Annotated in this window: 53 protein-coding genes (2 of these 53 only partly in view); 22 read left to right on the forward strand and 31 right to left on the reverse strand. The window is 67.2% G+C overall.

Features of this window, described 5'->3' with window-relative positions; translation table 11 throughout:
- The 9 genes from MRBLWH13_RS15725 to MRBLWH13_RS15765 all read right to left on the reverse strand — a co-directional run.
- On the reverse strand, positions 1-687 hold the 5' portion of the coding sequence (locus tag MRBLWH13_RS15725; RefSeq protein ID WP_341955865.1) for an iron chelate uptake ABC transporter family permease subunit. It extends 342 nt beyond the left edge of the window; only the first 687 of its 1,029 coding nucleotides appear in the window; it begins with the start codon at positions 685-687; the stop codon falls past the left edge of the window.
- Positions 684-1,715 carry an iron chelate uptake ABC transporter family permease subunit gene (locus MRBLWH13_RS15730; RefSeq protein WP_341955866.1) on the reverse strand — a complete coding sequence of 344 codons (1,032 nt, stop codon included), beginning with the start codon at positions 1,713-1,715 and terminating at the stop codon, positions 684-686. Before MRBLWH13_RS15730 ends, MRBLWH13_RS15725 begins: the two co-directional genes overlap by 4 nt.
- Positions 1,712-2,752 (reverse strand): iron-siderophore ABC transporter substrate-binding protein, encoded by a 1,041-nt coding sequence (locus MRBLWH13_RS15735; RefSeq protein WP_341955867.1) that lies wholly within the window; start codon positions 2,750-2,752, stop codon positions 1,712-1,714. Before MRBLWH13_RS15735 ends, MRBLWH13_RS15730 begins: the two co-directional genes overlap by 4 nt.
- Before the next feature lie 143 nt (positions 2,753-2,895).
- A complete protein-coding gene (locus MRBLWH13_RS15740) occupies positions 2,896-3,174 on the reverse strand; it encodes a hypothetical protein (RefSeq protein WP_341955868.1) in 279 nt (92 codons plus the stop codon).
- Between the two features lie 211 nt (positions 3,175-3,385).
- Positions 3,386-4,225: an ATP-binding cassette domain-containing protein gene (locus tag MRBLWH13_RS15745; protein ID WP_341955869.1), complete on the reverse strand. Its 840-nt coding sequence runs from the start codon at positions 4,223-4,225 to the stop codon at positions 3,386-3,388.
- Positions 4,218-5,093 carry an ABC transporter ATP-binding protein gene (locus MRBLWH13_RS15750; protein ID WP_341955870.1) on the reverse strand — a complete coding sequence of 292 codons (876 nt, stop codon included), beginning with the start codon at positions 5,091-5,093 and terminating at the stop codon, positions 4,218-4,220. Before MRBLWH13_RS15750 ends, MRBLWH13_RS15745 begins: the two co-directional genes overlap by 8 nt.
- Complete coding sequence (locus tag MRBLWH13_RS15755; protein WP_311245631.1) at positions 5,090-6,001, reverse strand: ABC transporter permease; 912 nt, start codon at positions 5,999-6,001, stop codon at positions 5,090-5,092. Before MRBLWH13_RS15755 ends, MRBLWH13_RS15750 begins: the two co-directional genes overlap by 4 nt.
- Positions 5,998-7,059, reverse strand: coding sequence for an ABC transporter permease (locus tag MRBLWH13_RS15760; protein ID WP_053098208.1), 1,062 nt, complete (start codon positions 7,057-7,059; stop codon positions 5,998-6,000). Before MRBLWH13_RS15760 ends, MRBLWH13_RS15755 begins: the two co-directional genes overlap by 4 nt.
- 13 nt (positions 7,060-7,072) lie before the next feature.
- Positions 7,073-8,659 carry an ABC transporter substrate-binding protein gene (locus MRBLWH13_RS15765; protein ID WP_341955871.1) on the reverse strand — a complete coding sequence of 529 codons (1,587 nt, stop codon included), beginning with the start codon at positions 8,657-8,659 and terminating at the stop codon, positions 7,073-7,075.
- A gap of 149 nt (positions 8,660-8,808) precedes the next feature.
- Between MRBLWH13_RS15765 and MRBLWH13_RS15770 the strand changes: the two genes are divergently transcribed.
- Entirely contained in the window at positions 8,809-9,396 is a 588-nt protein-coding gene (locus MRBLWH13_RS15770; protein WP_228385602.1) for an Lrp/AsnC family transcriptional regulator, read from the forward strand.
- A 21-nt stretch (positions 9,397-9,417) separates the two neighbouring features.
- Here the strand turns inward: MRBLWH13_RS15770 and MRBLWH13_RS15775 are convergent, their stop codons facing one another.
- Entirely contained in the window at positions 9,418-9,777 is a 360-nt protein-coding gene (locus MRBLWH13_RS15775; RefSeq protein ID WP_341955872.1) for a hypothetical protein, read from the reverse strand.
- A 218-nt stretch (positions 9,778-9,995) separates the two neighbouring features.
- On the opposite strand from MRBLWH13_RS15775, the gene MRBLWH13_RS15780 reads away from it, so the two are divergent.
- The 8 genes from MRBLWH13_RS15780 (at position 9,996) to MRBLWH13_RS15815 (ending at position 18,099) form a co-directional block, all read left to right on the forward strand.
- A complete protein-coding gene (locus tag MRBLWH13_RS15780) occupies positions 9,996-10,958 on the forward strand; it encodes a hypothetical protein (protein WP_341955873.1) in 963 nt (320 codons plus the stop codon).
- On the forward strand, positions 10,955-12,088 hold the full coding sequence (locus MRBLWH13_RS15785; protein ID WP_341955874.1) for a hypothetical protein: 1,134 nt from the start codon (positions 10,955-10,957) through the stop codon (positions 12,086-12,088). The genes MRBLWH13_RS15780 and MRBLWH13_RS15785 overlap by 4 nt, the downstream gene beginning before the upstream one ends.
- A 374-nt stretch (positions 12,089-12,462) precedes the next feature.
- The gene (locus tag MRBLWH13_RS15790) at positions 12,463-13,158 is read left to right on the forward strand and encodes a DUF1684 domain-containing protein (protein WP_341955875.1); all 696 of its coding nucleotides are present in this window, start codon (positions 12,463-12,465) and stop codon (positions 13,156-13,158) included.
- A gap of 28 nt (positions 13,159-13,186) precedes the next feature.
- Positions 13,187-14,680, forward strand: coding sequence for an ABC transporter substrate-binding protein (locus MRBLWH13_RS15795; RefSeq protein WP_341955876.1), 1,494 nt, complete (start codon positions 13,187-13,189; stop codon positions 14,678-14,680).
- Positions 14,681-14,733: 53 nt separating this feature from the next.
- Complete coding sequence (locus MRBLWH13_RS15800; RefSeq protein ID WP_341955877.1) at positions 14,734-15,696, forward strand: ABC transporter permease; 963 nt, start codon at positions 14,734-14,736, stop codon at positions 15,694-15,696.
- On the forward strand, positions 15,693-16,553 hold the full coding sequence (locus MRBLWH13_RS15805) for an ABC transporter permease (RefSeq protein ID WP_341955878.1): 861 nt from the start codon (positions 15,693-15,695) through the stop codon (positions 16,551-16,553). The genes MRBLWH13_RS15800 and MRBLWH13_RS15805 overlap by 4 nt, the downstream gene beginning before the upstream one ends.
- On the forward strand, positions 16,550-17,347 hold the full coding sequence (locus tag MRBLWH13_RS15810; RefSeq protein WP_341955879.1) for an ABC transporter ATP-binding protein: 798 nt from the start codon (positions 16,550-16,552) through the stop codon (positions 17,345-17,347). Before MRBLWH13_RS15805 ends, MRBLWH13_RS15810 begins: the two co-directional genes overlap by 4 nt.
- The gene (locus MRBLWH13_RS15815; RefSeq protein ID WP_341955880.1) at positions 17,344-18,099 is read left to right on the forward strand and encodes an ATP-binding cassette domain-containing protein; all 756 of its coding nucleotides are present in this window, start codon (positions 17,344-17,346) and stop codon (positions 18,097-18,099) included. The genes MRBLWH13_RS15810 and MRBLWH13_RS15815 overlap by 4 nt, the downstream gene beginning before the upstream one ends.
- Positions 18,100-18,212: 113 nt before the next feature.
- Here MRBLWH13_RS15815 and MRBLWH13_RS15820 read toward each other — a convergent pair whose 3' ends face one another.
- Positions 18,213-18,677: an HIT family protein gene (locus MRBLWH13_RS15820; protein WP_341955881.1), complete on the reverse strand. Its 465-nt coding sequence runs from the start codon at positions 18,675-18,677 to the stop codon at positions 18,213-18,215.
- A 199-nt stretch (positions 18,678-18,876) separates the two neighbouring features.
- Here MRBLWH13_RS15820 and trpS point away from each other — a divergent pair, with 199 nt between their 5' ends.
- Complete coding sequence (gene trpS / locus MRBLWH13_RS15825; RefSeq protein ID WP_341955882.1) at positions 18,877-19,911, forward strand: tryptophan--tRNA ligase; 1,035 nt, start codon at positions 18,877-18,879, stop codon at positions 19,909-19,911.
- A gap of 26 nt (positions 19,912-19,937) precedes the next feature.
- On the opposite strand, the gene MRBLWH13_RS15830 is transcribed toward trpS, so the two are convergent.
- From MRBLWH13_RS15830 to MRBLWH13_RS15840, 3 genes are all read right to left on the reverse strand, one after another.
- On the reverse strand, positions 19,938-20,339 hold the full coding sequence (locus MRBLWH13_RS15830) for a DUF779 domain-containing protein (protein WP_341955883.1): 402 nt from the start codon (positions 20,337-20,339) through the stop codon (positions 19,938-19,940).
- Positions 20,340-20,421: 82 nt separating this feature from the next.
- Positions 20,422-21,987, reverse strand: coding sequence for an aldehyde dehydrogenase family protein (locus tag MRBLWH13_RS15835; protein WP_341955884.1), 1,566 nt, complete (start codon positions 21,985-21,987; stop codon positions 20,422-20,424).
- A 110-nt stretch (positions 21,988-22,097) separates the two neighbouring features.
- Positions 22,098-23,432 (reverse strand): GAF domain-containing protein, encoded by a 1,335-nt coding sequence (locus MRBLWH13_RS15840; RefSeq protein WP_341955885.1) that lies wholly within the window; start codon positions 23,430-23,432, stop codon positions 22,098-22,100.
- Positions 23,433-23,592: 160 nt separating this feature from the next.
- Here MRBLWH13_RS15840 and MRBLWH13_RS15845 point away from each other — a divergent pair, with 160 nt between their 5' ends.
- Both MRBLWH13_RS15845 and MRBLWH13_RS15850 read left to right on the forward strand, forming a co-directional pair.
- Complete coding sequence (locus tag MRBLWH13_RS15845; RefSeq protein WP_341955886.1) at positions 23,593-23,949, forward strand: PadR family transcriptional regulator; 357 nt, start codon at positions 23,593-23,595, stop codon at positions 23,947-23,949.
- Entirely contained in the window at positions 23,946-25,025 is a 1,080-nt protein-coding gene (locus MRBLWH13_RS15850; RefSeq protein WP_341955887.1) for a hypothetical protein, read from the forward strand. The genes MRBLWH13_RS15845 and MRBLWH13_RS15850 overlap by 4 nt, the downstream gene beginning before the upstream one ends.
- Positions 25,026-25,136: 111 nt before the next feature.
- Here the strand turns inward: MRBLWH13_RS15850 and MRBLWH13_RS15855 are convergent, their stop codons facing one another.
- Both MRBLWH13_RS15855 and MRBLWH13_RS15860 read right to left on the reverse strand, forming a co-directional pair.
- Positions 25,137-26,564 carry a CCA tRNA nucleotidyltransferase gene (locus MRBLWH13_RS15855; RefSeq protein ID WP_341955888.1) on the reverse strand — a complete coding sequence of 476 codons (1,428 nt, stop codon included), beginning with the start codon at positions 26,562-26,564 and terminating at the stop codon, positions 25,137-25,139.
- Between the two features lie 19 nt (positions 26,565-26,583).
- On the reverse strand, positions 26,584-26,877 hold the full coding sequence (locus MRBLWH13_RS15860; protein WP_341955889.1) for a hypothetical protein: 294 nt from the start codon (positions 26,875-26,877) through the stop codon (positions 26,584-26,586).
- A gap of 125 nt (positions 26,878-27,002) precedes the next feature.
- Between MRBLWH13_RS15860 and MRBLWH13_RS15865 the strand changes: the two genes are divergently transcribed.
- The gene (locus tag MRBLWH13_RS15865; RefSeq protein ID WP_341955890.1) at positions 27,003-29,543 is read left to right on the forward strand and encodes a metallophosphoesterase family protein; all 2,541 of its coding nucleotides are present in this window, start codon (positions 27,003-27,005) and stop codon (positions 29,541-29,543) included.
- Positions 29,544-29,655: 112 nt separating this feature from the next.
- Complete coding sequence (locus tag MRBLWH13_RS15870) at positions 29,656-31,410, forward strand: alkaline phosphatase family protein (protein WP_341955891.1); 1,755 nt, start codon at positions 29,656-29,658, stop codon at positions 31,408-31,410.
- Between the two features lie 19 nt (positions 31,411-31,429).
- Here MRBLWH13_RS15870 and MRBLWH13_RS15875 read toward each other — a convergent pair whose 3' ends face one another.
- The 3 genes from MRBLWH13_RS15875 to MRBLWH13_RS15885 all read right to left on the reverse strand — a co-directional run bounded on the left by MRBLWH13_RS15875 (position 31,430) and on the right by MRBLWH13_RS15885 (position 36,129).
- Positions 31,430-33,382, reverse strand: coding sequence for a carboxypeptidase-like regulatory domain-containing protein (locus MRBLWH13_RS15875; RefSeq protein ID WP_341955892.1), 1,953 nt, complete (start codon positions 33,380-33,382; stop codon positions 31,430-31,432).
- A 121-nt stretch (positions 33,383-33,503) separates the two neighbouring features.
- The gene (locus MRBLWH13_RS15880) at positions 33,504-34,559 is read right to left on the reverse strand and encodes an LLM class flavin-dependent oxidoreductase (protein ID WP_341955893.1); all 1,056 of its coding nucleotides are present in this window, start codon (positions 34,557-34,559) and stop codon (positions 33,504-33,506) included.
- A gap of 40 nt (positions 34,560-34,599) precedes the next feature.
- Positions 34,600-36,129 carry a methyltransferase gene (locus tag MRBLWH13_RS15885; protein ID WP_341955894.1) on the reverse strand — a complete coding sequence of 510 codons (1,530 nt, stop codon included), beginning with the start codon at positions 36,127-36,129 and terminating at the stop codon, positions 34,600-34,602.
- Between the two features lie 108 nt (positions 36,130-36,237).
- Here MRBLWH13_RS15885 and MRBLWH13_RS15890 point away from each other — a divergent pair, with 108 nt between their 5' ends.
- From MRBLWH13_RS15890 to trxA, 4 genes are all read left to right on the forward strand, one after another.
- Positions 36,238-38,382 carry a DUF6049 family protein gene (locus tag MRBLWH13_RS15890; protein WP_341955895.1) on the forward strand — a complete coding sequence of 715 codons (2,145 nt, stop codon included), beginning with the start codon at positions 36,238-36,240 and terminating at the stop codon, positions 38,380-38,382.
- The gene (gene murJ, locus MRBLWH13_RS15895) at positions 38,375-39,988 is read left to right on the forward strand and encodes a murein biosynthesis integral membrane protein MurJ (RefSeq protein ID WP_341955896.1); all 1,614 of its coding nucleotides are present in this window, start codon (positions 38,375-38,377) and stop codon (positions 39,986-39,988) included. The genes MRBLWH13_RS15890 and murJ overlap by 8 nt, the downstream gene beginning before the upstream one ends.
- An 88-nt stretch (positions 39,989-40,076) precedes the next feature.
- Positions 40,077-41,051, forward strand: coding sequence for a thioredoxin-disulfide reductase (gene trxB / locus MRBLWH13_RS15900; RefSeq protein WP_341955897.1), 975 nt, complete (start codon positions 40,077-40,079; stop codon positions 41,049-41,051).
- A gap of 67 nt (positions 41,052-41,118) precedes the next feature.
- Positions 41,119-41,442 (forward strand): thioredoxin, encoded by a 324-nt coding sequence (gene trxA / locus MRBLWH13_RS15905; RefSeq protein ID WP_042541543.1) that lies wholly within the window; start codon positions 41,119-41,121, stop codon positions 41,440-41,442.
- Positions 41,443-41,516: 74 nt separating this feature from the next.
- Here trxA and MRBLWH13_RS15910 read toward each other — a convergent pair whose 3' ends face one another.
- The 12 genes from MRBLWH13_RS15910 to rpmH form a co-directional block, all read right to left on the reverse strand.
- Positions 41,517-42,044 (reverse strand): GrpB family protein, encoded by a 528-nt coding sequence (locus MRBLWH13_RS15910; protein WP_341955898.1) that lies wholly within the window; start codon positions 42,042-42,044, stop codon positions 41,517-41,519.
- Positions 42,045-42,057: 13 nt separating this feature from the next.
- Complete coding sequence (locus tag MRBLWH13_RS15915) at positions 42,058-42,393, reverse strand: tryptophan synthase subunit alpha (protein ID WP_341955899.1); 336 nt, start codon at positions 42,391-42,393, stop codon at positions 42,058-42,060.
- Between the two features lie 9 nt (positions 42,394-42,402).
- Positions 42,403-43,851 (reverse strand): sugar porter family MFS transporter, encoded by a 1,449-nt coding sequence (locus tag MRBLWH13_RS15920; RefSeq protein ID WP_341955900.1) that lies wholly within the window; start codon positions 43,849-43,851, stop codon positions 42,403-42,405.
- 62 nt (positions 43,852-43,913) lie between these two features.
- Positions 43,914-44,879 carry a ParB/RepB/Spo0J family partition protein gene (locus MRBLWH13_RS15925; RefSeq protein ID WP_341955901.1) on the reverse strand — a complete coding sequence of 322 codons (966 nt, stop codon included), beginning with the start codon at positions 44,877-44,879 and terminating at the stop codon, positions 43,914-43,916.
- Positions 44,879-45,805 (reverse strand): ParA family protein, encoded by a 927-nt coding sequence (locus tag MRBLWH13_RS15930; protein ID WP_341955902.1) that lies wholly within the window; start codon positions 45,803-45,805, stop codon positions 44,879-44,881. The genes MRBLWH13_RS15925 and MRBLWH13_RS15930 overlap by 1 nt, the downstream gene beginning before the upstream one ends.
- 133 nt (positions 45,806-45,938) lie before the next feature.
- Positions 45,939-46,250, reverse strand: coding sequence for an ATP-binding protein (locus MRBLWH13_RS15935; RefSeq protein ID WP_341955903.1), 312 nt, complete (start codon positions 46,248-46,250; stop codon positions 45,939-45,941).
- Between the two features lie 2,172 nt (positions 46,251-48,422).
- A complete protein-coding gene (gene rsmG / locus MRBLWH13_RS15940; RefSeq protein WP_341955904.1) occupies positions 48,423-49,046 on the reverse strand; it encodes a 16S rRNA (guanine(527)-N(7))-methyltransferase RsmG in 624 nt (207 codons plus the stop codon).
- A gap of 33 nt (positions 49,047-49,079) precedes the next feature.
- Complete coding sequence (locus MRBLWH13_RS15945) at positions 49,080-49,571, reverse strand: R3H domain-containing nucleic acid-binding protein (protein WP_341955905.1); 492 nt, start codon at positions 49,569-49,571, stop codon at positions 49,080-49,082.
- Positions 49,568-50,638, reverse strand: coding sequence for a membrane protein insertase YidC (yidC, locus tag MRBLWH13_RS15950; protein WP_341955906.1), 1,071 nt, complete (start codon positions 50,636-50,638; stop codon positions 49,568-49,570). The genes MRBLWH13_RS15945 and yidC overlap by 4 nt, the downstream gene beginning before the upstream one ends.
- Before the next feature lie 3 nt (positions 50,639-50,641).
- A complete protein-coding gene (gene yidD, locus MRBLWH13_RS15955) occupies positions 50,642-50,992 on the reverse strand; it encodes a membrane protein insertion efficiency factor YidD (protein WP_341955907.1) in 351 nt (116 codons plus the stop codon).
- Positions 50,989-51,312, reverse strand: coding sequence for a ribonuclease P protein component (gene rnpA, locus MRBLWH13_RS15960; protein WP_235559953.1), 324 nt, complete (start codon positions 51,310-51,312; stop codon positions 50,989-50,991). The genes yidD and rnpA overlap by 4 nt, the downstream gene beginning before the upstream one ends.
- Positions 51,313-51,339: 27 nt before the next feature.
- Positions 51,340-51,477 carry a 50S ribosomal protein L34 gene (gene rpmH / locus MRBLWH13_RS15965; protein ID WP_056310970.1) on the reverse strand — a complete coding sequence of 46 codons (138 nt, stop codon included), beginning with the start codon at positions 51,475-51,477 and terminating at the stop codon, positions 51,340-51,342.
- A gap of 316 nt (positions 51,478-51,793) precedes the next feature.
- Between rpmH and dnaA the strand changes: the two genes are divergently transcribed.
- The 4 genes from dnaA to MRBLWH13_RS15985 all read left to right on the forward strand — a co-directional run.
- Positions 51,794-53,185 carry a chromosomal replication initiator protein DnaA gene (dnaA, locus tag MRBLWH13_RS15970; protein WP_056310968.1) on the forward strand — a complete coding sequence of 464 codons (1,392 nt, stop codon included), beginning with the start codon at positions 51,794-51,796 and terminating at the stop codon, positions 53,183-53,185.
- Positions 53,186-53,678: 493 nt separating this feature from the next.
- Entirely contained in the window at positions 53,679-54,821 is a 1,143-nt protein-coding gene (gene dnaN / locus MRBLWH13_RS15975) for a DNA polymerase III subunit beta (RefSeq protein WP_341955908.1), read from the forward strand.
- A gap of 147 nt (positions 54,822-54,968) precedes the next feature.
- Positions 54,969-55,709, forward strand: coding sequence for a cohesin domain-containing protein (locus tag MRBLWH13_RS15980; RefSeq protein WP_341955909.1), 741 nt, complete (start codon positions 54,969-54,971; stop codon positions 55,707-55,709).
- A 50-nt stretch (positions 55,710-55,759) separates the two neighbouring features.
- Positions 55,760-56,962, forward strand: partial view of an amidase family protein gene (locus MRBLWH13_RS15985; protein ID WP_341955910.1) — the 5' portion only. The gene runs 612 nt beyond the window's last position; 1,203 of the gene's 1,815 nt are visible here — the first part of the coding sequence; its start codon is at positions 55,760-55,762; the stop codon falls past the right edge of the window.

The following is a 56,962-nucleotide window of genomic DNA, read 5'->3' on the forward strand; positions in this document are numbered from 1 at the left end:
CTCGACGAGCCAGAGTCCGCGCCGCACGCACACGAGCACGACGATCAGCGCGCTCACCACCAGGATCGGTGGCAGCGCCTGGTTCCATCCGACGCCGTTCAGCGTCCCGGCATCCCAGATCGCGGCGGAGATCGCCACCTCGCGGCGGGCGCGCAGCAGCATCCAGGCATTGACCGCCGCCAGTACTGCGCTCACGCCGATGCCGACGATCACGATGCGGTATCCGAGCGCTCCGCGTCCGGCGATCAGCAGGGCGACGAGTGCTGCCGTGGCGAAACCGCCGAGGATCGCGCCGATCGCGACCGCGAAGCCGGAGCCGCTGCCGCTGGTCATGACGATCAGGGCGCCCGTATAGGCACCGGTCGTCAGTCCGATCACGTCCGGACTGCCGAGCGGGTTGCGCGTGATGGTCTGGAAGACGGTTCCCGAGAGCGCCAGCGCCGCCCCGAAGAACACCGCGGCGAGCGCCCGCGGCAGCCGCCAGTCGACCACGACCATGCGGATGCCGCCGTCGGTCTCGAACAGAGCCTGGATGACCCGGATCGGCGAGAACACGGTGTCGCCGATCGACAGACCTGCCACGAACGACACGACGAGCGCGCCCACGAGGATGCCCATCGCGATCCGTCCGCGACGGTCGAGGGTGCGGCGTGCCTGCCGCAGGAACGTGCGGGTGTCGGCGGTCACAGCTGCACCGGGTTCCTGCGGCGGCCGATCCAGATCAAGAACGGCGCCGCGACGAAGGCCATCACGATGCCGACCGGCACCTCCTGCGGCGCGATGATCGCGCGGCCGATGACGTCGCCGAGCACGACGACGATCGCACCGATCACGGCAGCGAGCGGCACGATGGCCTTCTGCGAGGCGCCGACGACTCCACGGGCGATATGGGGAGCCGCGAGACCGAGGAACGCGATCGGACCGGCGATCGCGGTCGCCGTACCCGCGAGCAGGGTCACGGCGACGACCGCCGCGGTGCGCAGCCGACCGATCTTGACGCCGAGCGCCGCAGCCGTCTCGTCGCCGAGGGCGAGCACGTCGAGGCTGCGCGTCATCAGCAGGGCGACGACGAGCCCGAGGGCGATCATGGGTCCGGCGGCGATGAGGATCGAGAGGTCTCGACCCGCGAGGGCACCTGATTCCCAGCTGCGCATCTGCAGGAAGGCGGTCGGGTTCAGCAGCACGAGTGCCGTCGTGATTCCGCCGAGGACCGCGGCGAGCGCGACGCCCGACAGCACGAGGGTCACGGGGCTGCCGCCGCCCGCGGCTCCGAGCAGCACCACTCCGATCGTCGCCACGAGTGCTCCTACGAGTGCGAAGACCATGAGGTGCGGGAAGTCGTGGATGCCGAGGGCGGCGACCGCGATCGCGACGGCCACGGATGCTCCCGCGTTGACCCCCAGGATGCCGGGATCGGCGAGCGCGTTGCGGGTGAGTCCCTGCATCACGGCGCCTGCGGCGCCCAACGCGAGACCGACGACGAGACCGAGCACGGTGCGGGGGATGCGCGATTCCCGCACGACGAGCTGCAGATCGCTGCCGTCGAACCGCAGGATCGCATCGACGACGGTGCCGAGTCCGACCATCTTCGTGCCGACCGTCAGTCCGACGAACGCGGTCGCGAGCAGCGCGAACACCGCGAGCACGACGACGAGCGCGACCCGCCCGGCGGACACCCGGTGCGGATCGCGGCTCGTGCGTGCGAGTGCGGTCACTCGACGGTGCGCGCCGGTCCGTCGCCTGCCACAGCATCCGCGAGGGCGGGGACGAGAGCGTCGAGCACATAGGGAAGGCTCAGTGCCGAAGTGAAGTAGATCGCGCCGGCGGTGACGCCGTCGGTGTAGACCACCGACCTGTTCTGCATGGCGCTGATCGCGGTGACGAACGGCTCGTTCTCGAGCGCGGTGATGTCGTCATCCGACTCGGTTCCCCAGATGAGCACGTCGGCGGAGTTGAGCACGTCGAGGTTCTCGACCGGGATGTTGGCCTGTCCGCCCGAACTGTCCTCGGGCGCGTAGGCGTCGATCTCCGAGGGGATCGTGAAGCCGAGATCCGTGAGGAAGTCGGTGCTCAGGCCGTCCTGGTAGGCGATGGCGGCGCCGTCGTAGATCGCGTTCTGCAGGAAGACGATCGACTTTCCGGCGAACTCGGGGTGCGCCTCGGCGGCCTCCGCGAACTGCGCGTCGATGTCGTCGACGAGCTGCTGCGCCTCATCCTTCAGGCCGACGGCCTCGCCGATCTGGAGCGTCTGCACGTCCCACGGCTCGAAGTACATCGAGTAGTCGCCCGAGTGGGCGACGGTCGGCGCGATCTCCGAGAGGCGGTCGTAGTCCTCTTCGGTCAGCCCCGCGTTGGTGCCGATGATCAGGTCGGGGTCGAGCAGCGCGATCGCCTCGAAGTCGAGACCGTCGCTGGTGGTGAGCACCTCGGGCTCCGAGTCGCCCCGCGCCTCGTCCGCCCAGGGCCAGGAGGCGAAGTCGTAGCCGCCGTACCACTCGGTGACGCCGACCGGCTTCACCCCGAGGGCCCACAGGGTGTCCTGCTCGGTGACGCCGACCGTCACGACGCGCTGCGGCTGCTCGGAGATCGTCGTGTCGCCATACGCGTGCTCGACCGTGACCGGGAACGCGTCGGAATCGACCACGGGGGCGCCGTCGGTGTTCTCGGCCGCGGGGGCGCAGGAGGTGAGTGCGGCTGCGGAGACGACCGCGGCGAGGAGGGCGCCGAGCGCCTTCGTGCGGGAGAGGGGCATGGAGGGACCTGTTCGCTCAGATAAGGGTTGCCTAAGCTTATCCAGAACCGCGCTGGGCACACATCAGGTCTCCCTCACGGGAGGAGGTGAACGAGCGACGGACTCACCTACCGAGCGAACGGGTGAGCGAGCGCGGGTGCGCGTCAGGCGGATGCGTCGGCGAGACGCCGTTCGACATCGGCGAGCTCGGCGCGGATCTGCACGAACGATTCCGGTGTGAAGCGCCGTACCTGCAGGTCGAGGATCGCCTGGGCCGCGATGTCGCTGACCTCGAATGCCTCCGCGACGGCCGCGACCGCCGCCGCGGTGTCTCCGGGAGATTCTGCGCAGACCCGCAGCAGCTCCTCCGGTCGCTCGAGAACCCTGACGTAGGCGGAGAGTATCTCGCGAAGGGCCTGCAGGTTTCCTCGGTCCTCATCCATGCGGCCACTGTACGACGGGAGCACGGTCGTCGCGAAGACGGTCGCACGTCTCGGATGGCCGACGCGCAGCATCCGTACTGCGTCGGCGCGTTCTCTCGCGTTGCGTGCACGGCCGAGACGCGGCGCACGAGCGAACGAGAGGGCGGCCCTACGAAGCGGCGACCCAGCGAAGCGGTGACGGATCGAAGGGGCGACCGACCGACGACGCGGCTCAGTCGATGACGGGGGCGATCTCCGACCAGACGGTGCGCTCGTTCGTCGACGGCGCGATCGGGATGCGGCCCGCGCCGTCGGGCTCGGGGATCGCGGCGAGCAGCGCCTGCGTGTACGGATGCTGCGGCGCAGACCACACGCGGTCGGTCGCGCCCGCTTCGAGCACCCGGCCGGCGAACATCACGAAGGTGCGGTCGGCGATGCGACGGACGACGGCCAGGTCGTGCGAGATGAACAGCATCCCCGCGCCGGATTCGGCGACGAGGTCGCGCATGAGACCGGCGACGCTGGTCTGAGTCGATGCGTCCAGGGCAGAGATCGGCTCATCGGCGACGAGCAATGACGGTCGAGCAGCGAGCGCCCGCGCGATCGCGAGACGCTGCTTCTGACCGCCCGAGAACTGGTGCGGGAAGCGTGTGGCGACCTCGGTCGGCAGTCCGACGCGTTCGAGCCACTCGGCGACCGTCGACCCTGCGGCACCGCGGGCGCGGGCGGTGGCGATGCCGTCGGCGATCTGGTCGCCCACGCGGCGCCGCGGGTTCAGCGACGTCGACGGATCCTGGAACACCATCTGGATGCCGGTGAGCGCCACGTTGCGACGGCGGATGCCGAGCGGCGTGACGGGCGCATCGCGGAAGCGCACCTCTCCCCCGGCGAGCTTCTCGATACCGACGACCGCGCGGGCCAGGCTCGACTTGCCGCTGCCGGACTCGCCCACCAGCGCCACGGTCTCTCCGGGGGCGACGGTCAGCGAGACGCCGTCGACGGCCACCACCGGCGGGCTTCCGGGATAGCGGACGACGACATCCTGCGCGTCGAGGACGGCGACTTCACTCATCTCGGGCCTCCTCAGCGGCATCCGACAGGTCAGCATCCGACAGCACCGGATCCAGGACCGTGACATCGGCTTCCGCGATCTCGAGCTTCGACCCTGGCAGAGCGGCCAGCAGCGTGCGGGTGTACTCGTGCTGCGGGTCGCGGAACAGCGTCGCGCGGTCGGCCCGTTCGACGATCCGCCCGTTCTTCATCACCGCGACCTCGTCGGCGATCGCACTCATGACACCCAGGTCGTGGGTCACGAGCAGCACGGCGAGGTTGCGTTCGGTCGCGAGGTCGCGCAGCAGCCGCAGGATGCCGGCCTGCACGGTGACATCGAGCGCGGTGGTCGGCTCATCGGCCAGCAGCACCTCGGGATCGCACGCGAGGGCGCACGCGATCGCGATGCGTTGACGCTGACCGCCCGAGAACTGGTGCGGGTAGCGCTTGAGCGCAGCATCCGGATTCGGCACCTGCACAGTCTCGAGCAGTTCGATGGCCCGGGCCCTCGCGGCCTCGCCGCGCAGACCGAGGTGCACGCGCATGTGATCGGTGAGCTGACGGCCGATCGGCAGCTGCGGGTGCAGCGATGCCGACGGGTCCTGGAAGATCATCGCGATGCGCCTGCCGCGGATGCGGTTGAGGGCCCGGCGGCGCATGCCGACCAGCTCCTCCCCCGCGAGCGTGATCGAACCGCCGGTGCGCGCCTGTCGGGGCAGGAGCCCGAGCACGGCGAGAGACGTGAGCGTCTTGCCCGATCCGGATTCGCCCGCGAGACCGTGGATGCGCCCTGCCTCGAGGTCGAGCGAGACGCCGTGCACGAGCGGACGACCGATCTCGATCGTCAGGTCGCGGATGCTGAGCACTGCGAGGGGAGCCGGGGCGCTCATGCTGCCGCTCCCTTCGCCGAGGCGACGTGGTCGGCCTGCTTCTCGTGGGTGACTTCGGCCGTCGGGTCGAGGATGTCGCGCATCGCGTCACCCAGGAAGTTGAAGGCGAGCACCACGGTCAGGATCGCAAGCCCCGGGAAGACTCCGAGCCACCACGCGTCGAAGTTCTGCATGGCCGCCGAGATCATGGACCCCCACTCCGCGGTCGGCGGCTGCGCGCCGAGACCCAGGAACGAGAGGCCGGAGAGCAGCAGGATCGCCGCGCCGATGTCGAGCGTCGCGAGCACCAGCACGGGGCCGGCGATGTTCGGCAGGATGTCGACGAACAGCGTCCGCAGCGGCGAGTGCCCGAGCAGACGACCCGCGATCACGTAGTTCTGCCCGCGGAGGCCGAGCACGATGCTGCGGGTGACTCGCGAGTACTGCGGCCACGAGACGACGATCGCCGCGATCACCGCATTGAACAGCGACGGGCCGAGGGATGCCGCCACCACCATCGCGAGGATGACCGTCGGGAAGGCCATGAACAGGTCGGTGATGCGCATCAGCGTCTCGTCGACCCATCCGCCGAAGTAGCCGGCGACGGCCCCGATCACGGTGCCGATGATCATCGCGGCGATCACGAGCATGAGCGCGAGCGGAAGGCTCACGGTCGCACCCGTCATCAGGCGCGAGAAGATGTCGCGGCCGTTGCCGTCGGTGCCGAGCAGCGTGTCGATGCCCGGTGCCTGCAGACGAGGCAGCACCTGCGCGTTGGGGCCGTACGGCACCCACCACTGCGCGGTGAAGGCGACGATGATCCACGCGCCCGCGATCACGGTGCCGATCACGCCGAGCGGCGTACGCCAGGCACGGGGCCAGCGGAACCGGAACCGCCAGGGGCCGGATGCCGAGTCGATGCGGCTCATGCGATCCTCACTCTCGGGTCGAGGACGCCGTAGAGCAGATCGACGACGAAGTTGATGAGGAGGTAGATGAATCCGACGACGAGACCCACGCCCATGATGCCGGGGAGGTCGAGGTTCGCCGCCGAGTTGTAGGCATAGGTGCCCAGGCCCGGCCACGCGAACACCGACTCGACGAGCACGGTGCCGGACAGCAGGGATCCGAAGGCGACGCCGACGACGGTGAGGATCGGCAGGGATGCTCCGCGGAGCACGTAATCGAGGATCACGCGCATCGCCGGGAGGCCCTTCGCCCTGGCAGCGCGCACGTAGTCGCTGCCCAGCACCTCGAGCACCGAGGTGCGGATGAAGCGGGTGAGCAGACCGATCGTCACGAGAGACAGCACCATCACCGGTAGGGCCAGGTGCGCGAGGGCATCGGCGAACCCGACGCCGTCTCCGTTGAGCAGGTAGTCGACCGTGTAGAGCCCGGTGATGCGGGGCGGTGGGGTGATCGACGGCGAGATGCGACCGGAGCCGGGGGCGATCCGCAGCTCGAGGAAGAACACGTAGAAGCTGACGAGTGCGAGCCAGAACGTCGGCACGCTCAGGCCGATCAGCGTCACGATGCGGATCACTTGATCCGTGACGAGTCCACGCCGATAGGCCGCGAGCGTCCCGAGCACGACGCTCACCGCGAGGCTGAGGATGATGGCGCCGATCGCGATCTCGATCGTCGCCGGCACTGCGGTGGCGAGGTCGCTGGTGACCGGTCGCCCGGTCACCAGCGACGTGCCGAGGTCTCCGCGCAGCAGGTTGCCCATGTAGATGAAGTACTGCACGAAGAGAGGCTGGTCGAGGCCCTGCGCCTTGATGAACGCCTCACGCGTCTCGGGGTTCTGCGATGCTCCCTCACCCAGTGCCGCCGACACGGGGTCGCCGGGCACGAGGTTCGTCAGCGCGAACGTCACGATCGTGACGCCCACGAGAAGGAGCAGCGAAGTGCCGATCCGGCGCAGCAGGTATCCGACGAGCGGCGACCTGCGACGCTGTGCTTGCCGTCGCACGGCCACCGTCGTCATGAGTCAGCCCCGATCAGCCGGCAGGCGTGATCTCGGCGATGTCCATCTCCCACACCGAGTTGTACACGGCGCCGGTGACGGCGTCAGCCGTGGCGATGTTGCGGCCGGGGACGATCAGCGGCACGAAGGGGCCCTCGGCCTGCATCGCCTCGGCGAACGAGGTGAAGGCCTCGCTGCGCTGGGCCTCGTCGGTCGCGGCGGCAGCACCGGCTGCGATGCCTGCGATCTCGGGGTTCGCCTCAGCGGCCCAGCCTGCGCGCAGACCGACCTTCAGGCCGGGAGCGAACGGCAGGAAGTTCGCCGAGTCGGCGTAGTCCGGGCCCCAGAACCACAGGCCGAAGCCCTCGGTGCCGTTGACGTATGCGTCGAGCTCGGTGGCGAACGGCGCCGGTGCGAGGTCGACCGTGATGCCGGCATCCTCGAGCTGAGCCTGGATGCGCTCGGCGAGCGGGGTGAACTCCACACCGCCGACCGGGTAGTCGTTCGGGAACTGCAGCTTCAGGGTCTGACCCGTGTAGCCGGCCTCGGCCAGGGCTGCCTTCGACTTCTCGAGGTCCTGCTCCACACCGCTGTCGAGGGCTCCCTCGAATCCGGGCGGGATGACTCCAGTGGCCTGCACGGCGCCGGCACCGGCCAGCTCGAGCAGTGCGTCGTAGTCGAGCGCGTAGCGGATCGCCTCGGCGATCTTGACGTTCGCGAGGTCACCCGCGACGGCCTCCGACTGGTTGAGCAGCAGGAAGATGGTCTGACCGGACGGCACGGACTCGACGTTCAGCCCGTCGCCGAGGCCCGAGACCTGGTCGCCGTTGAGGTCCATCGCGACCATCGAGTCGCCGCCCTTGAGGTTCGCGAGCTGGGTTGCGCTCTCCGAGACGTTGCGCACGACGACGCGGCCGTATGCCGCCTCTTCGTCGCCGTTGTACTCGTCGCTCTTGGTCAGCACGACCTGCGACGAGAGGTCGAGGGTGTCGAGCACGAACGGGCCGGAGCCGGCGGAGGTGCCGTCGAGGAACTCCTGTGCGCTGTCGGAGCCGTCGGTCGCGCCGCCGTTCTCGATCACGACATCGGAGTTGACGATGCCGAGAGCCGGGTTCGCGAGGATCGCGGGCAGCTGCAGCAGCGGCGTCTCGGAGGTGATCGAGATCGTCTTCTCGTCGACCTCGGTGATGGTCAGGCCGCCCAGAAGGAAGTTCGGCTTGGCGTCTTCCATGCCCTGGATGCGCTGCAGGGTGAAGACGACGTCCTTGGCCTCGATCGGCGAGCCGTCGGAGAAGACGCGGTCACCCTCGAGCGTGAAGGTGAACTCGGTCGCCTCGTCGTTCTGCTCCCACGACGCGAGACCGGGCACCGGCGTCGAGACGTCGGAGCCCTCGAAGTCGACGAGCGTCTCGTAGAGCGCCTTCGCGATCATGTTGCCGGTCGGGTCGTAGGTGTGACCCGGGTCAGCGGTCTCGATCGAGAACGCGGTGTCGATGACCAGCGAGTCGGAACCGGAGGATTCTCCCCCGTTGTTCGCCGAGTTGCCACCGGAGCAACCTGCGAGAGCGAAGAGCGCGACGGCTCCGATCGCGATGACGGACGTGCTGCGACGTGACGACATATGGGCCTCCAGGGGCGAGGAGTTTCATCGGGTTCGGTCGACGCCGGGTGGACGACCGGTGATCAGATTCGCATTGTATGGGACTATGTGTCCAGCAAGAATGCAGACGTCATCACAGTCTGTCCAAGACCCCGCGCATGAGGAGCATTGTGTCCACCAAGAGCGACGAAGCCGTGAAGCAATCTGGACGAAGTGCCGCCCCACTGGACGACATCGGATACAGAATCCTCGAGACGCTGCGCGATAACGGTCGGATCTCGATCGCCGCGCTGGCCGAAACCGTGGGGATCTCCCGAGCGAACGCATACACGCGAGTCGAGACGCTCATGCAGGACGGCGTCATCACCGGGTTCAGCGCCCGGGTCGATCAGTCCAAGGCGGGGCTGTCGATCGGTGCGCTCGTCTTCGTGACCGTGCATCCGCAGGCCTGGGCATCGTTCCGCGAGAGCGTGCTCGAGATGCCTGACGTCGAGTGGTGCGCCATCACCACGGGCGAGCACGACGCCATGCTGCTCATCCGCGCCGTCGACGTGAGCGGCGTGCACGAGTTCACGACCGGCGTCGTCGCGCAGCTGCCCGAGGTGCGCACCGTCGTCAGCGTGGTCGTGCTCGACGAGGTGATCCGCCGGTCGTTCCTGCTGCCGAGCGACCTGCCGGAGCGCGACCTGGCGACACCGCTGGGTATGACCAGGTGGACGCCGGCGACGCCGGGTCGAGACATGCTCCCGCCGCGCTGACGGGCGAGCTCGAATCCGAGGTCAGGCTGCCGCGGCCTCTTCGCAGACGCTCAGCTGCGGCAGTCCGTGCATCTCGTAGTGCTCGACGAGTCGGATGCGACCGTCTTCGGTGAGTTCGAGCTGACTCTCGCCGTCTCCGGTCACGACGGCCCCGTCTGAGACGAGGACATGCACGAAGGAGACCCAGATGGTGTCGCCGGTGCGCGTGCCCACGAAGCGGCCGAAGGTCACGGTGTCACCCGAGTAGTCGCCCCAGATCGCGCCGTCCTTCTCCTGGTACACGAACTCGCTGGGCGATTCGGGGTCGACCGCCGAGGTGGTGGAGGAGACCATCCGGAACCGGCGGCCGTCGAGCGAGGGGATGGTTGCAATCGAGCTCACCCTCCGATTATGGAGGGCACTCGAAGGTGCGCTGAAGCCGCTTCGGCACACGTCTTCCCGGCCCGCTCGTCGGGCAGGCGAGGTGAGACGAAACGGGCGCGGGCCACGATGACCGCGGCGTTTCGTCTGACCGCTCGTTCGCGGCCGAGGTGTGCGCCCTTCCGCCGCGCGAGCGGGTGAGCCGATATCTCGCAGGTACCGTGGGACGCATGCATTGGATGTCTGACACCTCGGCCGGCGACTGGCTGCGCGAGCGCCTCGACGACCCCTGGAACGCGACGATGCACGCCGTGGTGCCGCACGGCTTCCCGGCCTATGCCCGCATCCTGCACCCCGGCATCGTGCGCTCTCTGCCCAACCGGCCGGTGCCGACCTACGACGAGTACGACGCCATGCCGGAGGCCGAGCGACTGGCGCTCGTCGATCAGTTCATCGACGAGTCCGTGACCTGGGCCGAGACGGCATCCGCCTTCGGCACCACGCTGCATCCGCTGGCGCAGTGGCAGCGGATCGTCCGCACCCCACCCGACGCCGACTGGAACCTGCGGCTGTCACCCGACGGCCGAGAGTTCACGGGGCCGATGGAGGGCGAAGTCTCTCCGGCGATGCTCTCCGTGATCGCCGGGCACCTCACCACCCACACGACGACTCCGGATGCCGGCTTCGCGGCGCTCTGGGAGGGCCGCGGCGGTCTGGTGGGCCATATGGGTCACAGCCCCACTCGCCTCTTCATCCCGTTCAGCGACGACCCGAATCACCAGGCGATGCTCGACCGAAGCATCCGCGACCCTCTGAACAACGCCTTCCGCACGCAGACCTGGCAGGAGGGCATCCTGTCGCGCGAGATCTCGGATGGCCCGCGCTTCCGTCTTCCCGACCGGGATCACGTGCTCTTCCGGGGAGCCATCACCGACTTCGCGCGTCCTGACTGGGTGCTGGACGTCCCTTGGCGCGACCGCCCGGGCGAGGAGCACGGCTTCCCGCCGTCGGCGCAGAGCCCGACGATCCTGTGGCCGGACGACCACGCGTGGACCCTCGTGAGCGAGATCGACTACGACTCGACCATCGTCGCGGGGTCCGCCGAACTCGTCGCCGCGATCTGCGCCGACGAGCGTCTCGAGGCATTCCCGATCCCCGAGAACGCCGACCTCACCTGGGATGCCGACGAGGTGAACCGATGACGACTCCGCAGCCTGCTTCCTCGGCGTCCTTCGACGCCGCGCCTCTGACCGACCCCGTAGACCCGAAGGCCGTCACCGCGTTCGCCGCGGAGCTGCGCGCCCGAGGATCCAGCGGCACGAACGCCTCGAGCATCATCGCGATCGTCGTCGTCGCGCTCATGGCCCTCATCGTCGTCCCGGTGATCTTCACCACCATCGTCAGCATGGTCTCCACGCCAGGCGGGTCAGGGTTCGCCACCGTTCCATTGGTGATCTTCGGCGTCCTCGCTGTCGTGATCGCCATCGGATCGTTCGTCGGATGGCGGCGCGCCCGCGTCACGCGCTACCGCCTGCACCGGTTCGCTCAGGCGAACGGCATGTCGTACGAGGGACGAGTGACTGCCCCCACGCTGCCGGGGATGATCTTCAGCCTCGGCGGCTCGCGCATGTCGACCGATCTCGTGCGCGGCACGACGCCGCGGTTCGTCGAGTTCGGCAACTACCAGTACACGGTCAAGCGGGGCAAGAGCTCGACCACCTACCGCTGGGGCTATGTCGCGATGAAGCTCGACGTGCCTCTGCCCAACATCGTTCTCGATGCCAAGGGCAACAACGGATTCGGGTCGAACCTGCCGGCGTCCTTCCAGAAGGAGCAGCGACTGTCGCTCGAGGGCGACTTCGACGAGTACTTCACGCTCTACTGCCCCGAGGGATACGAGCGTGACGCACTGTATCTGTTCACGCCCGACATCATGGCCCGGTTCATCGACAACGCCGCCGAGCTCGACGTCGAGATCGTCGATGACTGGATGTTCCTCTACACGCAGCGCAGGGTGTCGACGCTCGACCCTGCGACTTGGGCCTGGCTGTTCGGCGCCGTCGGTGCGTTGATCACGAAGCTCGATCAGTGGGAGCGGTGGAGAGACGAGCGGCTGCTCGTCGAGAATCCGACGGCTGCGGCATCCGCTTCCCCGGCCATCGCGCCGCGGGCGACGGGCGAGCGGCTTCCGTTCGCGCCACCGGCCGGCCTGCTATCGCCGCCGCCGGGTGTCGCCCCCGAAGGACGCAGACTGAAGCGCAGCTTCCCGTGGGTGCCGGTCGTGTTCTTGATCGGCTTCGCGGTCTTCTGGTTCTGGTCCAGATCGTTCTGAACGGAACCCCCGAGGGTGGGTTGTGGGGGTGGGTGCTGACTGGGGATCAGCGCTCCCACCCCATCCCCCCTCGGGATCAGAAGAAGATCTGACTCTCCCTCCGCAGGACGGTCGAACCGTCCACGCGCGGGTCAGCTGGGGACTGACAGCTCTGCGCGTATATGAGTAATGGTATACCGGTATACGTTGCATTTCGTTGCGCGGAAGAGCGTCCACCGAACCAGTCGAATCCCGCGAAACGATGCACGAAATGCGGGTCGAAAGGCTGTCGGGAAGGCCGCATTCGTGCATCTTCACGAACGTCGATTTTCGGGCATTACCCCGAGTGACGACCACGGCCCCTCTCCGTTCTGCATGCAAGAGAATGGAAGATGATGTCTGAACGCGAAGATCACACCCACTGGCAGGCCGAGCGCCGTGCCTCCGTCACGTCTGCGACGGGCAACCTCGCACTGATCGAGACCCGCTGGACGGGTGACCTCCCCGATCTGGATGCCGAGCAGCAGGCGGCATCCGAGACGGTCACCGTGACGCCGATCCAGCGCACGAACATCGAGACCGGCGCGGCCGAGCACGGGCTGCGGGTGTGGGATGCCGAGTCCCCCGCCATCCGCGCCTTCGACCGCATCGACACGTACGAGTACGACCCCGCGTGGGTTCTCGAGGGTCACTTCACCCCGGTGTCCGGCGATCGCCGGGTGTCCTTCGAGCACATCCGCGACAACGGGGGGACGCGCGATCTCGTCGTCCCCGGCGACATCCGGCTCACCCTCGACGGCCGCGAGTACGACCTCGCCGCCTTCGACGACGGCGGCACGCTGCTGCTCGTGTTCGGCGACGAGACGAACGGCTCCGAAACATACGGCTCCGGACGCTTCCTGTTCGTGCAGCTACGTGATGACGAGGGCACCGTCGTGCTCGACTTCAACCGGGCCTTCGTGCCGCCGTGCGGATTCAGCGCCCAGTACAACTGCCCGCTGCCTCCGGCATCCAACCGCTTCCCCCTGCCTATCCGAGCAGGCGAGAAGAACGTCGTCTTCCGCGACGGCTTCGACATCTACGCGGCGTGACGCCGCACACTCTCACCCTGGAGTACTCATGAGAAGAACCCGCATTCTCGGCGCGCTCGGCGCCGTCGCCACGCTCGCCCTCGTGGCCGGCTGCGCGTCGGGCGCCACCGACGACGCCGCGAGCGAAGACGCCACCATCTTCATCGGGTCGCTGTACGAGCCGACCAACCTGAGCAACACGCAGGGTGGCGGTCAGGGTGTGACCGAAGCGCTGACCGGCAACGTCTACGAGGGCCTCTATCGCCTGACGGACGACGGCGAGGTCGAGCCTCTTCTCGCTGAGGACGCCCAGGTCTCCGACGACGGACTCACCTACACGATCACGCTGCGCGACGATGTGACCTTCCACTCGGGTGACCCGCTGACCTCCGCCGACGTGAAGTCGAGCATCGAGGCCGTCACCGCGGAGGACTCGGTCTCCGCCCGGAAGTCGAGCTTCACGACCATCGCCGACATCGCGACGCCCGACGACCAGACCGTCGTCTTCACGCTGTCGCAGCGGTCGATCTCGTTCCTCTACAACCTCAGCTACGTCTGGATCGTCAACGACGAGGCCGGCGACATCACCGGCAAGGAAGACGGCACCGGCCCCTACACCCTCGACGAGTGGAAGAAGGGCTCGACCCTGACCCTCGAGCGCTGGGACGACTACTGGGGTGAGCCCGCCAAGAACGGCGAGGTCGTCTACACGTACTTCACCGACGCCACCGCCGAGAACAACGCTCTGCTGACCGGCGAGATCGACGTGATCACCAGCGTGCAGAGCCCCGACTCGCTCACGCAGTTCGACTCCGACGACTACGTGATCAGCGAGGGGACATCGACCACGAAGGAGCTGCTCGCATTCAACGACCGCGTCGCCCCCTTCGACAACGCACTCGTGCGCAAGGCGATCTACTCGGCTATCGACACCCAGAAGCTCCTCGAGTCCATCTGGGGCGACTACGGCACGCTCATCGGCTCGATGGTGCCGCCGACCGACCCCTGGTACGAGGACCTCACGAAGGTGAATCCGTACGACGTCGAGCTGTCGAAGGATCTGCTCGCCCAGGCCGGCTACGCCGACGGCTTCACGTTCACGCTCGACACACCGAGCTACGACCCGCACCCCGCGGTGGCGGAGTTCCTGCAGTCGCAGCTCGCCGAGGTCGGCATCACGGTAGAGATCAACACGATCAGCGCCGACGAGTGGTACACGAAGGTGTTCAAGGAGCAGGACTTCGAGGCCACGCTCCAGGAGCACGTGAACGACCGTGACGTCGTCTGGTACGGCAACCCCGACTTCTACTGGGGATACAACGACGCCCAGGTGCAGCAGTGGGTCGCCGAGGCCGAGCAGGCAGCCACGACCGACGAGCAGACCGCTCTGCTGAAGCAGGTCAACGAGAAGATCGCCGAAGATGCCGCGAGCGTATGGTTGTACCTCTACCCGCAGATCGTGGTCGCCTCGAGCGACCTCAGCGGATACCCGGTCAACGGCCTGAACTCCCAGTTCTTCGCCTACGACATCGTCAAGTCCTGACACGCGAGGGGGATGCCGCGCGTCGGCATCCCCCTCTTTCATCCTGAGAAGCCATGCTCGCCTACCTGATCCGCCGCCTCGTGTTCCTCGTGGTGTCGCTCGTCGTCGCGATGATCGCGATCTTCGTGCTGCTGCGACTGCTGCCCGGCGACCCGGCGAATGCTTTGCTCTCGGTCAACGCCACCCCCGAGCAGATCGCCGCCGCTCGCGCGCAGGTCGGCTCGGATCAGCCCCTCCTGCAGCAGTTCACGACATGGGCGGGCCAGCTGTTGCGCTTCGATCTCGGTGAGTCCTTCCTGAGCTCGCGCCCGGTCGGACCCGACATCGCCGATCGCCTCGCCGTGACTCTCCCTCTCACTCTCATCGCCTTCACGCTGGCCCTGCTCGTCTCGCTCGTGATCGGCATCACCGCCGCCGTGAAGTCCGACCGCTGGTATGGCGTCGCGCTCTCCGGCTTCGCACAGCTCGGTGTCGCCGTGCCCGTGTTCTGGGTCGGCGTCGTGCTCGTCTGGGTCTTCGCACTCGGCCTCGGCCTGCTGCCGTCGGGCGGCTTCCCCCGCGATGACTGGGAGGATCCGGCCGATGCGCTGCGCTCGCTCGCGCTCCCGGTGATCACGATCGTGATCGTCATGAGCGCCTCCCTCAGCCGTTACGTGCGTTCGGCCACCCTCGACGTGATCGGCAGCGATTACCTGCGCACCGCGCGGGCCGGGGGTTCCGGCACTGCCGAAGCGCTTCTGCGTCACGGTGTGCGCAACGGCTCGGTGCCCGTGGTCGCGATCCTCGGCATCGAGCTGTCGACGACGCTCCTCGGCGCGGTCGTCGTCGAGAGCGTCTTCACTCTTCCCGGCCTCGGCAGCCTGCTGCTGTCGGCCATCGAACAGCACGACTTCCAGGTGATCCAGGGCGTGCTCGTCGTCAGCACGCTCTTCGTGCTGCTCGTCGGGTTCGCCGCCGACATCGTGCAGCGTCTGATCGATCCGCGTCTGCGCACGAGCGTCTCGGGCAACCGATGAGCCGCGTCGCCGAGCAGCTGATCACCGGCTCCGTCCCCGTGCGGCGCCGGCCGAAGGCGACGCTGCTCATCGGACTCGCCCTGACCGGCGCCATCGTTCTCATCGCCCTGGTCTCGTTGTTCTGGCTTCCGTATCCGCTCGCCGACACCAGCGGCAGTCGCCTCGAAGGTCCCAGCGGTCTGCATCTGCTCGGCACCGATCGACTCGGCCGCGATCTGCTCTCGCAACTGATGTGGGGCGCGCGGATCGCCCTGATCGTCGGCATCTGCTCGGTCGCGATCGCCGCCGTGCTCGGCACGATCATCGGCCTGATCGCCGCGTTCTCCCGCCCCTGGGTCGATGACACCCTCTCCGCGGGACTCGACGTCGTGATCGCCTTCCCCGTGCTGCTTCTCGCCATGCTCGTCGTCGCCGTTCAGGGAGCGTCGCTGTGGTCGGCGGTGCTCGCGATCGGTCTCGCGATGTCGGCGGTCGTCGCGCGTCTCACCCGCATTCTGGCCCGCCGCGTGCTGCAGGAGCAGTACATCACCGCGGCGCGCACGAGCGGCACGAGTGTGCTCGGCATCGTCTTCCAGCACGTGCTGCCCAACATCGCGCCGACCCTCGCCGTCAGCCTCGCGTTGCAGTTCGGTGCCGCCGTGCTCGCCGAGGCGAGCCTGTCGTACCTCGGCCTCGGAGCCCCGCCGCCCAATGCCTCATGGGGACGAATGCTGCAGGAGGCCCAGGGCACCGTGATGACCGCCCCCGTCGGCGCGATCGCCCCCGGCATCGCGATCATCGCCCTCGTGCTCGGGGTCAACTTCCTCGCCGACGGTCTGCGCGACCTCGCCGACCCGACCCGCAGGAGGAGCCGATGAGCATCCTCGACGTCTCACACCTCACCGTGCGTTCGGCATCGGGCGCGCTCGTGCGCGATGTGTCGTTCTCGCTCGCGCCCGGAGAGCGTCTGGGGCTGATCGGCGAATCCGGGTCGGGCAAGTCACTCACCTCGCTCGCGGTCACAGGGCTCCTGCCTGATGCGCTCGTGGCTTCGGGATCGGTGCTGCTCGACGGCCACCAGGTCATCGGAACTCGGGATGCCGACCTCCGCCCACTCCGTGGACCTGTTGCGCAGATCGTGTTCCAGGAGCCGCTCACCGCGCTCGATCCTCTGATGAGGGTCGGCCGACAGATCGCCGAACCGCTGCGTCGTCATCTCGGCCTGCGCGGCGCCGAGCTCGAGTCGGCGGTCGCCGCGTCCCTCGACGAGGTGGCCCTGTCCGAACCGAGGTTCGCCCGCTCCTACCCGCACGAGCTGTCGGGTGGTCAGCGGCAGCGGGTCGCGATCGCGATCGCCCTCGCTGCCAAGCCGCAGCTGCTCATCGCCGACGAGCCGACGACCGCGCTCGACGTCACGGTGCAGGATGCCGTGCTCACCCTTCTCGAGCGACTCGTCGCCGAGCGCGGCATGGCGCTGCTCTTCATCAGTCACGACCTCGCCGTCGTCTCACGCATGGTCGATCGCATCGTCGTGCTGCGTGACGGGCTCGTCGTCGAAGAGGGTGCGGTCGCACAGGTGCTGCAGAGCCCGGCCGAGCCGTATACGCGGATGCTGGTCGACAGCGCGCGTGCACTCGACGCATTCCTCGACGCGAAGGAGGCCGGCGCGTGAGTCTTCTCGAGCTGCGTGAAGCCGGTTTCGCCTATGGATCCCGTGGGGTGCTCGACGACATCTCGCTGAGCCTCGACGAGGGCGACTCGCTCGGCCTCGTCGGCGAATCCGGCGCGGGCAAGTCGACGATCCTTCGACTGCTGCTCGGGCTCGCCGCTCCCCGCGAGGGGCAGGTGCTGTTCGACGGAGCTCCGCTGAACCTGCGCGACCGTGCGCAGATGCGTCGCTTCCGCGCGAGCGTGCAGCCCGTGTTCCAGGATCCGTATTCGTCGCTCGACCCCCGTCAGCGGATCGACCGCATCATCGGCGAACCGCTGCGTTCGCTCGGCCTCGCCTCCGGTGCAGCCGCGCAGCGCCGCATCGCCGAATCCCTCGACTCGGTCGGCCTTCCCGCTGACACCGCCCGCCGCTACCCGCATGAGTTCTCGGGCGGCCAGCGCCAGCGCATCGCCATCGCACGGGCCGTCGTCTCCCGTCCGCGGGTTCTGCTCGCGGATGAGCCCGTCAGCGCACTCGACGTCACCACCCGCGTTCAGGTGCTCGAACTGCTCGACCGTCTGCGTCGAGAGAACGGCCTGTCGCTGGTGATGGTGTCGCACGACCTCACGGCCATCGCCTCGGCGTGCGACCGCACGGTCGTGCTGCAGAACGGTCGCGTGGTGGAGCAGGGCGCCACGGCATCCGTCCTGCACGCTCCGCAGGACCCGTACACCCGAGCGCTGGTCGACGCCGTTCCGCGCCTCCCCCGCTGAGGCCGGTCGTCCCGGATGGCTGGCCGTTTCACGGATGGCTGCCAGACCGACGGCGTGTCTCCCGCCCTTCGGGCATCGTCCAGCCGAATCGGGCGCGGACGAACGCCCTGGTCTCAGGCAAGCGCGTGCCAGGCTTCTCGTAGTGCCACCACAGAAGGGGTCATCTCCGCGTCGGGGAGGTACACAGGGCCATCGGAGATGTCCACGTTTCGCAGGGGATCATCGTCGAGGTGCTGCGGGAAGACATGGCAGTGAAGATGCGGTGCGCGATGCCCCATCACCAGGTAGTTGATCTTCCGCGGGCCGAACGTCCCGTCGACGGCACGCCCCGCGCGCTGGACGTCGCGCCAGAACGCGCTGATCTGATCGGCGTCCAGCTGACCGAGGTCAGTGAGATGCCCGCGGAGGATGACCACGGTGTAGCCGGGATGCGCCTGGTTGCGCACCAGTCGGATGTGAGTCGTCTCGGTCGAGGCCACCAGGATGCTGTGCTCGTTCTCCGGCAGATGTGCGTCGGCGCACATGCCGCAGAGCTCCGGGTCCACGAGTTCGGCCCACTCCTCATCCGTCCACCACATCGGCCCATGGTAGCCAGGGGATTCGCGCTGCCGGTCGCATCGAGCCCCGCGGGTCACTATCCTCGACCTATGCGTTTCACCGTTTCGTCGTGGTGGCTGCACGAGCAGCCGTAACGCATTGACGCGCGGGCTGCACGGCAGCCCGCGACCCTTCGCGGATCCATGTTCCGTGCAGCTCCTCTCGACTCAGGAGCAGATCATGGACTCGTACGCCGCAACCCTCGCTCGCATGCCCGACCTCCGGGAGGCGATCGCACAGCATCCCGAGAGATACCGCGTTCTCACCGGGGAGCGCCCCACAGGACGACTGCACCTCGGCCACTACTTCGGCACCATCCGCGAACGTGTCCGTCTGCAGGATGCGGGTGTCGAGACGTTCGTCATCCTGGCCGACTACCAGGTCATCACCGACCGCGAATCGGCCGGGGATGTGCGTGGCGCCGTCTACGGTGCGGTTCTCGACTACCTCGCCGCCGGTCTCGACCCGGCCTCCACCACGATCTTCACCCACTCGGCCGTTCCTGCACTCAACCAGCTGCTCGTCCCCTTTCTGAGCCTGGTCAGCGAGGCAGAGCTGCACCGCAATCCGACCGTGAAGGCCGAGCTCGCGGCCTCCGGTCGATCCTTGAGCGGCCTGCTCCTCACCTATCCCGTGCACCAGGCGGCCGACATCCTCTTCTGCAAGGGCAACCTCGTTCCGGTGGGGAAGGACAACCTGCCGCACGTCGAGATGACGCGCACGATCGCACGTCGCTTCACCGAGCGATACGGTCGCGTGTTCCCCGAGCCTGACGCGCTCGTCACCGAGACCCCTGAGCTTCCCGGCCTCGACGGCCGAAAGATGTCGAAGAGCTACGGGAACGCCATCGCGCTGGGGATGTCCGCTGACGAGACCGCCGACGTCATCCGGCGCGCTCCCACGGATTCAGAGCGCGCGATCACCTACGACCCCGAGAATCGGCCCGGCGTATCGGGGTTGCTCGCGACGGCTGCGGTCGTTCTCGAGCGCACCCCTGAGGAGATCGCGGATGAGGTCGGCGGGGCGGGAGCGGGTTCTCTCAAGCGTTTCACCACAGAGGCGGTGAACGAGTTCCTCGCAGAGCACCGTGCCCGTCGCGCCGTGCTCACCGTGGCCGACGCCGCTGCGGTACTGCGAGAAGGGAACGAGCGCGCCCTGTCCATCGCGAACGACACGCTCGACGAGGTGAGAACGGCGATGGGCATGACGTACTGACCGCCGTTGACCGACGTCGGTGCCTCTCAGCCCACCGAGGGCGCGAGACCGAAGTACGCAAGCTCCGCGTCGTTCAGCATCCGCGAGCGGATCAGGAAACGCATGCCCGTCGGTCCCTCGACCGAGAAGCCGGCACCGCGCCCCGGCACGACGTCGATCGTGAGGTGCGTGTACTTCCAGTACTCGAACTGCGACTCCGACATGAAGACCTCGACCGGGGCGTCCAACCCCACATCGAGCGCGCCCAGCAGCACGTCTCCGGGCCCGGTGATGAACATGCCCACGGGATAGCACATGGGCGATGAGCCGTCGCAGCATCCGCCCGACTGATGGAACATCAGGGGTCCGTGTTGCACAGTGAGGTCTCGGATGAGGGATGCCGCCGCATCCGTCACGTCAACGCGTTGGTAGGTGCCGATGCTCACCATGATCCGTGCCTTCCTGCCGATTCCTCCGGAGCAGATGGTGCCGGGCGGGCGCTGAGGGTGCAGCGCCCGCCCGGGGTCGAGCTCAGAAGAAGCCCATCGGCCCTTCCGCGTACGAGACCAGGAGGTTCTTGGTCTGCTGGTAGTGGTCGAGCATCATCTTGTGGTTCTCGCGCCCCACACCCGACTGCTTGTATCCGCCGAACGCGGCGTGCGCCGGGTACTGGTGATAGGTGTTGGTCCAGACCCGCCCGGCCTCGATCGCGCGCCCGGCGCGGTAGGCGGTGTCTCCGCTGCGACTCCAGACACCGGCACCCAGACCGTAGAGCGTGTCGTTCGCGATCGAGATCGCATCATCGAAGTCGTCGAACGAGGTGACCGACAGCACCGGACCGAAGATCTCCTCCTGGAAGATGCGCATGTCGTTAGTGCCCTCGAAGACGGTCGGAGCGACGTAGTAGCCCTCGCTGAGGTCGCCGCCGAGGTCGACGCGCTCCCCACCCGTGAGCAGCCGAGCGCCGCCCTGCTTTCCGATGTCGATGTAGCTGAGGATCTTCTCCAGCTGATCGTTCGATGCCTGCGCCCCGATCATCGTGGCGGGGTCGAGCGGGTTGCCCTGCACGACTTTGCCGACGCGTGCGAGTCCGTCGGAGAGGAAGCCGTCGTAGATCGACCGCTGGATCAGCGCACGCGACGGGCAGGTGCAGACCTCGCCCTGGTTCAGCGCGAACATCGTGAAACCCTCGAGCGCCTTGTCGTAGAACGGGTCGGCGGTGTCGCGGGCGACGTCCTCGAAGAACACGTTCGGGCTCTTGCCTCCGAGCTCCAATGTGACCGGGATCAGGTTCTGCGACGCGTACTGCATGATCAGGCGACCCGTCGTGGTCTCACCCGTGAAGGCGACCTTGCGGATGCGCTTGTGCTGCGCGAGCGGCGCGCCCGCCTCGATCCCGAAGCCGTTGACGATGTTCACGACGCCGGCCGGCAGCAGGTCGCCGATGATGTCGAAGAGGAACAGCAGCGATGCCGGGGTCTGCTCCGCCGGCTTGATGACGACGCAGTTGCCTGCGGCGAGCGCCGGCGCGAGCTTCCACACGGCCATGAGGATCGGGAAGTTCCAGGGGATGATCTGGCCGACCACTCCGAGCGGCTCGTGGAAGTGGTACGCGACGGTGTTCTCGTCGAGCTGGCTGATGCCGCCCTCCTGCGCCCGCAGGACGCCGGCGAAGTAGCGGAAGTGGTCGACCGCGAGGGGGATGTCGGCGGCGAGCGTCTCGCGCACCGGCTTGCCGTTCTCCCAGGTCTCGGCGACCGCGATCTCCTCGAGATGCTGCTCGATACGATCGGCGATCCTGTTGAGGATCACCGATCGCTCTGCCGGGCTGGTCTTGCCCCAGCTCGCGAAGGCCTTCCAGGCGACGTCGACCGCGCGGTCGATGTCGTCGACGGTTCCCCGGCCCACCTCGGTGAAGGGCTTGCCGTTGACCGGGCTGACGTTCTCGAAGAACTGGCCCTTGACCGGGTCCACGAACTCGCCGCCGATGTAATGGCCGTACCGGGGACGGTAGGTCGCGACGGCTCCCGGCTGACCGGGAGCGGCGTACGCGGAGGATGCGGGGGCGGTGGACACGTCTTCTTCGACGATGGTCATCGGGACTCCTTCGACGGGCCGCGGGCGTCGGTGCTGCGCAGCTGTCCTTCGACGGTACGTCTGCGGACGTTGCGCCCGAATGCGCAACGTTGCGTGCGGTTGCGAGCCGTTCAGCCCTCTTCGAGACGCTCGAGGCGCTCGATCCGCGCGACCAGTCCTGCGCGTTTCGGCGACCGCGCGGGGAGCATCTCGAGCGCGAGGCGGAGCGCTGCGGCATCCCTCTGCCCCTCGGGGATCTCGGCGTAGGCGAGCAGCACGTCGAGGCTCGCCTCCGAGAGCATCGCCTCGCGCAGCGCCGACCTGACGGACTCGCGGAACTCCTCGACACCCGGCGACGTCGACTCGGGCAGAACCGGACCGCGGTAGGCGGTGAGCGCGACGCGATGAGCGCCGCGGTCGAGCAGTGACAGCACGTCGTGCGCGTCGGTCTCGAGGGGCACCGTCAATCGATACGGGCGGGACTCCGGCACGAGACTGGGGGCGTGTTTCTCCAGCACCTTGCGCAGGCGCACCATCTCGGGTCGCAGCGTGTCTGCGGATGCCTCGGGGCCGTACACCAGTTCGCTCAGCCGCTCGGCCGACAGCCCCTGGCGGTTCACCGCGAGCATGAGCAGGATTGCGGCATGACGGGCGCTGAGCTCGATCACGGACTCTTCGAGCTCGGTCTCGCTCTCGAGCCGCGCCCTGTCCCGGCCGAGCACATGCAGCGTCGCTCGCGTGGTCGGCTTGGCCCGTGACGAGATCGTCGTCGGTCGGGGCGATTCGCTCCGCGCTCGGAGTCGGGCGACCAACAACTCGGATTCGACCGCGCGCGCCGTGGCGTCGACCAGAAGTCGGGCCTGGGTCGAGACGACCTCGTCTCCGCCGGTGATGTCGATCACCCCGAGCACACGCTGCGTCTCGGGGTCGCGCACGGGCGCCGCAGTGCACGACCACGGGTGGACGAGTCGGTTGTAGTGCTCCGCTCCCCGGATCTGCACGGAGTGTCCGAGCGTCAGTGCGGTTCCGGGGGCGGTGGTGCCGACGGCATCCTCTGCCCAGTTCGCCCCCGCGACGAATCCCATGCCCTCGGTGAGCGACTGCAGCTGGCGGTCTCCTTCGATCCAGAGCAGGCGTCCTGCCTGATCGCCGACGGCGATGACGACTCCGGACTCCTCCGGGGTGCCGGGCAGCAGCAGCGCTCGGATCATGTCCATCGCGGACGCCAGCGGGTGGGTGAGCCGGTAGGCCTCGAGCTCGTCGGTGACGAGTTCGATCGACGGCGCGGTCTCCGGCCCCACCCGACCGCGCCAGGAGCGGACCCACGATTCACGGACGAGCGGACGAACCTGCTGCAGGCGGTGATCGTCGAGGTTGCCGGCGATGAGTTCCTCGTGCGCACGCTCGATCAGCAGACGAGAGGCCTCAGGTGGGCCGTCACGTGACACCTGCCACGACGCAACCACAGCGTCTCCGATCGTCGATGGTGGAGCGTTACCTCAGTGTAGGAGCCGGATGCTGCGGGCGGAACCCGCGATATTCCGGTGCGTCGACACGGTGTCGGAGATGCGCCTCGCGCACTACTGTGCAGTGCGTGGTAGTGTGCAGTGCATCGAAGGAGGTCCGATGGACACCACGCAGTTGCTCAAGGGAGTGCTCGACGTCGCCGTGCTCGCGGTGCTCCGCACCGAGGACGGATACGGCTACGACATCGTCCGCAGACTCAGGGATGCCGGTCTCGGCGACGTGGGCGACGCGTCGGTCTACGGCACACTGCGCCGGCTCTACGCGGCAGGCAGCCTCTCGAGCTACGTCGTCCCCTCCGACGGCGGCCCGCACCGCAAGTACTACGCGATCAACCCGCAGGGTCGTGCGGCTCTCGACTCGCAGACCGTCACCTGGCTGGACTTCGCGGGGGCGATGTCCACGCTGCTCACCGCCGACACAGGCACCGACACACCCACGATCGGAGAGAACCGATGAACGACACCGCCGTCTCGATCGACGAACAGATCCGCTCCTTCGCTCTCGCCGTGCGCGAGCACCTCGACGACCTCCCGGCCGACGAGCTCGACGAGATCGTGGGCGGGCTCACCGCCGACCTGGCAGATCAGGCCGCCGACAACGACGGAGTGCTCGAGCTCGGCGACCCGGCCGCCTACGCCGAAGAGCTGCGGTCCGCAGCCGGGCTTCCGCCGCGCGCGCAGGGCCGTCAGCGAGTCCGCCTCGGTGCGCGGGCGAGCGCGTGGCGTCGGGGCGTCGTCGACGGCATCCGCCGCAGCGCAGCCGGAGGGTGGCTCCTCGATCTGCTGCTCTCGCTTCGCCCGGTGTGGTGGGTGCTGCGCGGCATCGGTCTGTATGCAGCCGTCGCCGCGATCATCGCGATCCTTCCGCCCTTCACCTATCAGCCGTTCGAGTCCTACAACTGGTGGGCCATGCCCACGTCCCCCCTGCACTGGCTGTTCATCGGCGCGTTCGTCCTCGTCAGCGTGCAGTGGGGTCGCGATCGGTGGCTGCCGAAGAACCCGCTGCGCCATGTGCGCACTCTCGCCGGCATCCTGGCGGTGATCGTGCTCCCAGGACTCGTCATCTCGGTGCTCTCGCCACGCGTCGAGCACGTGTACGCGACCCAGCCCGTCGGCATCGCAGGGCTCGCGCTCGACGGCGTGCAGATCAACAACATCTTCGCCTACGACGCCGCGGGCAACCCGATCGAGCACGTGCAGCTCTTCACCGGAAAGGGCACCCCGCTCGACCTCTACGGAACTGCCGGCGGGCAGATCGCGTACACCGAAGACGGTGGCGAGATCCAGTTCGGATCGCAGGACAACGGTCTGCTGACGACCATTCCGTCTGAGGACTACCGCGGTAAGCCCGTGTGGAACGTCTACCCGCTCGACGAGGCGGAGTGGGATCCGATGACGGGCCAGCCCGACCTCTCGACGACGAAGCAGCCGGCGCCACCGTTCCAGAAGGCACCGAGCATCGACGCGACCGGCGCGACACCGGCTCCGGAGACGGACGGTGTGCCCCAGCCGACCGAGACCCCCGCACCCTGAGGCGGGATCATGACCGAGCGGATCATCTCGATCGACATCTCCCACCTCGTGCGAGAGGCACTGGGCCAGGCAGCCGAAGCCGAGGCCGACGACCCGGAGGAGTGACCGGACTCAGCCCCGGGCAGCCCACCACTCACGCAGGCGCTGCTCAGAGGCATCCGTGCCGATGACTCCCTCATCGAGACGCAGTTCGAGCAGGAACCTGTAGGCCTCGCCGACCTCGCGGCCGGGCGCGATGCCGAGGATCTTCTGGATCTGGTTGCCGTCGAGCTCGGGCCGGATGGAGTCGAGCTCCTCCTGCTCGCGCAGCGCGGCGATGCGCGACTCGATGTCGTCGTACGCCGAGGCGAGGCGACCGGCCTTGCGCTTGTTGCGGGTGGTGACGTCGGCGCGGGTGAGGATGTGCAGGCGCTCGAGCTGGTCGCCCGCATCGCGGACGTAGCGGCGCACCGCGGCATCCGTCCAGGCGCCCTCGGCGTATCCGAAGAACCGCAGGTGCAGCTCGATCAGCTTCGCGACCGCGTCAGTGGTGCCGCTGTCGAACCGCAGCGTCTGCAGGCGCTTGCGCGCCATGCGCGAGCCGACGACGTCGTGATGGTGGAAGGTGACCACCCCGCCGTCTTCGAGCTTGCGCGTGCGCGGCTTGCCGATGTCGTGCAGGAGTGCGGCGATGCGCAGAGCGACGTCCGGCTCGGCGCCGGGGTTGCGCGACTGCTCGAGCGAGATCGCCTGGTTGAGCACCGTGAGCGAGTGCTCGTAGACGTCCTTGTGGTGGTGGTGCTCATCGACCTCGAGTCGCAGAGCACTGACCTCGGGCAGGAACTCCTCGATCAGGCCGGTGTCGACCAGCACGCGTATGCCGCGCACGGGGTCTTCGGTCTGCATCAGGCGCACGAGCTCGGATTGAATGCGCTCCGGGCTCACGATCTCGAGGGTCGCCTTGAGCTCGGCGATCGCATCGACAGTGGCGTCGTCGATGCGGAAGCCCAGCTGGGCGCTGAAGCGCGCCGCGCGCAGCATCCGCAGCGGGTCATCGCCGAACGAGACCTGAGGATCCGCCGGGGTGCGGAGTACTCCGGCGATGAGGTCTTCGACTCCCCCGGTCGGGTCGACGAGCTTGACGGACGGAACCAGCAGTGCCATCGCATTGACCGTGAAGTCGCGGCGGTGCAGGTCGGCGTCGATGGTGTCGCCGAACTCGACGGTCGGCTTGCGGGTCACCCCGTCGTAGCTGTCGGCCCGGTAGGTGGTGACCTCGACCTGCTCGCCCTGCACCCGTGCGCCGATCGTGCCGAACGCACGGCCGATGTCCCACTGGGCGGTCGAGATCGGTGTGACGATGCGCAGGATGTCGTCGGGCCGCGCGTTCGTGGTGAAGTCGAGGTCGTGCGTGGGGCGGCCGAGCAGCGCATCGCGCACCGGACCGCCGACGACGGCGAGGTCGAAGCCCGCCGCCGCGAACGCATCGGCGAGGGTGCGGACGACCGGATTCTCGGCGAGCGCACCGAGACGGTCGAGGCCGTCAGCCATGTTGAGCATGGGTTCCAGCGTACCGGGGTCAGAACAGCGGGTTCTCGCCCTTGGCCTGGGCGACGGCGCGGACCCGCGCCTGCATCAGCCGCACGAGCAGAGCGCTCATCAGGAATCCGCCGACCACGGCGACTGCGACGATGAACCAGATCCCGATCTCGGGGTCGATGACCTCGAACCCGTAGATCGCGACGGCGAGCAGCAGAAGCACCGGCCCCTCGATCAGCGCGAACGTGATGAACAGCCGCGTCTGACGCCTGCCGAAATCGGCGTTGACGGCCCGGACGCGTGCCTCGATCGACGACTCCCCCGCATAGCTCATGCCCCCACCGTAGTGGCGTTCATCCGACCGTCGTCCTGCGGCAACCCCGAGGCCATCCGCTTTCGATGAGCTGGTCGTGCCCCGTGCGGCTGAGCACGGAGACCCCCACCCCACGAAGGACACTCATGACCTCCCCCACCCCTGCGGTGCGGTGGCGGCGTTACGGACTCGCGTCCGCCGCCGTCCTCGCCCTGCTCGGCGGCGCCGTCGTCGCCCCCATCGCGACCGCCGCCGGCGAGCCCGACGTGCCGACCGACTCGCTGATCACCGGCGACACCACGTGGCGCTACCTCGACGACGGATCCGACCCGTCGCCCGCACCCGCGGCGCTCCGCGACTGGACCCTCCCCGACTACGACGACAGCGCCTGGAAGTCGGCGCCCGGCTCGTTCGGCGCGAAGAACGGCAAGATCGCACCCGTAGGCCCTGTCACGCCGACGACGCTGCTGAACCATTACATCGATGGAGCCGCGGCTCCCACGGTGCCCACCTACTTCTTCCGCACGACGTTCGAGCTCGAGGCGGGTGTGGCCGAGCAGGTCGCGGCGCTCCGCAGCACGATCACCTACGACGACGCGATCGTCGTCTGGATCAACGGCGAAGAGGTCGCGCGCTATGTCGACGGCCGCATCACCGACACCGTCAACGTCGAGTACGCCGGCGACAGCGGTGGTGACCCGCTCACCAGCACGTTCAGTGCCGAAGGCGAGCTGCTGCATGACGGCACGAACGACATCGCCGTCGCCCTGTTCCAGGACCGCGAGACCAGCTCGGACATCTACTTCGACATGTCGTCGCTCACGCTGGTCAAGGCATCCGACCCCGGCTCGCCCGTCGTGGCTCCGCCGACACGCGTGATCCTGACTCCGACCGAGCAGCCCGCTGTGTCGCAGTCGTTCTCGTGGCTCGCGGGAGACGCCTCGCACACCACCGGCCAGGTCGAGATCGCGCCGGCGGCCGGCGGCGAGACCCGCACCGTCGACGCCTACGACGCCGGGGTCGTCAACGGCAACCCGAACAAGCACTTCTCGGCGACGGTCACCGGCCTCGCGCCTGCGACCTCCTATCGCTACCGCGTGGGTCTTCCCGGCAGCTGGAGCGACTGGTTCGAATTCCGCACGGCTGACCCGAGCGCCACGGACTTCCAGTTCATCTACTACGGCGATGCCCAGATCGGTCTCGACACCACATGGCCGAGCGTCGTGAAGCAGGCCGAGGCTCAGGCCCCGCGATCGATCGGATCTGTGCACGCCGGCGACCTGATCAACACCTCGAGCAACGAGAACGAGTGGCTCAACTGGTTCAAGGGCATGGAGGACTCCGCCGTCCGCACCAACGTCATGGCGGCGCCCGGCAACCACGAGTACTCGGGCGACAAGCTGCTCACCGCCTGGAAGGCCGCGTTCGAGTACCCGCACAACAACCCGTCGACGAGCACGATCGGCGAGCTGGCCGACCTCGCGAAGGGCGACTCCGAGGTCGCGCAGCAGTACCGCGCGTTCTTCGATCACTGGTCGTCGTTCGCCGCCGAGACCGCGTACTACACCGACTACCAGGGTGTGCGCTTCATCACCCTGAACGCGACGCGCGACACGACCTTCCTCACCCCTGCCGGTCTTCCGTCGTGCACGGGGGCCGAGTGCCCGTCGGCGCAGATCGGCGTGCTGTGGACCCGCTTCCAGGCGGCCTGGCTCGACCTGCTGCTGCAGAACAGCCCGTCGAAGTGGAACGTCGTCACCTTCCACCAGCCGGTGTTCTCGGCATCCGAGGGTCGCGATGAGCCGGTGCTGCGCGCGGAGTGGCTGCCCGTCTTCCAGCGCAACGACATCGACCTGGTGCTCATGGGCCACGACCACACCTACGCACGCGGCTACGTGAACACCGATGCGACCGAGACCCCGGGCATGACCTCGGGACCCGTGTACGTGGTGTCGAACTCGGGCGCGAAGCACTACGAGCTCGAGACCCCAGAGAAGAACGTCTGGACCAACAACGGCGCCACCCAGGTGCTGCGCGGTCAGGGCGTCACCACCTACCAGGTGATCGACGTCTCGAAGAACCAGCTCGTCTACCGCTCGTACCTCGCGGAGAAGCAGCCGGATGCCACGACCGACCTCCCCGTCGGCTCGGTCTACGACACCTTCACGGTGACGAAGTCGGATGCCGGTGACAAGTGGGTCACCGAAGCCGGCGTCACGCCGCCCGTGATCGAGGAGCCCGCTGCGCCCGAGATCGAACTGGGTGCTGCATCCGTGGTCGCCGGTGGAAAGCTCACCGTCTCGGGGAGCGGGTTCGAGGCGGATGCCGCACTGCGCTTCGAGCTGCGCTCCGACCCCGTCGACCTCGGCACCGCCACCGCCGATGCGAATGGCGCGTTCAGCCGCACGCTGACGATTCCGGCGAACACCCCGGCCGGAGCGCACACGCTCGCGGTGATCCTCGCCGACGGCACCGAGGTCACCTCCTCGGTCACCGTCACGGCCGCGGCGAGCGGTGGTGCGACCACGCCGGGCGGGTCGGGAGGCGCGACTGACGGCTCGCTCGCGACGACGGGTGCAGACAGCACGCCGTACATCGTCGGCACGGTGGTGCTGCTCGCCCTGGGCCTCGGCCTTTTCGCGATGCGGCGCCGCCGCCACGCGGGCAGCACCGAGACGGCGGAGTAGTCGACAGCATCCGCTGTCCGGGCGTCGTCGGGGCTTCGGTCCCGGCGGCGCCCTTTCATTCCGGAATGCCGCGCCCGTGCGCCGGGCACCGTCCCGTCCTAGGATCGGCATCGTGGCCTCAGAAGAGCAGCAACCCTCCCCCGCCGCACCGGACACGTCCCGGCGCGGATTCCTCAAGATGGGCGGCGCCGCTCTCGCAGGCGTGGTGGTCGGCGGTGCTGCCGGCGCCGCGATCGGCGCGAACGTCGGCAACCATCGCAACGGGTTCGCATCCGACCCCGACCCCTTCGCCGCACTGACGCCGCGCAGCGAGCCCGGCTTCGACCACCTCGTCGTGGTGATGGGCGAGAACCGCTCCTTCGACAACCTGCTCGGATACCTGTACTCGAAGGACACGCTGCCTGCGGGCGAGAAGTTCGAGGGTCTCGCTTTCGGCACGCACAGCAACACCGCATCGGACGGCACGGTCGTCGATGCCCATGTCTACACCGGCGACACCGACCGGATCATGAGCCTCCCCGACCCGGACCCCGGCGAGGAGTATCCGCACGTCAACACGCAGATCTTCGGCACCGTCGACCCGAAGGACAACGCCGACCTCTTCGTCGACCAGATGACAGCACCCTTCAATGCGCCGACCCACGGCGAGAAGGCCACGATGTCGGGGTTCCTCGAGGACTACATCATCAACTTCCGTCGGTTGCGCAAGGGCGCAGAGCCGCGGCCCGAAGAGGCGGCCCACATCATGGGCTCGTTCTCGCCGGCGATGCTTCCGGTGCTGTCCACGCTCGCGTCGGAGTTCGCGGTGTTCGACCACTGGTTCGCGGGGGTCCCGTCGCAGACGTTCTGCAACCGGTCGTTCTTCCACGCATCGACCTCGCACGGCTTCGTCACCAATCAGGCGGGAGGCGGATACCGCAAGTGGCTCGACGCCCCGGCGGCGCCCACCGTGTTCAACCGTCTCGAAGACGAGAAGGTCAGCTGGAAGATCTACATCGACAAGCTGCAGCTCGTCTCGTTCACCGGGATGCTGCATGCCGCCGTACTCGAGAAGTACTGGCGCACCGACCACTTCGGCACCATGGAGGACTTCTACAGGGACGCCAAGAACGGCACGCTGCCGGCCTACGCGTTCATCGAGCCGCGCATGGTCTACGACCACAACGATTTCCACCCGCCCTTCGGGGCTCCTCGCGAGAGCGAGGTCGACGGCGAAGCCGTGTACGACAGCGCGATCTCCGATGTCAGAGCCGGAGACCGCCTCATCCACGACATCTACGAGGCAGTCCGCACCAGCGCATCGCCGAAGGGCTCGAACGCGGTCAACACCCTGCTGCTCATCACCTTCGACGAGCACGGCGGATGCTACGACCACGTGCCTCCGCCCAAGGCGACGAAGCCGACGAAGGACACGCAGGCAGGCGAGATGGGCTTCACCTTCGATCGCCTCGGGTGCCGTGTGCCCGCCATCGCGATCTCGGCCTACACGAAGCGCGGCACGATCGTGCACGACGAGATGCACCACGGCTCGGTGACCGCGACCCTCTCACGGCTGCACGGGCTGAAACCGCTCAACGATCGAGACCAGTCGGCGAACACGCTGTTCACCGCCGTGAACCTCGACAAGCCTCGCCATCCGGCCGACTGGCCCGTCACGACGCCCGCCTACACCCCGCCGAACCCGGAAGAACGCGAACCGAAGCCGGGAGAAGCGGATCAGATGAAGCCGTTGACGCCCCCTGCGCGGGGCCTGCTGGGCCTGCTCATCGCGAAGTACGGCAAGCCGGGCGAACCGGAGCCCCAGACGTTCGCCGACGCCTACCGACTGCTGCACGAGCACGGAGACGAGCTGTTCGGTCCGGCGTAGGGCTCCTGACAGCCCGAGGTCAGTCGCGGTGCGAGCGACGACGCGAGACGAGGAACAGCACTGCTCCGAGCACCAGCACGCCTCCGCCCACTGCGGCCCAGGTGAAGGTCTCCGGTCCCAGACCCGTGCCGGGCAGGCGTCCACCGCCGGTGCTCGGCGGCGTCGAGGGTGTCGGCGTCGTGGTCGGCGGATCCGTCGGACTCACGACGATAGCGGCGAGCGTGAAGTCCTGGTCGACGAACGTCTCGCCCGCGGCCGTGACCTCGACCGTGAGCGTCGACGGGCCGACGATCGTGCTGCCCGCGGGCGCCGTGATCGTCAGCGTGTAGGTGCCGGGCGGCAGGCCGCCCAGGCCGTAAGCGCCGTCGGCATCCGTGATCAGCTGCTGGTCTCCCTCGTCGGTGGTGAGGGTGATGGTCACACCGGCGACCGGAGCGCCACCGTCGGTGCGCACGACACCCGAGAACCCACCGAGCCTGGCCAGCACGAAGTCGACGTCCGTCACGTCGGCCGTCGCGACGGTCTCACTCTGCGAGGTCGCCCCCGCGGCCACGTATCCGTCGGGCGTCGTGATGGTGATCTCGTAGTCACCCGAGGGCAGGCGCGGGAACGAGTAGCTGCCGTCAGCGGCGGTCACGGTCGTGAGTGTCGTTCCGCCGGGTCCGGTCGCGGTCACGGTGACGCCCGCGACTCCCGCTCCGTTCGCGCGCACAGCCCCGGTCAGGTCGGGGTTCTCGGCGAGCACGAAGTCCGCGAGGGTGATCGGCACCTCGCTGCCCGGCGGGACCACGAGCGGCTCGGTCGGATCCGTGGTGCTGTATCCGGGCGGCGGGGTGACGACGACGGTGTGAGGACCGACCGCGACCTCGTCGAAGAGGTAGGTGCCCTGGGCATCCGTCGTCGTGGTCTGTGCTCCGTCGACCGTCACGGTCGCGCCCGGCACCGGGTTGCCGTCGTCGTCGACGACTCGTCCCGAGACGGCGACGGGGATGATGTCCCGCACGGTGAAGTCGGCCACGCCGTCGCTGGTCGTGAGGTCTACAGCCGCTGAGGTCGCCCCCTCGGGGATCATGCCCGCAGGGGCCGTCACCCGCACCGTGTATCCCGCCGTCGCGACGACGCCGGGGAACGAGTAGCTGCCGTCTGCGCCGCTGGTCGTGGTCGCGACGACGTCGCCGTTCGCGTCGGTCAGGGTGAGCGTCGCTCCCGGCTGCGGTGCCGCGGTGTCGTCGGTGACCACGCCCGTGATGTCGCGCGCGATCGACGCGAACCAGGTCTGGTACACGGGGAATCCGGATCGGCGTGTGAAGGAGAAGGTGAGGGAGGTGATCGGCACGTTCGGCTCGAACCATGCGGCCGCGCCGCTCGTGTCGAGAGCGGCCGCGTTTCCGGTGAGGGTCTGGGTCGTGGCATCCCAGGTCGGCACGTCCGCCGCGTCACCGGTGCAGGAGGGTTTGCCCGTGACTCCGGGCGCGCAGTAGTTGAAGCCGCCCTGGAATCCGAGTTCTGCCGCGGTGAGCGCCTGCCCGTTCGCGCCGACCGCCTGGATGCGCACCGAGTCGGCGTCGATGTCGCCGAGCACGAAGGTCCAGCCGGAGGCGGGAGTGGGGTTCGCGAACGAGTAGGTGGTCGTCGAAGGGCTGGCGGCGTTGTCGGCCTTCGGCCTCAGGTTCACGTACGACTGGTTGATGCTCGAGCCGTACTTCGCGCCGACCGGAGTCCCCTGCGCGAGCCAGTTGGTCGCGCCCGAGATGACACCGGCCTGGCCGGCGCGGGAGTCGCTCGTCATCGTGGCGGTGATGGCGGGCTGCGCCGCGACCTGCACGGTGGTCGTGTATGCCCCGCCCGTTCCGGTCAGAGGCTGCCAGGTCGCCCAGGCGGTCGTGGTGGCAGCCGCAGCCGGAATCGCACCGACGAGCGCCGCTGCGAGCACGATCGCTCCTGCAAGAAGTCCAACCCTGGCGACACGCATGCGGCCAGCGTATCGGCATATCGCAATGTCGGCGAGGGTCGGAGAACAGTCCCGGGGCGTGGAGAAGGGGCGGATGCTGCGCGCATCCGCCCCTTCTCCATGCCTCAGTTCGGCGTGGTTCTCAGACCGGGTCTCCCTGCACGGGCCCCTCGGTGTTCGGCTTCCAGCCGAGCGCCGGGGCGACGTGCGTCGCGAACGACTCGAGCACGTGCAGGTTGTACTCGGGGCCGAGCTGGTTCGGGATGGTCAGCAGCAGCGTGTCCGCCGACATGACCGCCTCATCCGCGAGCAGCTGCTGGATCAGCACGTCGGGTTCGGCCGCGTAGGTCTTGCCGAACGTCGAGCGGTAGCCGTCGATGATGCCGATCTGGTCGGCGTTCTCCTCGCTGCGCAGGCCGAAGTACGCCCTGTCCATGTCGGACACCAGCGGGAAGACACTGCGGCTGACCGAGACGCGGGGCGTACCGGTGTGACCCGCCTCTTTGTAGGCGCTGCGGAACAGGTCGATCTGCTCGCGCTGCAGCTGGTGGAACGGCACACCGGTCGCCTCGGTGAGAAGCGTCGAGCTCATCATGTTGAGCCCCTTGCGTCCGGTCTCCTCGGCCGTGGCTCGAGAACCAGAACCCCACCAGATGTGGTCGCGCAGAGTCGGCGACTGCGGTTCGATCGCGAGGTAGCGCCCTGCACCGACCATGCGGGGGTCGCCGGGAGCGAGGCCCTCTCCGTCGATGGCGCGCAGGAAGAGGTCGAACTTCTCGCGGGCGATGACGCTGCCTCGCTCCGGGTCCTCCTCGTCGTGGAAGCCGAAGGTCTCGTAGCCGCGCAGTGCCGTCTCGGGTGAACCACGGCTCACTCCGAGCGCGATCCGCCCGTCGGCGATCAGGTCGAGAGCCGCCGCCTCTTCGGCGAACTGGAACGGGTTCTCGTACCGCATGTCGATGACGCCGGTGCCGACCTCGATGCGCTCGGTGCGTGCGGCCATGGCCGACAGCAGCGGCATCGGAGACGCGGCCTGCCGTGCCCAGTGGTGCACGCGCACGGATGCTCCGTTGACCCCGATCTCGTCGGCGCCCTCCGCGATCTCGATGGTCTGCTTCAGCATGTCTCCCGCAGTGCGGGTCGCTGAACTGGGCACGTCGGCGTAGTGCCCGAACGAGAGGAATCCGAAAGCCTTCATGGTGTATTCGAACGCATATATACGGACGGGTATTCCCGCATCACTGCTCCGACACCAGCAGACCGTCGAGCACGAGCTGCCGGATGCGCGGCTCGAGGTCCGCCCATAGGTCGACGAGCGGCACCTCGAACAGGTCGGCGAGCGCCCCCACGATCTGCATGACGGTCAGATATCCATCGCAGGCGCCGACGAACGCGGCGACCGCGGGGTCGACCGTGATCGTGCGTGCGAAGCCCCCGCCCTGGCGGAGCTCGATGATGCTGGGGTCGTCGTTACCCGGAAGCAGGTGTCGAGCCTCGGTGACGTCCGGCGCCGTGAAGAGCGTCGAGGGCAGGCCATCGACGAGCAGGTCGTGAGCGACGAGCCCCGAGCGCAGCGCCCCGCCGACGTTCGACACGGGCTGCGACAGACGTTCGAGACGACGCAGCGGCGCGGTCTGCCCGGGCGTCGCAGGCCGCCGCACCAGGATGTAGCCGAACCCGACAGCGGTGACGCCGCGTGCGGCGAAGTCGTCGAGCCACGCGGTGAGCAAGGGGGTGAAGGCGGCGTCGCGCGGGGTGGTGCCGCCGTCGCGGATCCAGAGCTCCGCGTAGCCGAGCGGAGACAGCTCCTCGCGCTGGATGACCCACAGGTCGAGGTCGCCGGGCACCCAGGACGAGAGCCGGTCGAGGCCGACCCGGCCGGTGAGTTCGCGCTGGCCCCCTCGCGACTCCCAGTTGCCGAGCAGCTGGGCGACCCCGCCGGGGGTGAGGAAAGACGGAGCCGCGCGCAGGAACTGCTCGACGAGCGCGTCTCCCACGAGGCCGCCGTCGCGGTACTCGTACTCGGGAACGCCCTCGGCCCGAGGGGTTATCACGAACGGAGGATTCGACACGATCAGGTCGAAGGCCTCTCCTTCGACCGGCTCGAACATACTGCCCAGTCGGAACTCGATGTTCGAGACGCCGTTCAGCTGAGCGTTCAGCTCGGCGTACGCGAGCGCCCGTGCCGAGATGTCCGTGGCGACGACCGCACCGGCATGGCGGGCGACGAGGAGCGCCTGGATGCCGCATCCGGTGCCGAGATCGAGGGCTCGCTCGACCTCGATCGGCATGATGATCTCGGCGAGGGTGCGCGACGCCCCGCCCACTCCGAGCACGTGATCTGCGGGGAGCGCACCGTCGAGCGCCACCTCGTCGAGGTCGCTCGCGATCCACCATTCGCCGATGCCGTCGGCGTCGACGAACGACTGCGGCCGAAGCAGCGCGGCGGGAATGACCGCATCTCCGTCGATGCGCGCAAGGCCAAGAGCGACCAGGCCATCGACGCCGAGCCGCGGCAGCGCGGCGGCCACCCGAGGCGCAGGCTGGGGCATTCCGAGCACCAGAAGACGCCCCAGCGTCGCGAGCACACCGTCGTCACCGGCGATCGCCCGCAGGATCGGCTCGCGCATCCCTCGCGCCAGCGCGTCGTCCTCTTCCTCTCCCCACAGGCGACGCAACGGCTCCGAACGAAGGTCGGCGGCATCGAGATCTGCGGCGAGCGCAGCGCTGCGAAGCGGATCGGGAACGGGGGTGAGGGTGTCGGACACGGCCGTCACTCTACGCGTCTTCAGGGTTCTCATTCAGCCAGCCGCCTAGAATCACAAGGTCAGCACTCGCCGGACGCCTGAGATCACCGGCGTCCGAGGAAGACTCCCATGACCGCGACCACCTCCGAGAACGGCCTCCGCACGCGCCTGCAGCGCCTGGCACGCGGATCCGTCATCTCGGCGATGGTTCTCGGCATGTGCGGCATGGGTGCGGGAAATGCGTTCGCGGCCAGCGACTCCGAGACCGAGGACGCCCCTTCCGTCGAGTTGCTCCTGTCAGCGGGAGTGCGGGGAACCGTCTCGCCCGGAAGCGCGACGACGGCCTCGCTGACCGTGCAGAACGACGCGAAGTCGGCTCTCTCCGCCGGACGGGTCTCCGTCGAGATCAACCGCACTCCGCTGGTCGACGACGCAGCGGTCACGACGTGGCTGGACGACTCGGAGGCCCCGGGAGGATTCGAGCAGCTGGGCGCAGACCTCACCGCGCCGGTCGATGCCGAGGCGTCGGTGACCACGAGCCTCGTGATCCCGCCCGAGGCCCTCAGCGACCTCGCGCCGGGGGTGTACCCGCTGCGTGCGACGCTCAGCGGTGCGCAGACGGACGCTGAGGATGACGCCGAGTCCGTGACCTCGACGACCGTTCTCGTCATCTCCGCTGCCGAGAACCCGCCCGTCGCGCTGATGGTGCCGATCACCGCGACCCCGGTCGACGGCGCGCTTCTGACGACCGAGGAGCTCACCGCGCTCACCGCCGCCGACGGCGCACTCACCGCAGTGCTGGAGGGGGTCCGCGGCACATCGGCGATCCTCGCGATCGACCCGTCGATCCCTGCCGCGATCCGGGCTCTCGGATCCGCAGCACCGCAGAGCGCACGCGAATGGCTGCGTCAGCTCGACGCACTCCCGAACGATCGTTTCGCACTGCAGTTCGGCGACGCCGATGCCACGACGCAGGCCCAGGCCGGCCTCCCCGAGCTCCTGCAGCCGACAACGCTCGCGACCTTCCTCACTCCGGGCAACTTCCTCGCCCTTCCGGATGAGAGCCCCACCGCGACTCCGACCGCGACCCCCGCGCCCACGCCGGCAGCCACCGATGGTCCTGCGCTGCCGAACGACGCGGATCTCACCACCATCGAGGGCGCCTCCCCCGGCATCCTCTGGCCGCGAAGCGATGCGTCGACCGCTGACCTCGACGCCTTCTCCGCCTACATGGGCGGCGCAGCCATCACCGTCCTGTCGTCGACGGCGGTCGGCGGAGCCGACGACGCTCATGCGACGGTCGGCGAGCGCACGGCGCTCGTCACGGATGCGGCCGCATCCGCCGCGCTCTCAGAGGCGGCGGGAGAGGACGACGAGGCCGCACGTCAGCGATCGCTCGCCGAGGCGAGCGCGCACCTCGCGCTGTCCGCGCAGACGAACCCGGCCGCACCGCTTCTCGTAGGACTGGATCGTGACGAGACCCGCACCGCAGATGCGCTGAACGACACGATCACCTCGTTCGACACGCTCGGCTTCGGGCTCGCGGAGGTCCTGTCCACCCCCGCAGTCTCCGCCGCGCTCACCACCGAACCCGACGTGACCCGCGCCACGGCCCTGCAGCGGATGCTCGACAGCGAGATCGTTCTCGGAGAGTTCGCCTCGATCCTCGATGACCGCCAGCTGCTACTGAGCCCCAAGCGCATCCAGATCATGCGCGCGATGGCGGTCGGCCTCACGGAAGATGCTTTCGACGACGCCGTCGCTGAGGTGAACACCGCGACGACCGACACCCTCGATGCCGTCGACATCCCGCCTGCCAGCACCATCCAGCTGCTCTCGGCCAACGCTGATCTGCCCTTCTCTGTGCGAAACGATCTGCCCTGGCCGGTGAACCTCAATCTGTCCGTCAAGCCGAGTGATCCTCGTCTCGAGGTCGAGCCGGTGACCGCCGCGACGATCCAGCCCGGAACCACGAGCAGAGTCAAGGTTCCCGTCTCGGCGAGGGTCGGAAGCGGCGAGGTCGCGCTGAAACTGGAGCTCTCGAGCCCCACCGGGGTGCCGATCAGCACACCCGAGACCGTGCGCGTATCGGTGCGCGCCGAGTGGGAGACGATCGGTCTCGCGGTGTTCGGCGGTCTGATCGTGCTGCTTCTCGGTCTCGGCATCATCCGCACCGTCCGTCGTCGTCGCCGTGAGGCGGCGACCGAGGAGGGCGCAGAGACGAAGACGGATACCGACGTGCAGTCGGCTGCCGTCGAGGAGTCGAATGAGTAGTCTCGGCCGCGCGAGCGCCGTCATCGCCGCCGGCACCATGGTGTCGCGGGTCACCGGGTTGTTGCGCAGCATCGTCCTGGTCGGTGTGCTCGGCTCGATCTCGCAGGCGGCGGACGCTTTCACGGTGGCCAATCAGCTCCCGAACAGCGTCTTCCAGCTCATCTCCGTCGGTGTGCTGACCGCGGTGATCGTTCCGCAGATCGTCAAGGCCACGGCCAAACCCGACGGCGGTGGGGCGTTCATCTCGAAGATGTTCACCCTGGGCGTCGTGGTGCTGCTCATCTGCACCGCCATCGCGATGATCGCGGCTCCTGGTCTGGTGTGGCTCGCCACATCAGACAAGCAGGAGGATCTGCGGGCCCTCGCGACCGCCTTGGCCTATTGGTGCCTTCCGCAGATCCTCTTCTACGGCATCTACGCGCTCCTGGGCGAGACTCTCAACGCCCGTCGAATCTTCGGCCCGTTCACCTGGGCCCCCGTCGTCAACAACGTCGTCTCCATCGCCGGTTTCCTGGCACTCGGCGCACTGTTCGGCAACGTGCCCACGAGAGCGGCTGCCTGGACCCCCGAGATGACGGCGATGCTCGGAGGCACGGCGACCCTCGGTATCGTCCTCCAGGCGCTCGTCCTGCTGATCTTCTGGCGACGCACCGGTCTGTCGCTGCGCCCCGACTTCCGCTGGCGCGGCGCGGGGCTCGGAACGGTCGGGCGACTCGCGGGCTGGACCCTGCTGATGGCGTTGGCCGGCATCGCTGCGGGGTTCTTCCAGACCAGCATCGCGACGGCCGTGTCGGGCACCGATGCCTCGACGACCGTGATGGCGAATGCGTGGCTCGTCTTCATGCTCCCGTATTCGGTCATCGTGCTCTCGATCGGCACCCCGTACTTCACGCAGATCAGTGAGCACGCGGCGGCCGGACGCGACGACGAGGTGCGCGCGGACATCAGCCGCAGCATCCGGACGCTCGTGTTCTTCATCATGGCCGCGATCGCTGCGGTGGCGGCGGCGACCCTTCCGGCGTCTCGGGTGTTCACGAGGTCTATCGATGAGACGTTCGCGGCGGCACCGGTGCTGATCGCCTACCTCGTCGGGCTCCTGCCGCTGACGATCCTGTTCATCGTGCAGCGGACGTTCTACGCCTACGACGACACCCGAACGCCGTTCTGGTTCACGATCCTCCAGTGCACCCTCGTCGTCGGAACGGCCCTGCTGGCCTCGTTCCTGTACACCGCCGATGTACTCCCGGCCAGCCTCCTGGCCGCAGCGGTCGCGCTCGGCCAATCAATCGCGAGCACAGTGCAGACAGTGCTCGCGATCTGGCTGCTGCACCGCAAGATCGGCGGACTGCAGATCGGATCCTGGATGCTGTCGATCGGCCGCTTCGTCCTCGCGGCGATCCCCGCCGCCGCGGCCGGATGGGGAGTGTTCCTCCTGATGGGCGGCGACGAGGGGTGGACGCTTCGGAGCCAGCTGTTCGGCGCCCTCGGAACCTGCATCATCGGCGCCGCTGTGGTGGTCGTCTACATCGGCATCCTGGCCCTCCTCCGGGCGCCGGAGCTCAAGGTCGCGGGCTCCATGCTGCGGCGCTTCCTGCCCGGTCGCTGAGCATCGACGCGCGGGAATGTCGCGCGGTTACCATTGGTTGAAGCAGTCGAACGTCTTTCGGCGTCTCAGCATCTACGACGGAGAGCACATGCGTCAGGTCATCATCATCGGTTCCGGTCCTGCCGGATTCACCGCCGCCATCTACGCGGCGCGCGCGAACCTCAAGCCGCTGCTCATCGCGAGCACGGTCGAGGTCGGCGGAGAGCTGATGAACACCACCGAGGTCGAGAACTACCCGGGCTTCCCCGAGGGGATCCAGGGGCCCGAGCTCATGGCGAAGTTCCAGGAGCAGGCCGAGAAGTTCGGTACCGAGGTCGTCTACGACGACGTCACCGAGCTCGATCTCGCCGGCCCCGTCAAGAAGGTCACGCTCGGCAGCGGAACCGTGCACGAGGCCCAGTCGCTCATCTACGCGACGGGATCGGCGTACCGCAAGCTCGGCATCGAGGGCGAAGAGCGCCTCTCCGGCTACGGAGTCTCGTGGTGCGCGACGTGCGACGGCTTCTTCTTCCGTGAGAAGACGATCGCGGTCGTCGGCGGCGGCGACTCGGCGATGGAAGAGGCCACGTTCCTCACCCGCTTCGCCGAGAAGGTCTACGTCATCCACCGCAAGGACTCCCTGCGCGCCTCGAAGATCATGCAGGAGCGCGCCTTCGCGAACGAGAAGATCGAGTTCGTGTGGAACAGCGAGGTCGCCGAGATCCTCGGCGGCGACTCCGTCTCGGGCGTCCAGCTGCGCAACACGGTCGACGGCACGCTCAGCGATCTCGCCCTCGACGGTCTGTTCATCGCGATCGGCAACGACCCGCGCACCCACCTCGTGCACGACAAGCTCGAGCTGACCGCAGAGGGAACGATCTGGGTCGACGGCCGCTCGTCGAAGACCTCGGTTCCCGGGGTGTTCGCCGCGGGTGACGTCATCGACCCAACCTACCGTCAGGCGATCACCGCCGCAGGCTCCGGCACGGTCGCCGCCCTCGACGCCGAGCACTTCCTCGCGGATTTTGAGGATGCTTCCGTCGAGTTCCCGGCTGCGGAAGCCGCCGAGATCATCACCGCCTGATCGGTCGGGAACAGTTTCACCTCGCCCGCTGTTGTAGCAGGCGAACCTCGAATCAAGGAGAACTCTGATGAGTGCAAAGGCTACGAGCCAGGCGACCTGGGAGCAGGACGTTCTGCAGGCCGAAGGTCCCGTCCTCGTGGACTTCTGGGCCGAGTGGTGCGGACCGTGTCGTATGGTCGCCCCCGTTCTGGACCAGATCCAGGCGGACAACCCCGACAAGATCACCATCCTCAAGCTGAACGTGGACGAGAACCCGCAGCTGGCGATGAAGTACCAGATCACCTCCATCCCCGCGATGAAGGTGTTCCAGGGCGGTGAGGTCAAGACGACCATCATCGGCGCCAAGCCGAAGCCGGCCCTCGAGCAGGACCTCGCAGCCTTCATCGGCTGATCAGGACTCCCAAGGCCGTCACCTCTTCGGAGGTGGCGGCCTTCTCCGTGTCCGGCAGAGAGGTGTCGCCGCGACTACTTGTCGTACACGGGCACCGGGGGCAGCCCGCGGGCCGCGCGAGCGCGATCGACGATCTCCTGGATCACCGGGGTCTTCGCGGCGTTGTAGGTCGATCGCCCGCGTGCCGCGGCCGCCACAGCGTCGCACTTCGCGTGCGAGTACCGATCCACGTCATCCGGGTGTGCGAGCAGCCAGTCCCTGAGGATGCGCTGGTTCGCTGCATCCCAGTCCTCGGCGACGAAGAAGTGCGCTATCGCGCTGCGGATGCCGTCGGTCTCACGGATCATGACGGGATGCGTGCGCACCGCACTCCCCCGTCGCCATCCTCCGGCCTCCAGCGCAGGCAGCTGCGCCTCGAAATCCTCGAGGTCTCGGATCCTGATGGCCAGATCGATGATGGGCTTCGCCCGCATCCCCGGGATCGCTGTCGATCCGATGTGCTCGATCAGCCAGTCGGCATCCGTCAGGCTGCGGATCTCCACGGCGATGCCGGCGAACCTATCCGCCCAGGCGGGATCGTAGGCGACGAGCATCCTGGGCATCGCGGCAGGATCGTCAGGACGCGTCGGCGACCGTGGGGTCCCAGCGGCGGTGACGCTGCTTCTCATCGAGCAGCCCCCACACGGCCGGTGTGAGCTCGGGGTATTCCAGAGCGATCTGACGCAGCACGCGGTAGTGACGAGCCGCGTTGGGACGCACACCGTCGTTCGCGGTGATGTTGTCGGCGCGCAAGAGGTACACAACGAGCTCGTCGACGCTCGGCAGCTCTTCCATGAACTCCCAGGGATCCTCTCCGCTGAGAAGACGCTCCTGAATGAGCACAGCGAGTTCGTCCGACGCCTCTGCTCGCAGCACTTCCAGGCTGGCGCGACGGGGAACGGACTCGGTCATGCTTCCAGCCTACGTGGCGTTGCGGGTGCCTCGGCGCTCCACCTTCAGCTCGTCGGTCATCTCCTCGAGCTCCTTGCCCTTGGTCTCGGGGACCTTGAAGTAGACGAAGAAGAACGACAACAGGGCGAAGAACGCGTAGAAGCCGTAGGCGAACGTGAGGCCGATGTCGGCGAAGATCGGGAACGTCGTCGAGATGAAGAAGTTCGCCGCCCACTGGGCCGCCGCAGCGACCGCAAGGGCTCCCGCACGGATCGAGTTCGGGAAGATCTCTCCCAGAAGAACCCAGACGAGCGGGCCCCAGGTGGCTCCGAAGAACACCACGAAGCCGTTCGCGCAGATCAGCGCCACCGTGGCCCAGGGGTCGGGGAGCGTCGCTGTGCCCTCGGCATCCAACGTGCCGAACGAGAACGCCAGCGCCATCAGTCCGAGCGTCACGGTCATGCCCACTGAGCCGACGAGCAGCATGATGCGGCGGCCGACCTTGTCGACGAGCAGGATCGCCACGATCGTCACCACGATGTTGGTCACCGAGGTGATGACCGAGGTCAGCAGCGCGCTCGACTCATCGAAACCGACGGACTGCCACAGCGTCGTCGAGTAGTAGAAGATCACGTTGATGCCGACGAACTGCTGGAAGACCGACAGCAGGATGCCGACCCAGACGATCGGCTTCAGGCCCAGGCGGCTACCGCGGAGGTCGCGCAGCGACTCCTTGCGCTCCGTGTCGATCGTGCTCGTGATCTCCTTGATCTTCGCATCGACGTCGACGGCGCCCGTGACGGTCTCCAAGACCTCCGCTGCGCGCTTCATGTCGCCTTTTCGCACGAGGTATCTCGGAGACTCGGGGAGCCTCAGAGACATGATCCCGTAGACGAGTGCGGGGATCGCCGCGACCATGAACATCCAGCGCCATGCAGTGAGACCCCACAGCGGCTGATCGGCCGCGCCGGCGAGGTTCGCGAGCAGGGCGTCCGACAGCAGGGCCGCGAAGATACCGGTGACGATGGCGAGCTGCTGCAGTGAGCCGAGGCGGCCTCTGATCGCCGCAGGAGAGACCTCCGCGATGTAAGCGGGAGCGATGACGGATGCTGCACCGACACCGAGTCCGCCGATCACGCGCCAGATGATGAGGTCCACCACGCTGAAGGCCAGACCCGAGCCGATGGCGGAGATGAAGAACATCGCCGCCGCGACGACCATCACCGGGATGCGCCCGCGCTTGTTCGCGATCGGTCCGGCGAACCAGGCTCCCACAGCACAGCCGATGAGCGCGGAGGAGACCGCGAAGCCCTTGAGGCCGACTCCGAGGTCGAATCCGGATACGGTGCCCGCCAGAGCGTCGACCGCTCCGTTGATCACCGCCGTGTCGAAGCCGAACAGGAAGCCACCGAGCGCGGCGGCGATGCTGACCGCTATGACTCGGCGACGGACACCCTCTGGATTCAGTGGCTTGGACATGGCATCCCTCTCATCGTCGCGACCTGGCGAGTCTACGACCGCTCAGCGGCTGAGACGGGGAATCACGCCGATCCGTAGCCGGATTGCCCGATCTCCTCGAGGATGCGGTTCAGATCCTGTATCGAAGCGAAATCGATTATGACCTGGCCTTTGCGCGCACCGAGCGAGACCTTGACGCGCGTGTTCAGGCGATCGCCGAGGTTGCCGGCCACCTCGTCGAGGTAGGCGCGACGAGCTCCGGGAGTGGGCTTCGCCGTGCGGCCGGGAGCCGCCGGCTCGGTCTTGGCCGCGACCTCGGTGGCACGCACGGACAGGTCTTCGTTGACGACCTTGTCGGCGAGGCGCTGCATCGCCTCGGGGGTCTCGAGGCTGAGGATCGCTCGAGCGTGACCGGCCGTCAGCACTCCTGCCGCTACACGCTGCTGAACGGGAACCGGCAGCTTGAGCAAGCGGATCGTGTTGCTGATCTGTGGACGGGAACGACCGATGCGCGTGGCCAGCTCCTCCTGAGTGATCCCGAAGTCCTCGAGCAGCTGCTGGTAGGCGGACGCCTCCTCGAGTGGGTTCAGCTCCGAGCGGTGCAGGTTCTCGAGAAGGGCATCGCGCAGGAGGTCTTCATCGGCGGTCTCACGGACGACAGCGGGGATGGCTGCCAGGCCCGCCTCACGGGCGGCACGGGTCCGCCGCTCCCCCATGATGAGCTCGTACTCGCCGTCGCTGTTCTTGCGCACGACGACGGGCTGCAGCACGCCGAACTCCCGGACGCTGTGCACGAGCTCGGCGAGGTCTTCGGGATTGAAATGCGTGCGCGGCTGCCGCGGGTTCGGGACGATCTTCTGCGGGTCGATCTGGATGAGATGGATGCCGGGGACCACCTCGAGCTCCTCTGCAGCGGGCTGATCGCTGGTCTGCTCCGTCGCCGGGCGCAGGTTCGCACCGGGGAAGAAGACATCCACGGGACGCTCGGACTGATCAGCGGTGGGGATGAGGGCACCGATGCCCCGGCCCAGTCCAGTGCGCTTCGCCATCATTTCTCCTTGCTCTGCGCCGCAGTGCGCGACGCGATCTCGACGGCGGCCTCGCGGTAGGCGACAGCGCCGGCGGATTGCCCATCGTAGGCGATCACGGTCTGACCGAAACTCGGCGCTTCCGACACCCGCACAGAGCGCGGGATGACGGTGTCGAGCACCTGATCGGGGAAGTGGGTGCGGACCTCGTCAGCGACCTGCTGAGCAAGTCGCGTACGTCCGTCGAACATCGTCAGGAGGATCGTCGATAGATGAAGCCCTGGATTCAGGTGCTTCTGGATCATCTGGATGCTGCCGAGAAGCTGGCTCAGCCCCTCCAGTGCGTAGTACTCGCACTGGATCGGAATGAAGACCTCGTTCGCCGCGGTGAACGCGTTGATCGTCAGGAGGCCGAGAGACGGCGGGCAGTCGATGATCACGAAGTCCATCGGATTGTCGACCAGGTACTCCTCCAGCGCGCGGCGCAGGCGGTGCTCGCGTGCGACCTGAGCCACGAGTTCGATCTCGGCGCCGGCGAGGTGGATCGTGCTCGGTGCGCAGAAGAGATTCACGTCCTCGGGGCTCTGCTGCACGATGTCTGCGAGGGGGACTTCGTCGATCAGGACGTCGTAGATGCTCTGGGTGTCCGCATTGTGCGGTACACCGAGGGCTGTGGAGGCGTTTCCCTGGGGGTCGAGGTCGACGACGAGCACCTTCGCACCGAGGCCAGCGAGAGCGGATGCGACGTTGACCGCACTGGTCGTCTTGCCGACCCCACCCTTCTGGTTCGAGACCGTCAGGATGCGGGTGTCCCCACTGAAGTCGATGTTCACTGCTTCGAGCACTCTGCGGCGAGCTGAGAGGTCCGCGAGTTCCCGCGCGAGCGGCGTATCCATCCCGAAGGAGTCCTTCGGTGATGCCTTTTCGGGCTGTTTCACGTGAAACATCCACTCCTTTCGGGGCCGTGTTCCACTCTAATCGCTGTGGCGGACGTTGCTTACTGTCGGTCGAGTTCCGGGGGCATCTCTGTGAGAATGCCCGTGCTCATGCAGTCGGATCATCGCGTTTCACGTGGAACATTCATGGACGCACCAGGGACATGATCTCCCCCACCAGGTCGACAAGTGGCCTCGTCGCATCGAGCTCGAGTGTCGCACCTCGGCGCAGGAGGGGCTCGATCGACCGAAGGTTCTCTCGGATCTCGTTTCGCTCCGATTCGGTGGAACCATAGGGATTCGTCAGACGCCGCTGAACGCGCTCGAGGATGATCGCCTCCGGTGCCGAGAGCAGCACCACATGGTCGAAGTGGTCGTAGAAGTAGCCCTGGTTCTCGACGGTCCCCGCCACCGCGAGATCAGGGTGTTCTTCTAGTAGTGCCGTCAGCCGGTCCACGTCCCACAAGCCATCCTGGGTCTTCCAGTTTCCGTAGTCAGTGTCGATCGCCGGTACTCCCCCGGCCCCGATCAGGGCGACAACGCTGGACTTCCCTACGCCGGACATTCCTGTGATGAGAACTCGGGCCATTCCTCCACGGTATCCATGTTTCACGTGAAACACCGACCACACATGTGTCGACGCCGCCGATATCCGTCGCCTTCGTGGCTGCGGGTCAGAGTCCCACGCCCGTTTCCAACGGGGCATCTGCCGTCGTCATGCCGTGTGTTTCACGTGAAACACCCTCCTCGTCGGGGACTTGGACTGCCGACGTGCGCGTATGAGGCCCTGTGTGTCCCCGTGTTCAGGCCGGACTGCTCCGTGCCGCCTGCTCGAATGTTCTATCAGGCGACTCTGCTCCGAACGTCGGCACGGATCCCGTCGGGTGGGGGGTACTCCCCACCCGACGGTCCCGCCCAGTGATGCTCGTCGCTGGGCCCGACGCCCCTGCGCGCGTGGGTGAGCATGGAAGTGCCCGCCCCCCACCTTCCCCAGCGCTATTGACCCTGGGGTTCGGAGCTTCACCGCTCATAAGCGAACCGATCATCGTGAATCAATGGGATCGTGCGGTCGCGGACTCGCTCAGACCCTCGCTATGGGTCGACAACGATACGTCCGCAGCTCGCTACGCGGAGCGGTGTGCGACGAGAGACTGGGGTCGAGTTCGCCCCGTGGGTCCAATGACTCCTCTCCCCGAGAGGCTGAATGCAGATGTGCGAGGTGAATGTGCGGCGGCGGGTCCTGGATCGCACGCTGTAATTGCCCCCTGTAGTGCGCACTCAACGCCATCCGTTTCACGTGAAACGTTGACTCGCGGCACTCCCTGTCGCCCGTCAAGGACGACTCACACGTGCGCCGGGGCACCGGCCTGTGCAGTGCGAAAGGAGCACCTGCGCTGAGAAGAGTGCTCTTCGGTCTCGGTCGTCGAGGGGTGCCCGAACGCGGGACTCTCGGTCGCACGCAATGCGCTGCTTTCGATCCGACAGTCGCCAACTATGAGACCCAGCCGCAGCCCAGCCCAGCCCAGCCCAGCCCAGCCCCAGCCCCAGCCCCAGACGCAGACGCAGACGCAGACGCAGACGCAGACGCAGACGCAGACGCAGACGCAGACGCAGCCTGCCACCGTTAGGCAACTCAGATCCACGCGCAAACCGGACTTCATCCCGATACTCAGAGCGCAGCCCATAAGCGACCGCAGAGTGGCTGCAAGCCGACGCGTCTATACGCCTACATGCCTGCCGGCGTCAATGAACAGACTCCCCTCCAACCCCACCCCCGAACCCCCACCTCCCCCAACGACAGTGACCGGGGTGCCAAAGCGGAGATGTCTTCACTGCACGCGCCGATGCAGGTGGAGAATCACAGCAGGTTTACCTCCAGCAGTGGTCGGATCGTTTCACGCGAAACATCCATAGCCAGAGGTTTGCTGCGTTTCACCGACGGCGGCATGACGTCTGCACTCGTGCCGCCGTACACGGGGAGCGATGTTTCACGTGAAACCCCCGCTTGAGTCCCCGATGACATAACTGACGGCATGCGCGCGACCTTCGCTGAGTAGCAATGGAGGACCGTGATGCACCTCGCTAGGCGCCGCGTACGGAGATCATCCAGCGACGCTCCACGACACCCACACCCACACCCACACCCACACCCACACCCACCGTTTCACGTGAAACGTAGCTCTTTCTCACATCACCCTAAAGCGGGTACCGCAGGTGTGGTACTTCTCCCGGCGGCCAGTCGCCTGCGCGACAGCCAGACATCCGAACCGTACGAAGAACGGGCGAACGCGCACGCCTCGCGGAGCACCGCTACCGCGATGTCGACTGAACATCGCCCTGGTATCACCATCCCGCTAATGGGCCTGGAGTCTCCCTGCGCTCCTGAGCATCGCGTTTCACGTGAAACATGTCAGGCATCACGCGGAGAGAGTCACTGAACCATACAGTGAAGTCGCGTGAAGTCCTCCACGTACAGATAGCGACACCGCGCCCTACAAGGCGATGAGCTATTCCGGCGACTGGAATCCGCGCGTATGTAGAAGAGGAACGCCGCACTCCCAACGAAGAAGTCCTGGAGATCAGAAGTGTCGGTCGTCGAGAGAACCACGCGCTGAAGCGCTGTGCCTGCCTAGCGAACGACCGCCCGCACAACACGAGTCGATTCCGGCAGCACATCCTCACCGAGAACCTCGACCCGGACGTCCGTCAGGCGGAACTTCTTGATCTGCTTCTGTGCGGCGTCGATCTCGTTCGCCGCGTTCATCCCCTTGAGCAGCGTGAGCTCTCCCCCGTCACGAACGAGTGGAGCGGTCAGCGGGATCAGAGTCTTCAGTGCACTCACCGCGCGCGCGGTCACCACGTCGAAGCCCTCCGGTCGCCGTGCATCTTCAGCACGAGCCCGTAGCACTTCGACGTTGTCCAGCCCCAGGGCATCGACCTGCTCGTTCAACCAGATCACACGACGCTCCATCGGTTCGATCAGCGTCCACTGCACGTCGGGTCGCGCGATCGCGAGGACGATGCCAGGGAGGCCTGCACCTGAGCCGACGTCTGCAACCGACCCGTGGAACAACGGAGCAGCGATCACGCTGTTCAAGACGTGCCTCGTCCACAGACGGGGAAGCTCGAGCGGTCCGATGAGACCGCGCTCTTCGCCATGCTCCGCTAGAGCTGCAGTGAACCGCCTCGCCAGTTCGATCCGTTCTCCGAAGAGTTGAGATGCGACCGCCGGCTCGACCTCGACAGCACTCACTACAGCATTCCGATCAATGTTTCACGTGAAACGTCAGCGACGACGGAGAACGGTGTGCCGGTCAGCACCTTCACCATACGACTCCGAGACAAGTCCCTGGTCAGCGGCGATATCGTGCACCAGCTTGCGCTCGTAGCTCGACATCGCAGGCAGGGAAGCCTGCGTTGCACCATCGTCGAGCTTGGCGGCTGCGGCATTGACCAGAGTCTCGAGCTGGCGACGACGGGTGTCGCGCGACCCGCCGATATCGAGAATCAGGCGCGAGAAAGAACCTGTCTTGCTCTGCACCGCCAGACGCGTCAGCTCCTGCAGAGCCTGAACCGTGTCGGGAGACGAAAGCAGCGCAAGTCCGTCGCCCTCCGCCTCTACCGAGACATAGGCACGCCCCTGCCGCACGTCGAGGTTCAGATCGCCGTCGATGTCGGCGATGTCGAGGAGCTCTTCGAGGTAGTCGGCTGCGACATCGCCCTCGTTCTCCAGCTCGGCGACCGTGGGCTCCACGATCTCAGTCACGTTGTCGGTCACGAACCGCTCCCCTTCTTCTTCGAACGCTTCTTACCCACGGGCTGCTGACGCTTGGGAGTCTGTGCCTTCGCACGCTCCGCCTCTTCGAGCAGTCGCTGCTGCTCCGCCTCGTATGCGGCCATCGGAACGACCTTGCCCGACGAGTCGATCGCCTTACCCTTGCGAGCAAGTCGCTCTTCGCGGGCCTTGGCCGCCTCGGAGCCCGGAGTCGGCATCTCACGGATAACGAGGAACTGCTGACCCATCGTCCAGAGGTTCGAGATGAACCAGTACACGACGACGCCGAGCGGGAAGAAGATACCCGAGAAGATGAAGCCCAGCGGGAGGATGTAGAGCATGATCTTCTGCATCTGGTACGCCTGGCCGGTCTTGGCCTCGGGCGACAGATTCTTCGAGATGATCTGCAGCTGAGTGAAGAACTGCGACGCGATCATGAGCACGACGAGCGTGACGAGGATGATGATCGCCGTGGTGTTGCCGGCGTCCACCGCATTGCCGAGCGTCTCGTGCAGGGATGCCACGCCGAACAGCTCAGCGTTGTAGAACTGCTCGGTGAGCTCCGCGTTCAGCAGACCGACGCCGCCGACGCCGAGGTTGTGGTGCTTGGAGACATCACTCAGCACGCTGAACAGCGAGAAGAAGATCGGCATCTGCACCAGCAGCGGAAGACAGCTCGACATCGGCGTCGTGCCGTGCTTCTTATACAGCGCCATGGTCTCGCGGCTCATGGCCTCGCGAGAGAGCTGATCCTTCTTTCCGCGATACTTCTCTTGAACTTTTCGCAGTTCAGGAGCAATTTCCATCATCTTCCGCTGGCTCTTGATCTGCTTCACGAAGAGCGGGATCAGCGCGGCACGGACGACGATGACGAGGCCGACAATCGACAGCACCCAGGTCAGACCGGATGCCGCCGGAAGACCGACGGCCGTCAGCAGCCAGTGCCAGGCGACGAGCACCATCTCGACGAGCCACTTGAGCGGCCACAGGATGGTTCCGATCAGGTCGAAGCCGCCGGAGGCGGGCGCCGGCGACGGGGTGGTGCTGGCGAGCAGAAGGTCAAGACCCACCGATCAGTCCTTTCGGGAAGGGACGACGAAACCGTGCGCGGTCAGGTCATAACGGAAATGTTCGTGAGGACGGACGTCATCGACGCCGCCGTGGCTCCAGGGATTGCAACGGAGGATGCGCCATGCCGAGAGCATCGTTCCCCGCGCGGCGCCGTGCTGTTGCACCGCACCTACAGCGTAAGCGGAACAGGATGGGTAATAGGCACAGACGTCTCCATACATCGGAGAGATCACCTTGCGGTAGCCAGCGAGGAAGCCGAGGACCAGGTTCCTCGGTACCAGCGGGATGCTGCGCAGCAGATCCCCTGCCCGCATATGGCCCGTGCCGATGGAGGATGCCGGAAGAGCGGTCATGCTCGCGCCTGCCCGAGACGGTCGAGGCACCGGTTCACATCGGCACTCAGCTCTGCGTAGCTCGCGGTCGCGGACGCAGGAAGGGCACGGATGACGACATCCGTGCCCTCGGGGACCCGCGGAAGCGCCTCCGCACAGACGGCTTTGAGTCGCCGACGGACGGTGTTGCGCACCACAGCGGTGCCCACCTGCTTGCTGATGATGAATCCGAACCTCGCGGCTCTGCTCTCGCCCGTCGTCAGCATCGAGGTGACGACCTTGGCTCCGCCACAACGGGATCCGCGTCGAACGACCAGTCGATAGTCGCTCCCGCGGGTCACACGAAACGGGCGGGCGAGCACAGCGGTCTACGCGGAGAGCTCGGTGCGGCCCTTCGCACGACGAGCCGAGAGGATGGCGCGGCCGGCGCGGGTGCGCATGCGAAGGCGGAAGCCGTGCTTCTTGGCGCGACGACGGTTGTTGGGCTGGTAAGTGCGCTTGCTCATGAAATCACTCCGGGAATGCTGCCACCGGGATCGATTTGACCGGAGACATAGGGATCTGCCATTCAGGCATAAGTCAACCGATTAAGGGTACGTCTTGACGGCGCGCAGAGCAAATCTGCGCGCTTCGACCTCGACCTCCGGCACGATCCGCACAGCTATTATCCACAACCCGTGGCATGCACGTATGCGCAACACGCGCGCGGATTCCCCAGGGCAGGTTGCCGTTCCCAGCCGCGGTGACTACCGTGGCATCCGAAGTTATCCACAGGGGGGACGCCTTTCTCGACGCCCCGCCGCATCCCCAGCACGGAGCGTCATGTCATCACCTGCCCAGCCCGACGTTCCGATCTGGACCACAGTGCAGGACCTGCTCGAGGCGGACGACCGGGTGACTCCGCAGCTGCAGGGGTTCCTCAGCCTCGCGGTCCCCGCCGGCGTCATGTCGGCGACGCTCTATCTGGAGGTCCCCAACGACCTCACAGCAGCGCAGATCAACAAGCGTCTGCGGCTGCCGATCATGGAGGCGCTCTCTCACATCGGCCAGGAGGTCACCTCGTACCGCGTCGTGGTCAACCACGAGCTCGCCGAGCAGCCGACCGCGCCCATCGCCGTCGCGGACTACGGCCGCCAGGAGCAGATCCGGGTCGAGTCGCCCATGGAGCAGCCGACGCAGCTCCGCCACGAATCGCGCCTCAACCCGAAGTACACCTTCGACAACTTCGTCATCGGGCAGTCCAACCGCTTCGCCCACGCCGCAGCGGTCGCTGTCGCCGAAGCTCCCGCCAAGGCGTACAACCCGCTCTTCATCTACGGAGACTCCGGGCTCGGGAAGACCCACCTTCTCCACGCGATCGGCGACTACGCCCAGTCCCTCTATGCAGGGGTGAAGGTCCGGTACGTCTCGAGCGAAGAGTTCACGAACGACTTCATCAACTCGATCGCGAACAACCGCGGCGCCGCCTTCCAGGCGCGCTACCGCGACGTCGACATCCTCCTGATCGACGACATCCAGTTCCTCCAGGGTCGTGCCGAGACTCAGGAAGCCTTCTTCCACACGTTCAACACGCTGCACGACCACAACAAGCAGGTCGTGATCACGAGCGATGTGGCGCCGAAGCACCTGACCGGGTTCGAGGATCGGATGCGCAGCCGGTTCGAGTGGGGTCTGATCACCGACGTGCAGGCTCCCGACCTCGAGACCCGCATCGCGATCCTCCGCAAGAAGGCCCAGAGCGAGGCTCTCCATATTCCCGACGAGGTACTCGAGTACATCGCCACCGTCGTCTCCTCGAACATCCGCGAACTCGAGGGCGCACTGATCCGCGTCTCGGCATTCGCAAGCCTGAACCGCTCAGCCCTCGACATCTCTCTCGCCCAGACGGTGCTCCGCGACATCATCGACACCGCCGAGGACAACATCATCTCGCCGACGGACATCATCACGGCGACGGCGCAGTACTTCAAGCTGACAGTCGACGATCTGTACGGATCGAGCCGCTCGCAGCAGATCGCAACGTCTCGACAGATCGCGATGTATCTCTGTCGGGAGCGCACGAGCCTCTCGCTGCCCAAGATCGGACAGCTGTTCGGCAATCGCGATCACACGACGGTCATGTACGCCTACAAGAAGATCAGCGAGCTCATGAAGGAGCGACGTTCGATCTACAACCAGGTGACGGAGATCACCACGCAGCTCGGTCGCCGCTGAGCGCACGACGCCTCGAGAAGGGGGTCGCAGTGTCCGTTGAGACGCTGCGACCCCCTTCTCGTGCGTCTAGGAGGCATCCGCGAGTGCGGATAGATGCCAGTTTGCACATGTGGATAACTTGTGGATGGATCGCGTTCAGGTCGGGACGAATGTGGGGGAAACCGACGAACCTGTGGATAACCGGGGGAGAGCGCTCCGACCGACGCAGGCCGTCCACCCGCGTATTCCTCAGGGATTCCACAAGTGACAACCATGTAGTTCCCTACTCGCGTCTGCTTTCCACCGAGTTATCCACAGTATCCACAGGTGTTAACACCGTTAAGGAGTTAATTCAATTCAGGGGCGATCCGATCACCAGACGGTGGGGAAAGTCCGACAGGCCCGAGGTTCGCCCCGGCCGTAGGGATCCGACCTGCTGTGGGGCTAGCATGGGAAGCCCTGCACCGGCAGGACCGATGACGACACGTCTCAGAACGACGACAAGGGAGCACCCGTGAGGTTTCAGGTCAACCGCGATGTCTTCAGCGAGGCTGTCTCGTTCGTCGTCAAGCTGCTTCCCCAGCGCAATCCTCAGCCGATCCTCGCCGGAGTCCTGATCGAAGCCGATGGCTCCGGCCTCACGCTCTCGGCCTTCGACTACGAGGCCTCGGCGCGTACGACGATCGAAGCGACTGTCGACACCCCGGGCACGATCCTGGTGCACGGCCGCCTCCTCTCCGACATCGCCAGCCGACTTCCCAACGCTCCGATCGAGATCGCCGTCGAAGACGACGGCAGCATCACGGTCAGCTGCGGTTCCGCTCGATTCACACTCGCAGCCATGCCTGTCGAGGAATATCCCTCGATCCCCGAGGTCTCCGGATCCTCCGGGGTGGTTCCGGCAGACGACTTCGGCACCGCGATCGCGCAGGTCGGCTTCGCGGCATCGCGCGACGATGTCACCCCGGTGCTCACCGGTGTGCAGCTCGAGGTCTCCGGTCACACGCTGAGCCTGGTCGCCACCGACCGTTACCGTGTCTCTCTGCGTGACGTCCCGTGGGACGGCGAAGCCGTAGAGGCGACCGCACTCGTCCCCGCACGCACGCTCCTCGAGGTCGGAAAGACGTTCGGTCACGCGGGCACGATCCAGATCGCGTTCTCAGGAGCCGGCGACCGCGAGATCATCGCGTTCACGGCAGGCAACAAGACAGTCACGTCGCTGCTCATCAAGGGCAACTTCCCGCCGGTCCGCCGTCTGTTCCCCGAGCAGACCGAGCACTACGCGGTCGTCAACACCGCAGATCTCGTCGAGGCCGTGCGCCGTGTGTCGCTGGTTCTCGACCGTGCAGCTCCGCTGCGTTTCACGTTCACGTCCGACAGCGTCACGATGGACGCATCGGGCAGCGAGCACGCCCGCGCATCGGAGTCGGTCGACGCGATCCTGAACGGTGGCGACGATGTCACTCTCGGTCTCAACCCGCAGTACCTGATCGAGGCACTCGGAGCGGTCAAGAGCGAGTTCGTGCGCGTCACGTTCACGTCGAGCGACAACGCGAACAAGCTCAGCCCCGTGCTGATCACGAGCCAGACCTCTGTCGATCAGGCCGGTCTCGACTCGTTCAAGTACCTGCTGCAGCCCAACCTCCTGCTGCGCTGAGTCATCCGCGTCCGGCCGTTACCTGCCGGAAATAGCAGCGCTCAGAACGCGAAACACCAGACTGCGAGAGTCAGCCGTACCCCAGAGCACGGCTGCTCCGCATAGCCGTGCGGCCGCGCTCGTCTCTCCAGACGAAAGACGTTCCGCATGCCCGAGAATCCCCCTGCCCGCTCTCGCCGAGCGCGGGTGCTCACCGCCGGTGCCGCTCTTGCGGCCTCGACCCTCCTCGCGTTCGGTGTGGCATCGCCTGCCTCCGCCGTCGTCATTCCGGTCGCCTACGACACAGTCGCACTGACGGCTGCTCCGACCTCGGTGTCCGTCGGCGACACCGTCACGGTCACCGCGGTCTTCACCGGGCTCGTCGATGCCTATGCCTATGAACTCGACATCGCCTACGACCCGGATCTGCTCGCGTTCGTCGCCGACAGCCAGATCCTGCCCTCGGGAGGATTCGGATCGGCCACCGACACCGGGGCGCAGATCGCGGTCGCCGCCACGCGTCTCGGCACCTCGCCCGGCCTCGCCGGAACACAGACTCTCGTGACCCTCCGCTTCACCGCGCTCGAGCCGGGAGACGCCTCGCTCGCGATCGCATCCGGGCGCATCGTGGATTCGAACGCCCAGCCGACCACGGTCGATCCCAACGCCGCCGGCACGTCGGCGATCGTCGAGATCTCGGGCGACGACGGGTCGGAGCCTGGTTCCGGTGACGACGGTTCCGCCGCGGCCGACCCCGGAACCGGCGCAGGATCGGGCTCGGGCTCCACCCCCGACGGCTCGCTCGCCGTCACGGGTGCCGACGCCGCTCCGTGGCTGATCCTCGGAGCAGCGGCGATCGCCGCCATCGCCGCGGGGACGGTCATCGCAGTGCGACGGAGGACTCGATGATCGGGCGCGACATTCGAGCACAGCTGGCGAACAACAGGAGAGACAAGACCGTGAAGAAGACCACACTCCGGATCGTCGCTGCCGTCTCGGTCGCAGGTGCTGCGATCGTCACGGGAAGCCTGGCGAGCGGGTCCGCGCTCGCGGCGCCGATTCCGGCGTCCGTCAGTCTGCCGCCGTACTACAGCGACCTCGACGTCACGGACGATGCGATGGTCACGACCGCGGATCTGACGATCGCCGCCGATGCACTGGGACTCACGAGCGCTTCTCCGGACTGGTCACGCGTGTCGATCCTCGACACCGACGCCGACGGAGAGCTCACGATCCTCGATCTCGCCGACCTCTCGAAGCGGATCATCTACGACGACGGTCCTTTCGAACTCGTCGAAGCCTCGGTGATCGACATGCAGGCGGCGATGAATGCCGGGGTCGCGACGTCGCAGAGCATCACTCAGGAGTACCTCGACCGGATCGCGGCCTACGACCGGGCTGTCGTTCCCGGGGGGAGTCGCGCTCTCAACTCGATCATCACGGTGAATCAGCAGGCGCTCGCCAGCGCAGCGGCAGCTGACGAGATCCGAGCGTCGGAGGGGATGACCAGCATGCTCCTGGGCGTGCCGATCGCGCTGAAGGACAACTACGGCACGGTCGATATGGTGACCACCGGCGGATGCGCCTGCTGGAATGAGAACCAGACGGCCACGGACGCCTCGATGGTGACCGGCCTGCGCAACGACGGTGCGGTGATCCTCGCGAAGGCCAGCCTCGACGAGTTCGCGTACGGATTCGTCTCCGAGTTCTCGTCGTTCCAGGATCCGGGTGCGACGTCCCTCGTGGCGAGTCCGTACGACACCACGAGGACGGCCGGCGGCTCGAGCGGCGGCACGGGCGCCGCCATCTCGGCGAACCTCGCGGCGATCGGCTTCGGCACCGACACCGGTGGATCGATCCGCGTTCCCTCGTCGTACAACCAGCTCGTGGGCGTCCGTCCCACGGTGGGGCTGGCCAGTCGAGACGGCATCATCCCGCTGGCCCTGTCGCAGGACACCGGCGGACCGATGGCCCGATCGGTCATCGACGCAGCCGTCGCGCTCGACGCGGTGGTCGGCATAGACGACGCCGACCCGGTCACCTCCCGACAGCAGGGTCTGGTGCCCGAGTCGTACACCTCGTTCCTCGACCCGAATGCTCTGCAGGGAGCGCGCATCGGCTACATCACGTCGATGGTCGGCAGCAACACCGGAACCGTCCGA

It is taken from the genome of Microbacterium sp. LWH13-1.2 (assembly GCF_038397735.1).
Lineage (GTDB): Bacteria > Actinomycetota > Actinomycetes > Actinomycetales > Microbacteriaceae > Microbacterium.

What these genes read in the sequence shown, in the direction of transcription:
- MRBLWH13_RS15735 (WP_341955867.1), bottom strand. Translation starts at nt 2,752, where the DNA reads ATGCCCCTCTCCCGCACGAAGGCGCTCGGCGCCCTCCTCGCCGCGGTC.
- MRBLWH13_RS15740 (WP_341955868.1), bottom strand. Translation starts at nt 3,174, where the DNA reads ATGGATGAGGACCGAGGAAACCTGCAGGCCCTTCGCGAGATACTCTCC.
- MRBLWH13_RS15745 (WP_341955869.1), bottom strand. Translation starts at nt 4,225, where the DNA reads ATGAGTGAAGTCGCCGTCCTCGACGCGCAGGATGTCGTCGTCCGCTAT.
- MRBLWH13_RS15750 (WP_341955870.1), bottom strand. Translation starts at nt 5,093, where the DNA reads ATGAGCGCCCCGGCTCCCCTCGCAGTGCTCAGCATCCGCGACCTGACG.
- MRBLWH13_RS15755 (WP_311245631.1), bottom strand. Translation starts at nt 6,001, where the DNA reads ATGAGCCGCATCGACTCGGCATCCGGCCCCTGGCGGTTCCGGTTCCGC.
- MRBLWH13_RS15760 (WP_053098208.1), bottom strand. Translation starts at nt 7,059, where the DNA reads ATGACGACGGTGGCCGTGCGACGGCAAGCACAGCGTCGCAGGTCGCCG.
- MRBLWH13_RS15765 (WP_341955871.1), bottom strand. Translation starts at nt 8,659, where the DNA reads ATGTCGTCACGTCGCAGCACGTCCGTCATCGCGATCGGAGCCGTCGCG.
- MRBLWH13_RS15780 (WP_341955873.1), top strand. Translation starts at nt 9,996, where the DNA reads ATGTCTGACACCTCGGCCGGCGACTGGCTGCGCGAGCGCCTCGACGAC.
- MRBLWH13_RS15785 (WP_341955874.1), top strand. Translation starts at nt 10,955, where the DNA reads ATGACGACTCCGCAGCCTGCTTCCTCGGCGTCCTTCGACGCCGCGCCT.
- MRBLWH13_RS15790 (WP_341955875.1), top strand. Translation starts at nt 12,463, where the DNA reads ATGTCTGAACGCGAAGATCACACCCACTGGCAGGCCGAGCGCCGTGCC.
- MRBLWH13_RS15795 (WP_341955876.1), top strand. Translation starts at nt 13,187, where the DNA reads ATGAGAAGAACCCGCATTCTCGGCGCGCTCGGCGCCGTCGCCACGCTC.
- MRBLWH13_RS15800 (WP_341955877.1), top strand. Translation starts at nt 14,734, where the DNA reads ATGCTCGCCTACCTGATCCGCCGCCTCGTGTTCCTCGTGGTGTCGCTC.
- MRBLWH13_RS15805 (WP_341955878.1), top strand. Translation starts at nt 15,693, where the DNA reads ATGAGCCGCGTCGCCGAGCAGCTGATCACCGGCTCCGTCCCCGTGCGG.
- MRBLWH13_RS15810 (WP_341955879.1), top strand. Translation starts at nt 16,550, where the DNA reads ATGAGCATCCTCGACGTCTCACACCTCACCGTGCGTTCGGCATCGGGC.
- MRBLWH13_RS15820 (WP_341955881.1), bottom strand. Translation starts at nt 18,677, where the DNA reads ATGTGGTGGACGGATGAGGAGTGGGCCGAACTCGTGGACCCGGAGCTC.
- trpS (WP_341955882.1), top strand. Translation starts at nt 18,877, where the DNA reads ATGGACTCGTACGCCGCAACCCTCGCTCGCATGCCCGACCTCCGGGAG.
- MRBLWH13_RS15830 (WP_341955883.1), bottom strand. Translation starts at nt 20,339, where the DNA reads ATGGTGAGCATCGGCACCTACCAACGCGTTGACGTGACGGATGCGGCG.
- MRBLWH13_RS15835 (WP_341955884.1), bottom strand. Translation starts at nt 21,987, where the DNA reads ATGACCATCGTCGAAGAAGACGTGTCCACCGCCCCCGCATCCTCCGCG.
- MRBLWH13_RS15845 (WP_341955886.1), top strand. Translation starts at nt 23,593, where the DNA reads ATGGACACCACGCAGTTGCTCAAGGGAGTGCTCGACGTCGCCGTGCTC.
- MRBLWH13_RS15850 (WP_341955887.1), top strand. Translation starts at nt 23,946, where the DNA reads ATGAACGACACCGCCGTCTCGATCGACGAACAGATCCGCTCCTTCGCT.
- MRBLWH13_RS15855 (WP_341955888.1), bottom strand. Translation starts at nt 26,564, where the DNA reads ATGCTCAACATGGCTGACGGCCTCGACCGTCTCGGTGCGCTCGCCGAG.
- MRBLWH13_RS15860 (WP_341955889.1), bottom strand. Translation starts at nt 26,877, where the DNA reads ATGAGCTATGCGGGGGAGTCGTCGATCGAGGCACGCGTCCGGGCCGTC.
- MRBLWH13_RS15865 (WP_341955890.1), top strand. Translation starts at nt 27,003, where the DNA reads ATGACCTCCCCCACCCCTGCGGTGCGGTGGCGGCGTTACGGACTCGCG.
- MRBLWH13_RS15875 (WP_341955892.1), bottom strand. Translation starts at nt 33,382, where the DNA reads ATGCGTGTCGCCAGGGTTGGACTTCTTGCAGGAGCGATCGTGCTCGCA.
- MRBLWH13_RS15880 (WP_341955893.1), bottom strand. Translation starts at nt 34,559, where the DNA reads ATGAAGGCTTTCGGATTCCTCTCGTTCGGGCACTACGCCGACGTGCCC.
- MRBLWH13_RS15890 (WP_341955895.1), top strand. Translation starts at nt 36,238, where the DNA reads ATGACCGCGACCACCTCCGAGAACGGCCTCCGCACGCGCCTGCAGCGC.
- murJ (WP_341955896.1), top strand. Translation starts at nt 38,375, where the DNA reads ATGAGTAGTCTCGGCCGCGCGAGCGCCGTCATCGCCGCCGGCACCATG.
- trxB (WP_341955897.1), top strand. Translation starts at nt 40,077, where the DNA reads ATGCGTCAGGTCATCATCATCGGTTCCGGTCCTGCCGGATTCACCGCC.
- trxA (WP_042541543.1), top strand. Translation starts at nt 41,119, where the DNA reads ATGAGTGCAAAGGCTACGAGCCAGGCGACCTGGGAGCAGGACGTTCTG.
- MRBLWH13_RS15910 (WP_341955898.1), bottom strand. Translation starts at nt 42,044, where the DNA reads ATGCCCAGGATGCTCGTCGCCTACGATCCCGCCTGGGCGGATAGGTTC.
- MRBLWH13_RS15915 (WP_341955899.1), bottom strand. Translation starts at nt 42,393, where the DNA reads ATGACCGAGTCCGTTCCCCGTCGCGCCAGCCTGGAAGTGCTGCGAGCA.
- MRBLWH13_RS15920 (WP_341955900.1), bottom strand. Translation starts at nt 43,851, where the DNA reads ATGTCCAAGCCACTGAATCCAGAGGGTGTCCGTCGCCGAGTCATAGCG.
- MRBLWH13_RS15925 (WP_341955901.1), bottom strand. Translation starts at nt 44,879, where the DNA reads ATGGCGAAGCGCACTGGACTGGGCCGGGGCATCGGTGCCCTCATCCCC.
- MRBLWH13_RS15930 (WP_341955902.1), bottom strand. Translation starts at nt 45,805, where the DNA reads ATGTTTCACGTGAAACAGCCCGAAAAGGCATCACCGAAGGACTCCTTC.
- yidD (WP_341955907.1), bottom strand. Translation starts at nt 50,992, where the DNA reads ATGACCGCTCTTCCGGCATCCTCCATCGGCACGGGCCATATGCGGGCA.
- rpmH (WP_056310970.1), bottom strand. Translation starts at nt 51,477, where the DNA reads ATGAGCAAGCGCACTTACCAGCCCAACAACCGTCGTCGCGCCAAGAAG.
- dnaA (WP_056310968.1), top strand. Translation starts at nt 51,794, where the DNA reads ATGTCATCACCTGCCCAGCCCGACGTTCCGATCTGGACCACAGTGCAG.
- MRBLWH13_RS15980 (WP_341955909.1), top strand. Translation starts at nt 54,969, where the DNA reads ATGCCCGAGAATCCCCCTGCCCGCTCTCGCCGAGCGCGGGTGCTCACC.